This is a genomic window from Rheinheimera sp. NSM, from assembly GCF_052380015.1.
Lineage (GTDB): Bacteria > Pseudomonadota > Gammaproteobacteria > Enterobacterales > Alteromonadaceae > Alishewanella.
Genome location: NZ_JBQTCI010000001.1, coordinates 860,605 through 918,275, shown reverse-complemented (window position 1 = coordinate 918,275; position 57,671 = coordinate 860,605). Strand labels below are relative to the sequence as shown.

Here is a 57,671-nt window from a genome sequence, read left to right as displayed (position 1 = left end):
GATACCGGTAACGAATACAACGCCGTCAGTCTACCATCCGGCGCATAGCGCGCCAGGGCACTGCCGCCCCATAAGGCACACAGCAAGTGCTCAGCGGCATCAATAATGGCACCATCCGGCTCAGTACCCGCTGGTGTGGTGGCGAAGCGTTCGGCTTTGCCAATATCGCCGCTTGCCGGGTTAAAGCGGTAGCGGTTAATCTGCTGCGTCGGGGAATCGGCGTGGTACATCAGGCTGCTGTCGCGGTTCCAGCACAGTGCATTCGGGATACGCAGGCCGCTTAACATTTGTTGACAACCCTGTTGGTCGAGCCGGTACAAACTGCCGCTGGCAGCGTTATCTGCAGCGGGCTGCTCTACCATGGTGCCGGCCCAGAACCGGCCCTGTCGGTCGACCCGGCCATCGTTAAAGCGATTGCCGCTGAGCTGCTGTGGCTTTGCCAGCCACAAGGTAGCCCCGCTATCAGGATGGTACAGCGCCAACCCCGGCGCAAAGGCCACCAGTAAGGGGTACCGGCTGGCCATGGGATCAGCAGGGTTTAATAAGCTAAAGCAGCTGATCCGTTCCGGTACTGGCCATTGGCGCAGGGTTTGCTCCGGCCAATGCAATTGAAACAAAGCTTTGCCGTGAATATCAGTCCACCAGACACTACTGCTGGCCGCATGCCAGAAAATACCTTCGCCCAGGCGGTTTTTAACGCTGATACTGGCTAATAATTGCAGATTTTCGCGTTTAGCCATGGCCGGTACTCCCGGCGGCAGTTGTTAATGCCGGACGTCGGCTTAACACTTTTTGCAGCACAATAAAGCCGAACAGCAGCAGGCCAATAACAATTTTGGTCCACCAACTGCTTAAGCTGCCATCAAAAATAATATAAGTTTGGATCACCCCCATCAGCAGCACCCCCAGCACGCTGCCAATCACAAAGCCACTGCCGCCGGTTAGCAAGGTGCCACCTATCACTACGGCAGCAATGGCATCCAGCTCCATACCCACCCCGGCCAGCGCATAGCCCGAGAAAGTGTAAAAGGTAAAAACAATACCGGCCAGCGCCGCCAGCATGCTGCTGAGGGCATAGATGCTGATAGTGGTTCGCGCTACCGGCACCCCCATCAGCTCAGCTGACTGGCTATTACCGCCCAGCGCATAGACATAAGTACCAAAACGGCTGTAATGCATCAGCAGCACCACCAGCAATAACAAGACAACAAAGATCATGGTGGACGCCCCAACCCAGCCACCACCTGGCAGGGCAAAGCCAAATTCTGCTATTGCATCATAAAAGCTATGCTCAATCGCCACCGATTCTTCACTAAGGGTGGTGGCCAGGCCTCGCGCCAGAAACATCCCTGCCAACGTAACAATAAAGGGCTGCAGTTTATAAACGTGGATTAATACGCCCATGCCGGCACCAAATAACGCCGCGCATGGCAGGATCAGCGCAAAGGCCAGCAGCGGGTGCCACTGGTACTGGCTGATCAGTAAACTGGCCGCCACGCCACTGAGGGCAATCACTGCACCGACCGATAAATCAATGCCACCGGAGATGATCACCAGCGTCATGCCCAGTGCGACGATCAGTAAAAAGGCGTTATCGCTGAACAAATTAGTCACCACGGCCAGCGAGGCAAAGCCGTCAAACTGCCAGCCGCCAATACCGAACAACAGACACAATAGTGCCGCTGTTACCCATAGGGGCAAATAGCGTAGTGCCATCATAGTTCAGCTCCTTTTGGCCGCAGCCAGCCGCTTAGCTGGCGGCGGAATGTGGCTGATTGCAACAGCAACACCAGTAGCACCACCAGGGCTTTAATCAGTAAGTTAAATTTAGGCGGTAAACCGCTGACAATAATGGTGGTACTCAGGCTTTGAATAATCAGCACACCAATAACCGACAACAGCAACGAGAAACGACCACCGCTCAGGGCCGCCCCGCCAATTACCACCGCCAGAATGGCATCCAGCTCCAGCCATAAACCAGCGTTATTGGCATCCGAGCCCTGAATATCAGCGGTGCTGATCATTCCGGCCAGCGCAGCGCAAAAGCCGGCAAAAGCGTAGACGAACAACTTAATGGCCTTATCGTTAATACCCAGATAGCGACTGGCGGTCGCATTGCAGCCTACCGCCTCAATAAATAAACCCAGTGCAGTGCGGCGCAGCAGTAGCTGGCTTACAGCAAACATGCCGATCACCAGCCAGATTGGCAGCGGTAACCCTAACCAGCTGCCGGTGCCAAGCCAGGCAAAATCGGGCCGCTGAAAAGTTACAATCTGGCCCTGATTAATCAGCTGGGCAACACCGCGCCCGGCCACCATCAGCAGTAAGGTAGCTACAATCGGCTGAATTTTCAGATAACTGACCAAAGAGCCATTTACCAATCCGGCGACAATACCGGTGGCCAGCCCGGCCAGAATCACCAGTGCCAGCGGCAAATCGGCTTGCAGCAATAAATTCGCGCATATGCTACCTGCGATAGCCATCACAGCTCCGACTGACAAATCAATGCCGCCGGTAGCGATCACCAGGCTCATGCCAATGGCCAGCAACGCTACCGGCGCACTGCGGTTTAAAATATCAATTAACGAGCCGTATAAGCGGCCATCCTGAACACTGAGTTGGAAAAAGCTGGCATCCAGCAGCAGGTTCACCGCCAATAACAGGATTAACGCTGCCAGGGGCCATAAATAACGCGCCGACGCTTTAATGCTGCCGGGGCTGTAACGAGCCAGCCGCGCCTGTTGCAAGTTGTCGGCACAAGTTTGAGTCTGTTTCATTTATCCCTCTGCAATGGCCTGCATAATATGTTGTGCGGTCATGCTATCGCCGCTGAGTTCTGCCACTTTTTGCCGGTCGCGTAGCACCACCACTTTACCGGCAAAAGCGACCAGTTCTTCCAGCTCAGACGAGGTGACCAGTAACGACATCCCCTGCTGACACAGGCTTTTGATCAGTAACAGAATTTCGGCATGGGCACCGATATCAATACCGCGGGTAGGCTCGTCCAGAATAAGCAGTTGCGGGTCAATGGCCAGCCAGCGCGCCAGGATCACTTTTTGCTGATTGCCACCACTGAGTTGTTCAATCGGTTTCTCGGCATCCGGCGTTGCTATCTGCAATTTGTCGATATACAGCGCCGCCAGTTGCTGCTGCTTTTTAGGCGCTAAGTAGCGCCACCAGCCACGGCGTGCCTGCAGCGCCAGCATAATGTTTTCGCGAATGGATAAGGGGCCGATAATGCCCTCGGTTTTACGCTCTTCCGGACACAGCGCAATGCCGGCTTTGATCGCATCGGCGGGCTGGCGCAAGCGCAGGGGTTTACCGGCAAATTGGATCTCGCCCTGGCTGAGTACATCAACGCCATACACTGCGCGGCACACTTCGGTGCGGCCAGAGCCAAGTAAACCGGCCAGGCCAACCGCCTGACCTGGTGCTACCGTTAACGAAATGCCATTGATGGAGCCGGTTACCGCAATGTTATTAAGGGCCAATAGTGACTTAACATCGGCTGCTGCGCTGGTTGTCGCCGGCTGCTGCGTCAGTTGCTGCAACTCTTTGCCCAGCATGGCTTCAATCAGCTGGCTGCGCGGTAAGTCGGCCGCCAGGTATTCGCCTACTTTACTGCCGTTGCGCAGCACGGTGATCCGATCACTTATCTGATACACCTGATCGAGAAAGTGGGTAATAAACACTATCGCCACACCCTGCTGACGCAGCTGACGCATTACCTCGAATAACATCTGCACTTCGCCGCTATCCAGGCTGGCGGTCGGCTCGTCCAGCACCAGTACTTTGGCCGACATCGCCACACCACGGGCAATGGCAATCAGCTGCTGCACGGCGACAGAGTACTGCGCCAATGCCGCGCTGACATCGATATTAAGCGAAAAGCGCTGCAATAATTGCTGCGCCTGTTGCTGCATTTTTTTATGCTGAATTAAGCCGAAGCGGCTCGGCTCATGACCGAGGAACAAGTTTTGCGCCACGCTCAGGTTAGGCAGTAAATTCACCTCCTGATACACGGTACTGATGCCGGCTTGTTGCGCTGCAGCCGGATTGCTAAAGCTGCAGTTTTGACCGTTAAAGTAAATTTCACCGCTGCTTTTGACCAACGCGCCGGTCATTACCTTAACCAGGGTAGATTTACCGGCACCGTTTTCACCCAGCAAAGCATGCACTTCGCCGGCAAACAGGCGAAAATCAACATCTTGCAGCGCTTTAACGCCGGGGAAATGTTTACAAACCTGTCTCAGCTCTAATACCAGAGATGGCGTGGTCATAAATGGCTCCTGTCCTTAGCGGCAGCGGGGGCAACAGCCACCCTGGCTGCCAGTCAGTTATTTATTAGTACGCTTCCGGTATTCGGCCGCAGCCGTCTCCTGGCTGAATAACTCGCCGGTATTATTGATGTATTTGGGAATAGCTTTATCGCCACTTAAGTAAGCGGCAATCACATCAAAGGCCGGGCCGCCCAGGTGTGGGTCCAGCTCTACCGTGGCGTTCGCTTCGCCGTCCGCCATCGCTTTAAAATAATCCGGCACGCCATCCACCGCCACCACCAGGATATCCTGGCCCGGTTTTAAGCCGGCTTCTTTAATGGCCTGAATTGCCCCCAGTGCCATTTCATCGTTGTGTGCCCATAAAGCACAGATACTGCGGCCGCCCTGCTCCGCTTTCAGGAAGCTCTCCATCACTTCTTTACCTTTGGTACGGGTGAATTCAGCGGTCTGGCTACGGATAATTTTCGACGCGGGGTATTGTGCCAACACTTCGTTAAAACCTTTGGCGCGGTCAATGGCAGCCGTGGCGCCAACAGTGCCTTGCAGTTCGACAATGGTGCAGTTGCCGTCGGTTTTTTGCATCAGCCAACGGGCGATTTTGCGGCCCTCCTCGGTAAAATCGGAAGCGATGCGGGTTAAAAATAACGAGTCGTCATTCAGCTGTACATTGCGATCGACAATCACTACCGGAATACGGGCCCGTTTGGCCTCGCGCAACACCGGCGCCCAGCCGGTTTCCACCACCGGCGCAATAATAATGGCATCGACCCGCTGGGCAATAAAACTACGTACAGCGCGGATCTGGTTTTCCTGTTTTTGCTGCGCATCAGCAAATTTTAAATCGATATTGCGCGCGGCGGCTTCTTGCTTAACTGACTCACTGAAGCTGCTGCGCCAGCCACTTTCTGACCCCACCTGCGAAAAGCCGATGGTGGTGGCCATCACTGAAGATGATAGTGCCAGCGAAGAAGCTAGCGTCAATGAAGAAGATAGTGCCAACATAGCGCTGGCGCCTAACAGACGTTTAATTTTCATACCTTGCCCCTGTTTACCGGGTATCCCGGCTACATTATTTATTGTGCGATGCCCGGGTTTGCCGTGCATCGTGTTGCGAAGCGGGGTCTGTGCCCCGTTGCTTTCGCGCTTGGCGGTTTAGCTTATCCTCTGTGTATAAAAACGATGTATAGTGCGCTGCCGGTAAGGCTGCGCCGGTGTAATTAAAATCGATGGAAACTGTGGCAGATTAACGGCATTCGGGTAAGCGTGGGTTTCAAGACAAAGCCCGGCAAATTTGGTAAGCGGCAACCCATCGGCACCGTTCAGGCTGCCATCAAGAAAATTACCGCTGTAAAACTGAATACCGGCCTCGGTGGTCAGAATGTCCATCGCCCGGCCTGAGCCCGGATCGGTCAGCACAGCCGCCAGTTGTGGCTGCTGTTTATTGATGTTATTCAACACAAAAAAATGATCATAGCCATTAGTAAGTTGCGCTATATCGCGGCCAATAGTTTTGGCCTGCTGAAAATCAAAAGCCGTGTTTGCTACCGCTAGTAAGTTGCCATCGGGTACCAATTGCTCATTAACCTGCAAGGTATGGCCGGCGTTAAGCCATAACGTATGCCCCAGCACATCGGCCCCCGGCGTAGCCGCCAGGTTCCAGTAACAATGATTAGTTAACGATAACGGCGTAAGCTTATCGGTAGTGGCGTAATAGTCGATACTCAGCTCGTTGTTGCGGTTAAGCCGGTAGCAGACTTCCAGCGCCACATTGCCGGGAAAGCCCTGATCGCCAGCAGCGCTGTGGCAGCTGAATATCACCGCCACGCTGTCGGCCTGTTGCTCAGTACGGTATTGCCAAAAACGACTGCCAAGCCCTTCCGGCCCGCCATGCAGCTGGTTGGTGCCCTCGTTGGCACGCAATCTGACCAGTTTACCATCCAACACAAAAGCAGCGTCAGCAATGCGGTTGGCCACCCGGCCAATGCTCACGCCAAAATAATACCGGTTAGTGGCCCACTGCGCCGGATCCTGATAGTTCAGCACCAGTTCGGCCGCTGTACCGCTTTCATCAAGCCGGGTAACCGACCAGATGCCGGCCCCCAGCGTCGACAGCGTAGCGGTTAAGCCATTGCCATTATCCAGCGTGATCAGCTGCACGGTTTGCGCCAACGCAGGATGCGCCAGCTCACGGCTGCTGACTGACATTACCGCTGCCATTAGCTGGCGCTCGCTACCGCAGCAGTAGTACGCTCACCATTGACCAGCCGCGAGATTTGCAGCGGATTGCCATCTTGCAGCTCTTGCGGTAACAGTGCCTGTGGGTAGTTTTGGAAACAGATTGGCCGGATAAAACGGGCAATTGACGCCGTCCCTACCGAGGTAAAACGGGCATCGGTCGCTGCCGGGAAAGGTCCGCCATGCATCATCGCATCGCATACTTCCACTCCCGTCGGGAAGTTATTAATCACCAACCGGCCCACTTTGCTGCGCAGCAACTGCACCAGTTTACTTTGCCCGGCCAATTCCGGCTCAGTGCAGTGAATAGTGCCGGTTAGCTGGCCTTTAAGGCTACTCACTACCTGGAGCAACTGATTGTTATCGTCACAGACCACTACCACCGAGGTGTGGCCAAACACTTCTTCCTGTAAATGCGGGTTGGCCAGAAAGGTGGTTGCAGCCACTTTAAATAACTGTGCCTGAGTATAAAAGCCCTGCTCTGCAGTAACGGCTGCGCCGCTGCCGGCAACGCTAACGCCAGGCTGCGCCGCCAGTTCAGCCACGCCTTTGTTATAGGCATCGGCAATATTGTCGTTCAGCATCACCCCAGCCGGCGTTTTCGCCAGCGCCTCGGCCGCGCTTTGCAAAAAGCTGTCCAGCTCTGGCCCGGCTAGCGCTACAGCGACGCCGGGGTTAACACAAAACTGACCACAGCCCAGGGTTAATGAGGCGACATAGCCCTGAGCCAGTGCTGCGCCTGATTGCTGTAGCGCCTGCGGCAGAAATACCACCGGGTTAACACTGCCCATTTCGGCGAATACCGGTATCGGTTCCGGCCGGTTATTGGCCAGTTTAAACAGTGCCATACCTCCGGCCAGTGAGCCGGTAAAACCGACTGCTTTCACGGCTGGTGCTACTACCAGCTCAGAGCCGATTTCCCGGCCCGAGCCCATTAATAACGAGAATACACCAGCGGGTAAACCACAGGCTTTAACGGCGTTATCCAACGCCTGCGCCACTAACTCACAGCTGCCGGGGTGGGAGTTATGGCCTTTTACCAGCACCGGGCAGCCTGCTGCCAGCGCTGCAGCGGTATCGCCACCGGCGACCGAGAATGCCAACGGAAAGTTGCTGGCGCCAAATACCACTACCGGCCCCAGTGGTTGGTTAATAAAGCGGATATCGGGCCGTGGCAATGGCTGGCGCTCAGGCATAGCCGTGTCAATGCGGATATCGAGATAATCCCCCGTGCGAATGGAGCTGGCAAATAAGCGCAACTGATGGCAAATACGACCGCGCTCGCCTTCCACCCGGCCCCGCGGATAACCGGTTTCCTGCATCACCCGTTCAATCAGCTCATCGCCCAGCGCCAGCACTTCCTCGGCGCAGCGCTGTAAAAACTCTGCCCGTTGCGCGGCGCTGGTAGTGGCAAAAATGGGGGCAGCAGCTTCTGCCGCGGCCACCGCTGCGGCAACCTGGGCCTTGCTGGCATAGCTTAATGTTGGGGCTATTTTCTGGCCGGTTGCCGGGTTAACGGCCTGATATTGCCCTGCTTCACCTGCCAGCCATTGGCCGTTAATCAGTTGTTTGCCGGTAATACGCATAATCTTGGTCCTGTTAAGTTAGCGCAGCTGGTTAAATCCAGCCGCCATCTACAATAAAATTTTGAGCGGTACAAAGTTTGCTGTCGTCAGAGGCGAGAAACAATGCCATCGCCGCCACATCTTCCGGCATCACGCTGTCTTTCAGACACTGGTTTTTTTCAATGTCCTTTGCCGTTTCCGGTGTCACCCAGTGGCTTAACTGTCGCTCGGTCATTACCCAACCCGGCGTTAACGTATTAACGCGGATGTTATCCGGGCCTAAATCCCGTGCCAGGCCCCGGGTTAAACCCAGTACGGCGGCTTTGGCGCTGGTATAGCCCGGCATGCCACCCTGGCTCTCGTACCAGCTCATCGAGCCAAGGTTAATCACTGAGCCACCGCCGAGTTTTTTCATCTGCGGATACACTGCCTGAATGGCGAAAAACTGATGGCGCAGGTTAATTTGCATGCGCTGATCCCAGTACTCCTCGGTTACGTCCAAAAAGTGATGCCGGGTGTCACTGGCGGCGTTATTGATCAGCACCGCAATGGCACCTAAGTCCTGCTCAGTCTGGCCGATAACCTGTTTTAGCAGGCTGATATCAGTCAGATCACATGGATAAAAGCGCAACTCGCCGTACTGGCGGCTATCATCTGGCATTGCCAGTAACCGGCTAACCAGCGCCCGGGATTCTGCTTCGAGGATATCGACAAACGCCACTTTGGCGCCCTGGCGATAAAAAGCCTCCACCAGACAAGCACCAATACCGGAACCGCCACCGGTGATAAATACCGTTTTATCCCGCAAGCTGGGATAATTGTTACTTAACTTCATAGCTAACCCTGTTTAACCGCCTGCTGTAGCAGGCGCCGTTTTTATTATGTTTAATGCGAATGTGCCGGTACCGCGGCACCGCGGCAACCCACCAGAAAGTCAAAGTCGCAGCCTTCATCGGCCTGCAGTACACGCTCGCGATACATTTCCATATAACCACCGGTACGCATAATGACCTGAGTTGATTTTAGTTTTTCCAGCCGTGCCGCCAGTTCAGCATCCGACACTTCCAGTTGCAACAGGCCATTTTCGGCATCCAGCTGAATGTAATCGCCTTCCTGCACGGCTGCCAGCGGGCCCAGTTCCATCGCTTCGGGTGTGACATGCAGCACTACTGTGCCAAAGGCGGTACCACTCATCCGCGCATCAGAAATACGCACCATATCTTTAATGCCTTTTTTCAGCACCTTAGGCGGCAGGCCCATATTGCCAACTTCGGCCATGCCGGGGTAGCCTTTCGGGCCACAGTTTTTCAGTACCATCACGCTGTTTTCGTCTATATCCAGCTCAGGGTCGTTAATGCGTGCTTTGTACTGATCAAAGTTTTCAAATACTACCGCTTTACCACGGTGCTTCATCAGATGCGGGCTGGCGGCAGAGGGCTTTAATACCGCACCACGTGGCGCCAGATTACCGCGTAAGATACAGATGCCACCGTTCGCCACCAGCGGGTTATCCAATGGCCGGATCACATCATCGTTATGGCATTGCGCGTCTTTAACGTTGTCCCAGATAGTTTTGCCGTTTACCGTCAGCGCGTCTTTTGTCAGCACACCGAGCTCACCCAGCCGGCGATGCACGGCCGGTAAGCCACCGGCGTAGTAGAATTCTTCCATCAGATATTTGCCGGATGGTTGTAAATTCACAATGGTCGGCACACCGCGGCCATGTTCCCAGTCGTCCAGGCTTAAATCTACGCCAATCCGCCCGGCGATAGCTTTTAAATGGATCACGGCATTGGTTGAGCCACCAATCGCAGCATTGGTGCGGATAGCATTTAAAAACGCCTCTTTGGTCAGAATTTTCGACAGACGTAAATCCTCATGCACCATCTCAACAATGCGCATGCCGGACAGATGCGCCAGCACATAACGGCGCGAATCCACCGCCGGAATAGCGGCATTATGTGGCAGGCTGGTACCAAGCGACTCCGCCATACAGGCCATGGTAGAGGCGGTGCCCATAGTATTACAGGTACCTGCTGAGCGTGACATGCCGGCTTCAGCACTTAAAAACTCGTTCATATCGATATTGCCGGCTTTTAAATCCTCGTGCATCCGCCACACCAGGGTACCGGAGCCAACATCCTGGCCTTTATGTTTACCATTTAACATAGGACCACCGGTCACCACTATGGTGGGCAAGTCGCAGCTGGCAGCACCCATTAATAGCGCCGGGGTGGTTTTATCACAGCCCACCAACAGCACTACGCCGTCTATCGGGTTACCGCGGATAGACTCTTCAGTATCCATCGCCGCCAGGTTACGGGTCAGCATAGCAGTAGGGCGTAAATTCGACTCGCCGTTGGAGAACACCGGAAACTCAACCGGAATACCACCTGCTTCACGAATACCATTTTTTACCCGTTCAGCAATTTCCCGAAAATGGGCATTGCACGGCGTTAACTCTGACCAGGTATTACAGACACCAATAACCGGCCTGCCCTGAAAGTGGTGATCCGGAATACCCTGATTTTTCATCCAGCTGCGGTACATAAAACCGTTTTTGTCATTAGTACCGAACCAGCTTGCTGAACGTAATACTGTGTTGTTGCCACTCTTTTTGTCGTCGTTATCTGCCATGGTTGCATCTCGCAATAGCTTAATTTAATATTATTGTATTACTAATACTAAAACCTTGGAAAGGTTACAAGTGATTTTTTTTCTCCGGCAGCAAAATCAGCAAGGTGCCAATGGGGTAAAACAGCTGTCAAAGCAGCTAATTAGTAATACTATAATTCAAATATGGCAATTACAAATACCGACAGGGGGCTTATGAAAACTCTACTACTGCTACTGGGCTTAAGCTGGGCACTGGCTGCCAGCGCTAACCCGATTTTCAAGGACATACGCACCGCCGATCCGGCGGCGATAGTGCACAATGACACCGTATACCTGTACACCGGCCATGATGAAGCACCAGACAACAAAGGCTTTTTTGTCATGCATGACTGGCTGGTGTTTTCATCGACCGATATGCTGAACTGGCAGCGCCATGGCCCTAAACTCAGCACCAAAGACTTTAAATGGGCCAAAGGCGATGCCTGGGCCTCACATGTGATTGAAAAGAATGGTAAGTTCTATTGGTTTGTTACCGTGCGCCACGCCACTATTAACGGCTTTGCTATCGGTGTTGCCGTGGCCGACAGCCCGCTGGGGCCGTTTAAAGATGCCTTAGGTAAGGCACTCATTACCAATGATATGACCACCGACACCAAGATTGACTGGGATGATATTGACCCGGCGGTATTTACCGACGATGACGGCCAGTCCTATCTGTTCTGGGGTAATACCAAGGCACGCTACGCCAAGCTGAAAGACAATATGATGGAACTGGATGGCCCTATTAACACCATCGATGTGCCCGATTTTACTGAAGCCTTATGGGTGCATAAACGTGGCGACATTTACTATCTGTCCTATGCCTCCGGCTTTCCGGAAAAAATTGCCTATGCCACCAGCAAAAGTATTCACGGCCCCTGGCAGTATCGCGGCATTTTGAACGAAGTGGCCGGCAATTCGCCGACCAACCATCAGTCGATTATTGAGTTTAAAGATAAATGGTTCTTTATCTACCACACCGGCGCATCGCAACCTGACGGCGGCGAATTTCGCCGTGCAGTGGCGATAGATCCGCTGTATTACAACGAAGATGGCAGCATTAAACGCATCATCATGACATCGGAAGGTATCACCGAACCGGTGAGATAGTTTTTATTTCCCGGTAGCGAGCCAAGCGCTGCTGCCGGCTTTTTCATACTGTGAGGAATACCATGCGTCTTATTCAGTTTTATACATCAGACAAGCAGCGCGCTGTAGCTATTGTTAATTCAGCCGACAGCGTAACAGTGTTGCATAGCGTCAGTTCGGTTTATCAGCTGGCACAGCTGGCGCTGAGCAACCAACTGTCGCTGCAACAGCAAAGTCAGGTCCTTAAAAGCGACACCACCTTAGACTACACTGACATTATTCAGCAACAGCGCTTGCTGCCGCCCTATGATCACCCGGACGATGTTGCCCATATGCTGGTAACGGGCACCGGCCTGACCCACTTAGGCAGCGCCGACACCCGAGCCACTATGCACGCACAGACCTCCGGCAAAGCCGACTCTGAGCTGACCGATACGATGAAAATGTTTAAGCTGGGAGTAGAAGGCGGCAAGCCTGCAGCCGGCCGGCAGGGTGTGCAGCCGGAATGGTTTTATAAAGGCGATGGCAGCATAGTGGTGGCGCCAGGGGCAGCGTTAACCTCCCCTGCGTTTGCGTTAGATGGCGGCGAAGAGCCGGAAATTGCCGGTTTGTACCTGATTGGCCCGGATGGCCAACCTTACCGGCTGGGCTTTGCTATCGGCAACGAGTTTTCTGATCATAAAACCGAGCGGCAGAACTACCTGTATCTGGCGCATTCCAAGCTGCGGCCATGCTCTTTTGGCCCTGAGTTATTGGTCGGCGAGTTGCCGGATGATATCCGCGGCCAGTCGCGGATTATCCGAAACGGCGAAACCGTGTGGCAAAAACCTTTTGTCAGCGGCGAGCAGAATATGTCACACAGTATTGCCAACCTTGAAACGCACCATTTTAAATACCGCCAGTTCTGCCGCCCTGGCGACGCCCATGTGCATTTTTTTGGTACCGCAACCTTAAGCTTTGGCGATGGCTTTGAAACCCGGGCCGGTGATGTGTTTGAAATTGGCGCAACGCCATTTGGCCAGCCACTGCAAAATACCCTGGCTGTCGATCATGATGTAAGTGTGCAAGTTAAAGCGCTGTAGCTGTAACGCAGAGATGGCAAGGCAGTAAGCCAAAAGGTTAATTAACAACTATTGGTTTACTGCTTATTTTCAGCGTACAGCTTAGTGTTTTAAGCGCCGCTGCCGGTAAAATTGCTCAGGGCATAATCGAGGTTTTCTTTTGACCGGCTGAGCAAACGCGACATGGCTTGTTTCGCGCCTTGCGCATCGCCTGCTGCTATTGCCTCATACACCGCTTTGTGTGCCGGCAGGGCTTCGGTATATTCATCGCCAATTGAACTGCTCAGACGGAATAAGCCCATCAACGCCGTTTGAATGGTCATGCCCAGCGAAATCATAAATTCATTATTAGTTGCATTCAGCACACAGAGATGGAAATTCAGATCGCTGGAGAATACTTCATCAGTGCCCAGCTTAGCTTTTTCCATATCTTTATAAGCTTTGGCCAGCAATTTTATCTGCTCAGCAGTACTGTTTTTCGCAGCCAGCTCTGCGGAGGCCGGCTCAAAAATTTCCCGCACTTCAAACAAGGAGACAAAAAACTTTGGCGTAGGCTTAGACTCAAAACACCAACTGAGTATTTCGGTATCAAACATATTCCAGTATTGCCGCGGCCGCACACGGGTGCCCAGCTTGGGGCGTGCCTCTATCAGGCCTTTGGCAGTGAGAATTTTGAAGGCTTCACGCAGCGCGGTGCGCGATACATCCAGTTCTGCTCCAATGGCAGCTTCGTTCGGAATATATTCACCCGGCGTATAAACCCCACTGACAATTCGGGTTCCCAGCTCTTCGGCCACCCAACCATGGATACTTTGCGGACGATTTCTGCCTGCAGCCATTCAGTTTCCCCTTGCTTACACCAGTACTATCAGCCGTAACCGCTTAACTGTGCTAATACTACTACAATAATATATATCCTATCTTATTAATGCAGAAAAACCCATAATCTAAACTAACTTAGCAACATTATGGCAGCACAAAACCCACAGCATCATTCACTTTTGCCAGTGTCGCCGCGGCGCGCGCACGGGCTTTCTCTGCCCCGGCGCGCATTACTGTGGTTAATGTCGTTTGATCGGCACGCAGCTCGGTAAAGGTTTTTTGCACCGGCTCTAATAAGGCAATCACCGCGTCGGCAACATCACCTTTTAAATGGCCGTACATCTTGCCTTCGTACTCCGCTTCCAGCACGGCGATGGTTTTGCCGGTTACGCCGCTTAGAATGCTTAGCAGATTGGCTACCCCAGGTTTGGCGTCCAGATCAAAACGCACCCGAGGCGGATCTTCAGAGTCAGTCATCGCCTTTTTAAACTTCTTGCTGATCATCTTTGGATCTTCGAGTAAACCAACGAAGTTCCACGGGTTTTCATCCGATTTAGACATCTTCTTCGTTGGGTCTTGCAGGCTCATGACCCGCGCTGCTACCGGCGGAATAAAAGGCTCCGGCACCGTAAAAATATCACCGTGCACCGCGTTAAAGCGTGTTGCCACATCACGGGCTAATTCTAAATGCTGCTTTTGATCATGCCCTACCGGAATCTGGTTCGCCTGATACAATAAAATATCCGCCGCCATCAGTACCGGGTAAGTAAACAAGCCGGCATTAACGTTGTGCGTATGGCGCTCCGATTTATCTTTAAACTGCGTCATCCGGCTTAGCTCACCAAACTGGGTGTAGCAGTTCAGCACCCAGGCCAGCTGGCTGTGCTCCGGCACATGCGACTGCAGAAACACGGCAGAACGCTTTGGATCTATGCCGCAGGCCAGATACAGCGCCAGGCTGTCGAGCGAGGCACTGCGCAGCGCGGCCGGGTCTTGCCGTACGGTAATAGCATGCAAGTCAACGATACAGTACAAGCAATCATAGTCATCCTGCATTTTGTCCCATTGGCGCAGTGCCCCCAGATAATTACCTATGGTAAGTTGTCCGGATGGCTGTGCACCACTTAGCACAATTGGCTTATTGCTCATAGTTGTATCCACTTTAAAGGCTGTATTGTTAATGACAGGCCGGTGCAGACCGGTTTGAAGAGCAGCATTATAACCATATCAGCGCGTTGCAACAGTAAAAAAGCCGCTTAACGCGCCACTTTTGCCAATTGCCGGCGCATCTTAGTAATCACCTCAGCATAATCCGCGGCATTAAAAATGGCCGAACCGGCAACAAACATATCGGCGCCGGCAGCAGCGATGTCCGCAATATTATCCGCCGTTACGCCGCCATCAATTTCCAGCCGGATCGGCAAGCCGCTGGCATCAATAATATTGCGCGCTGCTGCCAGCTTATCCAGGGTGGCAGGGATAAATTTCTGCCCGCCAAAGCCCGGGTTAACGGACATCAGCAGCACCACGTCCACTTTATCCAGTACATAATCCAGATAACTCAAAGGCGTAGCCGGGTTAAATACCAAGCCAGCCTGACAACCGTGGCTTTTAATTAACTGTAAGGTACGGTCGATATGGCGCGATGCTTCCGGATGAAAAGTAATAATACTGGCACCGGCCTGTGCAAATTGCGGCACCAGCGCATCAACCGGCTCTACCATCAAATGCACATCTATCGGCGCGGTAATGCCGTAATTTCTCAGCGCCTGACACACCATGGGCCCCATGGTCAGATTAGGCACATAATGATTGTCCATCACATCAAAGTGCACTACATCGGCGCCAGCCTTTAATACCGCCGCCACATCGTCTCCAAGCCGGGCAAAATCAGCAGACAAAATAGAAGGCGCAATTAAATAAGGTTGCATAGCAGATTTCCGTTTAAGCACAGTAGGCGAACTTTACTGAATTTGGCATAAAAATGCACGGTTATGCCGCAGTGCATTAACGCCCAGAAAACGAGCAGTAGCGCACCAACTTAGCACAAGCAGTTGCATAAGTTAAAACCTGACTTACTTATCCACATGAATTAAAACAATAAAACCATATGGCATATATCTTGGAACCCAAAAGCGAGGGAACAGAGAAAAGGGCAAATAAAATGAAAATAGCAACAAAAATGACGACGTTAGCAACAAGCATGATGTTACTGGGATTAGCGGCCGGCAGCTTTACTGCCAGCGCGGTAGCACTGAGCGGAGATATTACTTTCGCTTCAGACTATGCCTTCCGCGGTGTTTCACAAACCGAAGAAGCACCAGCCTTGCAAGGTGGCTTATCACTCACTGACGAGTCCGGCTTTTACGTTTCAGTTTGGGGTTCAAACGTTGATTTTTTGGCCGAAGGTACCTTAGAGCTGGATGTAATGTTAGGTTGGAGTGGCGCCATTAATGACGACTGGTCAACCGACGTTGGTATTATGCGCTACGGATATCCAAATACCGCCATCCCCGGTTCAAATTTCTGGGAAATTTATGGCTCTTTATCATATAAAGATCTGACTTTCGGTTTAGCCTACAGTGATGATTATTATGCTAACAGCGGCAACTATTACTATCTGTATGCCAATTACAGCTATGCCTTGATGGAAAACCTGAGTTTGGACTTACATGTGGGGCAGAATGAATATGATGATAGCAGTGCCAGCTATCTGGACTGGAGTGTTGGTATCAGTACTGAAGTAATGGGCGCCGGTTTAAGTTTAGCCTATGTTGATACTGACATTGACGGTTCCTACCTGGCGGACAGCCGGGTTATTTTCTCCATTTCGAAAAGTTTCTGATATTGAATAACCTACCGGCACTAACGGTGCCGGTAGCATTAATAAAGGTTATATTTACTAAGCGGTGAATAAATAATCAGCTTGTATCGACAACGCCAATGTTTTATTATCGAAGCGTTTTGATAAACAAACGGATTTAACATGAAATTTACCGGTTATTATAAAGCAGCGTTTATTTCAGTCGCACTTTGCGTCGCAGCCGTTTGTATTTCACTGCCTTCAATAGCAACCAACCCGCAATGTCAGTCGCTCTCAACGCCTTCTGCAATTGAAGATTGCTATAAAGCAACAGAGCAAAGCTGGTTGAGCTGGTTCCGTGGTAAAAGCCGCTCGACACAATTTCACTTTGTTGACTTGCTGGAATTGTTAAGCAGACTTAGTCCGACCCAAAAACCCTGATGCAACCTAACCATCACGAAAAAGATCAGCCTTCGCCAAGAACAAAACCGGGGATACTGCAGGTTATTAAAGCGGTACTGGGTGCTTTCGCCGGCGTGCAATCTGAGCAACAACGCCAGCAAGATTTTGCTGCCGGCAGCCCGCTACCTTACATTATTACCGGGGTTATTTTTACCCTGCTTTTTGTGGTAGCACTATTACTTGTGGTGTCATGGGTATTGTCTTAGGCCGGTATACCGCAAAAAGCTCTGCTACTTTGCCACGAGTCGCGCCCTTCTGACTGATAGAGCGCCCCACCTGCAAACTGTGTAATACCGCAGGCTGATAAATTTTCCGCGTCCAGGTTGTATCATGGTTACTGATCACCACTGCGACACCACGTTGCTGCGCCTGCTCTGCCAAAATAGCCAACTGCGCCTGATCATCCAGATCAAAGCCCTCGCGGGCATAGCCGGTAAAACTGGCGGTTTTACTCAGTGGCACATAAGGCGGATCACAATAAATGACAGAGCCGGCTTGAGCACCTTGCATCACCTGCTGATACCCACTACAACTAAATTCAGCGCGCTGGGCTTTCTCCGCAAAGAAATATAATTCTGCTGCAGGAAAGTACGGCTTTTTATAACTACCAAAGGGCACGTTAAATTTGCCGGATAAGTTATAACGACACAAGCCGTTGTAACCATGCCGGTTTAAATACAAAAATAGCTGCGCCCGCTCATAGAGATCAGTACTTTGATTAAACTGTTGCCGGAAATTCAGATAACAATCACGCTGGTTCGTTAATGGAGTAAACAAGTCACGGGCATCGGCAATAAAGCGCTCCGGCTGCGTTTTGATTAGCTGATACAGGCTGATTAAGTCTGCATTGATATCATTTAACTGATAGCGGGGAAAATCAGTGTTTAAGAAAACCGACCCCGCACCGACGAAAGGTTCAATCAGCAGCTCGCTGTGCGGCAAATGACGGCATATGGCGTCGACTAAATTGTATTTACCACCGGCCCACTTCAAAAAGGCACGGCTTTTGCGCTTGGCTACCTGCATTGCCCGCTATTCCATGCCGGCGCTTTGCTGATTACGCTGCTGCGCTTTTATTTCCGCCTGCACCGCTTGCATGGTTTTAACAAAAGGCCCGGTAGCCTGCAATGCTTCAGGCAGCTGGTCGCGTTCTGCTTTAGCCGCGGTGGCGTTACTAAAAGGTGCCAGCAGCAACACCAACTGCATCTTGCCCTGCCAGCTACGCTGATAAGTTAATGTCATCAGCTGCGGGTAAGCTGACTTAAAGCGCTGTAATGCGGCATCGCTGGATAATACCGCCAACTGCAATGCGACCTGCTGCTTATCTGCGGCCAGTAACTGCACTTCGTCAAACAAGTAGTCTACTGCCGGCGGTGGCGTTGTCTCAACTTCGGCGGGTTCAACTACAACAGTAGCCTGATTATCGTCCGTTATTGCAGACGTTGCATCATCGATTTCAGCGACAACAATCTCATCTTGTACTGTTGGCATGGGTTGCGGCGCCGCTTCGGCTATATCAGCTTCTGCCACAGGCTCTTCGCTTACTATTAGCTCAGCGGGCAGCGCCTCTTCGGGTTCGGAGGCCGGTATTACCGCTGTGGGTACAACAGGTATCCGCACGACTTTCTTCTCCGGCTCCGGCCATAGCATAAAGGCTAATACTGCAATTAACAGCAATACTGCGACACCGGAAGCTAACTGCACAGTAGATAGGCGAAAACCAGGCTGCGGGGGCTCTGTTGCCTCAGTCGCGCTGCTGCTGTCTGTGGCGCTTTGCAGCAACAGATGTAAGTTGCCGTCGGCCGATGCCAGACGTGCAGCCAGCTCTATGCTGTTAAGGTTTTCATGCTGCAGCAAGTACTCTGCATCTGCAGTAGTAAGCTGGCCTAAGGTTAGCACCAGGCCGTTGTCTGCAACTTTCTGCACAGAGAAACAAAACAGCACACAAGGCAATGCTTCGAGTTGCTGTAAAAATGAGTTAGAAAAATGCTCTGCATCATCAATAATCAACAGCAGCGGCAACGTCGACGCTTGCGCATTCACTTGTGTAACCAAAGGGCTATCCGCTTGCCAAACCGCGCCGAACCACTGCTGCATCAGCTGTTGCTGCGCCTTTGCTTCATCAAGCGGTGGATTTAGCATTGCCACATTGTATTGCCCGGAAAACAGCTCAGCCACTGCCATTGCCAGGGTAGATTTACCCGCCCCTACCGCTCCGGTAGCGTGGATTTGTCTGCTATCGTTAAACGCCAATTGAAACAACAGGCGCTCCAACCATTCATGCTGCGACGGCGTCAGGTGGCTTAAAGTTGCCAGTTTTGTCTGCAGTTCAGTTGTATCCATGGCTAAACACCTCTGTCAATTCTGCTTCCGTTACATCGTCAACTACCGCCGTTTGGCAAAACGCCGTTGGTAATACAAAGCGCATTGTACCTTGCTTTACTTTTTTATCTGTTTTCATATAGGGTATAAAGTCGCTGATATGCATACTGTCCGGCGCTGCCACCGGCAAGCCGAACGCTACCAACAAATCACGAATTTTTGCCACATCTGCCGCCGTTAGCCAGCCACGGCTTGCCGCTAGCTTGGCCGCCATTACCATGCCTGCAGCGACAGCTTCTCCGTGCAACCATTCACCGTAGCCGAGCCAGGCCTCAATGGCGTGACCAAAGGTATGACCGAGGTTTAGTAAAGCCCGCTCGCCTTGCTCGGTTTCATCACGGCTGACAATATCCGCTTTCATCCGGCAACAATGGCCAATCATTTCAGCAAGGATTACCGCATCCTGTTGTTGGATTTGCGCCTGGTGTTGCTGCAACCAACGGAAGAATCCGGCATCACTGATCAGCGCATATTTAATAACTTCCGCCATGCCGGCGGCAAATTCACGCGCAGGTAAGCTGGCTAATACCGTGGTATTTATTAATACCTGCACCGGCTGCTTAAAAGCGCCGATCATATTCTTACCCAAAGGGTGATTTACTGCGGTTTTACCGCCAACTGAGGAGTCAACCTGAGACAGTAAGGTAGTGGGAATTTGCAAAAAGTCGACACCGCGTTGATAGCATGCGGCCACGAAGCCGGTTAAGTCACCGATAACACCGCCACCCAGCGCGACCAGCAACAGTTCGCGCGACATGCGTTGCTCCAGCAAAAAGCCCAGCACTTGCTCAAAAGAGCTGAGCGTTTTAAAAGCTTCACCGTCCGGTAATAAAAAATGCTGTACAGCTGTATCAGGGAATAATGCCTGCACTTGAGGCAGATACAAAGCGGCGACAGTCGGATTTGAGATGATGACAACTTGCTTACTGGCTGCAATGCCGGCATCAAGACCGGCAAAGCTGTCAGCGATGATGATACTGTAGCTGCGTTCGCCAAGTTGTACCTCAACTTTTTGCATCAGCAGCTCTCCGATAGATATAGACTAGAAACCCAATTGGTCGATAATTTGACTGGCCACAGCACGTGCGCTTTGTTCGTCGGTGCGCACAGTAAAGTCTGCAATCTCAGCATACAGTGGATTGCGCTCTTCAGCCAATCTTTCCAGTACCTCTTTCGGTGCCTCTTCTGTTTGCAATAACGGCCGACGCTTATCGCGCTGGGTGCGGGCTACCTGTTTTTCAATAGGCGTTTCCAGATACACCACAATACCGCGTGCCGATAAACGGTTACGGGTTTCTTTGCTCAGTACTGAACCACCACCGGTAGCCAGCACAATACCCTGCAACTCTGTCAGATCCTGAATGACATTCTCTTCACGCACTCTGAAGCCTTCTTCACCTTCCAGATCAAATACCCAAGCGATATCGGCGCCAGTACGGCGTTCGATTTCCTGATCTGAATCGTAGAATTCCAGATGAAGCATGTCTGCTAAGTGACGTCCAATTGTGCTTTTTCCAGCACCCATAGGGCCAACGAGGAAGATATTACGTTTTTCTGCCATAAGTCGTATTACTAATCAGCTAACTCAGTGAAAAGTTGAATTCAAGGACCAAAAGGCTCCCACGAAAATTTGAAGCGCTGAATTATGTCAGGAATAGCCTTTTGTTGGCAAGCTAATTCTCAAACGCGGCACCGCTACATAGAGTCTGTAACGGTACCGAAAACAGCTTACAGGCCGTCAGTGATAATTTTCGGTGTAACGAAAATTAACAGCTCGTTCTTTTCGTTAATATCACGGTGCGTTCTGAACAATACACCCAGATAAGGAATATCACCAAACAGTGGCACCTTGCTTACGGTAGACAAGATTTGCTGTTGATAAATACCGCCCAATACGATGGTTTCGCCGTTATCAACCAACACCTGAGTTTGTATTTGCTGGGTATCAATAGCTGTGGCTGGCCCGGTTGGCGTTTGCACAGTCTCACCACGGGTGTTTTGCGTAATAACAAGGTCAAGAATGATTTTGTTATCCGGCGTAATTTGCGGCGTAACAGTCAGGCTCAATACCGCCTTCTTAAATTCTACTGTAGTCGCACCACTGGACGCGGCCTGTACATAAGGTATCTCCACACCTTGCTCTATACGGGCTTCTTTTTGATTCGCCGTAGTGATACGCGGGCTGGCAATAATCTCGCCTTTATTTTCCTGCTCCAGCGCCGATAACTCCAGATCCAATAAAGTGCCATCAGCTAAACGGGCAATATGAAAGGCAATGCTACCGGCCGGATTGCTGGCCGGTAAATTAACATTCCAACGGTCATCTAATGACGGGATATTGCCGTTAGCTATAGTATTTGCGCCACCGGCAGAGCCAGATGTACCTTTGTTTGAACCACTGCTGCTTTGTTGGTCGCTAAAGCCCCAGCGAATGCCCAGCTCGTCAGTAACACTGTCACGTACAGTAACCATGCGTGATTCGATAAGCACCTGCCGCACCGGCACATCTAAGCGCTCAATCAGTTTACGTACGCTTTCAATATTAACCGCTGTATCTTTAATCAAGATAGTATTGGTACGATCATCAACATTTACAGAACCACGTGATGACAGCAAAGTGGCGTCTTTATTACTTAGCAAGCCGGCAATATCTGCTGCTTTAGCATAGTTGATTGACAGAAAATCAGAATATAGCGGCTCCAAATCAGCCACCGTTTGCCTGGCTTCCAATTCGCGAGCTTCGCGCGCCGCTAATTCATCGGTAGGCGCAACCATTAAAATATTGCCTTCCATACGCTTATCCAGGCCTTTAACCCTTAGCACTATGTCCAGTGCCTGGTCCCAAGGTGTGCCGTCCAAACGTAAAGTAATATTACCGGTAACAGAGTCACTGGTTACCAGGTTAAAACCGTTATAATCAGCAATAATCTGTAACACTGTGCGCACGGCAATATCCTGGAAATTAAGCGATATAGCACGGCCCTTGTATTCTTTACCGCCACCCAAAATGCTGCGGTTGGTGGTATCACGTTCCACATTCAGGGTGAAAATATTATCAATTTGCTGATAAGTGAAGGTAAATTCTGCCGTTGTATCTATTACTAAGCGCGTTGAAGAACCATCTTTAAAAGTTTCAATGCCTTTAACAATAGTGCCGAAATCAACCACATCCAGTTGGTACAGCAATTCTTCCAAAATGTCAGTGTTGTGAAATTCAACTTCGAGTTTGCCCAGCCGCTCAGCCACATCGACTGCCGCAGTATTATCGCGCAGGAAAATCAACACCCTACCTTCGCCTTTATCACCACGGCGGAAGTCTATCGCATTTACACGGTTAATATAGGTTGGCTTAACATCGGCGGCCTGACCAATCTGATCCGCGGTCGGGTTGTCGGAGATGTGAATGTAAAACACATTGCCACGCACCCGGGTACGGTATATTTTCAGATAATCAAGGTAGATTACTGTTCTGAAACCATCATCGACGAATTCAGACGTAACGCGTTTAACACCGGCTTTATCTATCAATACCTCTTTGAGCTTTTCTTCGTAATCAGATTCGTCGAAAAATAATTCGATCCGTGCCGGCTCATTAAACACCTGGATGCTCGGATCAGCGTACAACTCTTCATCGAAAATAAACTCTATTTCCGTCTCACCGGTTAATAAAGGGTTATACCGAACATCATATAACAACGGCACAGCGGCCGCCGGTAATGAAAGTAGCATAAAGGCTGCAATGCACAGTAACGTGCGCTGGATTGTGCCAGACATTATTTTGATTATTTTATCCATGATTTACTCGCATACCTGTCAATTACTTGCTGCTGATGACGCATCAGCCATCTGCAACATGGTCGTCCGTTCTTTCCAGCAACCGGCACCATCGGGAATAAGCTCCAGCAACTCTATATGAGTCGGCTCAACATTTATTACACGGCCATGAAACAACCCAACATGGTTGCTCAACGTGACTTTGTGCAAGGTTTTATCAGACGCTTCAATTAAGGCCCAAATATTACCTATATCGCCCAAAGTACCGCGCATCTTTAAATTATCCAGCGCATATTTTTCCAATGGCTCTTTTCTGCGGCGCGGATCCGGATGCAAACAATCCTGCACTTGCAAAAATTTATCCTGAATTGCTTCCGGTCTGGGCGCAGAAAAAGGACTACGGGCGTCTTGTGAGCGATAGGCTATATGGACAAACTCCTGCACTTCCGGCAGTGGTTCTACCCTGGCACGGGTATTGGCTTTAACCTCAGCAATATGGTTTTGTACATCGCTTAAATCATCAAAACAACCGCTCAGCAACAAGGCCAAAGCCATTACTGATAAACGCTTTATCATGGCTGAACCTCCTTATAACGGTAAGTTTTCGCCACTACATTGAAGCGTAGACGGTCGCCTTGTTCTGTTTGAATGGAAAAATCGTGTAAGCTGACAATACGCGGCAACTTAGCAACTTCACTGACAAAATTACCAAACTGGTGATAGTCACCAACCACTTCAATTTTGATTGGCAGCTCAGTGTAAAATTCCTTTTCAATTTCCGGCTCCCAGTTAATCCGGATGAAAGTCAAACCACTGGTGGTACCAACATAGGTAATATCATCCAGTAAACCCGGCGTTTCATGGGTAGTGGGTAACTGTTTTAGCAAGAATGAAAAGGTTTGTTCCATTTCAAGCATTTGCTGTTTGTACAAGTCAAGATTAACCGCAGCAGCATACTTAGTCCGGTACACCTGACGTAACTGGACTTCATTGTTCTGCGCTGCAGCCAACTCATCAATCTTACTGTCCACCAATAAGAAATAACTTAGCACTGACACCAGCACAGCCAGAATAACTGCAAAAATGATCTTGGCCGCAACAGGCCAGGAGCCCATGTTTTCAAAATCAAGATCATTAATATCTATTTCGGACAGGTTAATGTTCAGGCTCATTTAGCACCTCCATTACCTTGCTTCCCGCCAGGCGGAGTATCGTTGCTTTGCACATCCTCGTAGCCTTTAACTGTCAAATGCATTTTGAAGTTGCTCAGCAAACTGACAGAATCTTTACCGGCTTCGATAAACTCAAGGTAAGGTGATGACAATAGAGCGGAGTCTTCCGCCTCACGCAACATATTAGATAAGCGATTATTCGACTCGCTTTTTCCGATTAGCAGCAGTGACGTACCTTTCTTTTCTAACTGGGTCAGATAAACACCGGCCGGCACAGCGCTGGCAATTTCGTCCATAATTTGCGTTCCCAAATTACGGCTGCCTTGCAGTTGCGAAATCAGTGACATACGCTGTTGCAAGCTCTTTTTGGTGTCATTAAGGTTACGGATTTCAGCTATGCGCTGATCTAACACTTTGATTTCATTTTCTAAAAATCGATTTCGCTGCGTCTGACCATCAATTCGGGCGCTATACACCATATTCACCAGAAACACGATGAGAAAACTAAACATCGCAGTGGCGGTTAATACAGTAAGATATTGTTTCTGCCGTTCCTTTCGCGCTGCATCGCGCCACGGCAACAGGTTTATATATGCCATGACGAAAAGCTCCTTAACGCCAAACCGCTGGCAACCATTAATTGCGAAGCATGCCGGTTCAGCTGTTCGCGATCGACAGATGTCGCAACTTCCATCGATTTAAACGGATTAGCGACTACGGCGTGAATACCCAACTCATCGATCAGCAATTTATCAATGCCGTCAATCAGTGCGGTACCGCCGGAGATGATCAGATAATCAACAGCGTCTTTGCCGCTACTGGTCAGATACATCTGTATGCCGCGACGAACTTGCTGCAACAACATTGTCTGAAACGGTGCCAGCACTTCAAAAGTATAGTTGGGAGGTAAATCACCCGCCACTTTAGCCAGTTCAGCCTCTTCATAACTCTTATTGTAATAAGACAAAATGCTGCGGGTATATTGGTCACCACCGAACACCTGATCTCTGGTGTACAGTGTTTTGCCGTTTTCGATAATACTGAGCAGCGTCATCGTGGCGCCGATATCAACCATAGCCACTACTTTTTTTGCAGCGTCATCCGGCAATTGCTTTAAACACAGCTCAGCAGCCCGACTTAGCGAATAACTCTCTATGTCGACTACCTTGGCAGTAAAGCCACCATTATCTAATGCAGCAACGCGGGCTTCTATACTCTCGGTTCGGGCTGCACTAAGCAGCACATTAACCTTAGAAGGGTCTGATTCGTTGACATCAAGCTTTTCGAAATCAAGACTGACTTCGTTAAGCGGGTAAGGAATAAGGGTATCGGCCTCAACTTCTATCTGACTTTCGAGTTCAGCGTCAGTTAAGGACACATCCATAAAAATCACTTTACTGATCACGGTGGATCCGGATACAGCTGTAGCGGCGAATTTAACTGAGCGCGGGATCTTTTTACGGATCTTACTCAGCACATTTCCCACGGCTTCTATATCCTGGATCTCTCGATCAGCCATAGCGCCTTTTATCATGGGCTCAACGGCAAATGCTTCTACTTTACACACGCCGTTGTGTTGACTTAACAACACAGCTTTGACGGAATGGGCACCGACATCAATCCCCACCATCATCGGTGTTTGCTTACTGAACAGGCGATTTATCATAGCTTCCTGCGGCCAATTTATAGTTATGATTATTGTCTCATTGTTAGCTCAGTCGCTAATTTTTGGCAAGAAAAAGCGTTTAATCTAAAGCTAATAAATATATACTAGCAGCGTTGTAACGGAATTGGGAGTAAAAATTGGGGCTATTCAGTGTCTTGGGTTAAAAAACTTTTAATTCTCAGTCTGGGCATGATCCTGCTTGGTGTCATCACGATCGCAGGGATCTACTTCTATCTCAAAGATGATCTTCCGGACGTCACCACCTTATCCGACGTCAGGTTGCAGACACCTATGCAGGTGTTTACTGCCGATGGCGAGCTGATCTCGCAATTTGGAGAAAAACGCCGTATTCCGCTTAAACTGGAAGAAATGCCTCCTTTATTAGTACAAGCATTTTTGGCCGTTGAAGATACAAGGTTTTACGAGCATCCCGGCATAGATATTATCGGTATTTTCCGTGCAGTGACAGTCGTCGCCTCTTCAGGTGATTTCAGCCAGGGTGCCAGTACTATTACTCAACAATTAGCGCGTAACTTCTTCTTAAGCCGTGAGAAGAAAATTGTTCGTAAAATCAAAGAAATATTTCTCGCTATCCATATCGAGCAATTGTTAACTAAAGATCAGATCCTTGAGCTTTATCTGAATAAAATAGAGCTGGGGCAACGTTCTTTCGGCGTTGGTGCTGCTGCTCAGGTGTATTTTGGTAAAACCGTGCATGATCTGACCGTCGACGAGATAGCCATTATTGCCGGCTTGCCCAAAGCGCCGTCAACATTAAACCCTGTGCGTTCCGCCACAAACGCCAGAGCCAGGCGTAATATAGTGTTAGGCCGGATGTTGGATACCGGTGTTATCGACAAAGCCACTTACCAACAAGCCATAGCGGCGCCAATCACCAGCCGCTTGCATGGTGCTCAGATCACGGCCTCTGCACCCTATATTGCTGAAATGGTACGCCAGGAAATGGTCGCCCGTTTTGGCGAAGAAACGGCCTACTCGGCCGGACTACAGGTTTTTACCACTGTACAAAGCACGCAGCAGGCAGCCGCTAAAATTGCTCTGCAACAAAATCTGTACAGCTATGACGAGCGCCATGGTTACCGCGGTCCTGTTGCACAGTTATGGCCGGCAGAGCTGACAGAAGCAGCAGATGCTGAACCATTCTATACAGAAACAGACGCGCTTAGCGAAACAGATATTCAAGCCTATCTGGATCAACAGTCCGGCATAGAAGATCTGCACCCTGCCGTCGTTACTGCAGTGAACACGCAAAGTGCTGATGTTATGTTGGCTGGCGGCCAGAAAATAACGCTTGAATGGGATGGCTTAAAATGGGCCAGAAGTTTTATTACAGATGAGCGTCAGGGCGTTGCGCCTAAAACAGCTTATGCTATTTTGGCGCCGGGCATGCATATACTGATACGAAAATCCGAACAACAGTGGCGTTTAAGTCAGGTACCGTTACCCAGCAGTGCTATCGTAGCCATCGACCCGCATAATGGTGCTGTACGCTCCTTAGTTGGCGGCTACAGTTTTAGTCAAAGCCAATTTAATCGCGCCACTCAGGCAAAGCGTCAGGTAGGCTCCAATATTAAGCCGTTTATATACTCGGCCGCATTGGAACATGGCTACACTCTGGCGTCTGTCATGAACGACGCGCCAATTCATCAGTGGGATGATAATGCCGGTATTGCCTGGCGGCCGAAAAACTCACCCGCAGTGTACGATGGCCCTATCCGGATCAGGGAAGCGCTGGCCAAATCGAAGAACGTGGTGTCGGTGCGCTTACTACGCGGTGTTGGTATAGATAATACTATCCGGCATTTGCAGCAATTTGGTTTTGCCGCGTCGGACTTACCACGCAATGAAACCTTATCACTGGGCTCAGCGTCCCTGACACCACTGGAGTTGGTAACCGGCTATGCCGCATTTGCCAATGGTGGTTATTTGGTTACGCCTTATGTGATAGAAAAAATCCTTGATGAAGATGGCGCAGAGATTTATCAACATCAGCCGGCCATTGCCTGCAACGATTGCATCGATGAACCGAAAGCAGAAACTGCAACGGATAACGAAGCCTTACTGAATGATTTGTTCAATAACCTGGAAACCGATGCCGTCGCCAGCCAAACGGCGGATATTGCTGCAGAGCAGACGACAGTGGAAATAGCAGAGCGGGTTATTTCAGAGCAAAATAGCTTCCTGATTGCTGACGCGCTGAAAAGCAGTGTCTGGGGCGGGGGTAATTGGCAACGGGGTACCGGCTGGAATGGCACCGCGTGGCGCGTGCAAAGTCTGAAGCGACGTGATATTTCGGCTAAAACCGGTACTACTAATGATTCAAAGGATACCTGGTTTTCCGGTTTTACCCCACAACTGGCGGTGACTGTCTGGGTCGGTTTTGACGACTCTAACCGCAGCCTTGGCAGAGCACAGTGGCACGCTAATATGGGGCAGCAGCAAAGCGCCGGTGCAGAGTCAGGGGCCCGCACCGCCCTACCGGCCTGGTTAAGCTATATGCAAACTGCGCTGGAAGGGGTAGCAGAGCAGCAAATACCCCCACCGGTTGGCTTAGCCTCCGTACGTATCGATCTGAAAAGCGGTTTGTTAAGTCGCAGCAATGACCACAGCAGCGCTTTTGAGTACTTCGTACCGGGTACAGAACCAACACAATATGCCGGCGCCGATATTCAGCAAATCAGCTTTGACAAAAGCAGCGATAAAAAACGCAGCGAAGAAGAAGAAATAGAACTGTTTTGATAGACAAGCCCGCTAAGCGGGCTTTGTTATTACTGCACCGGTTTTATCATCTTCAAGTGCGGAATATCGTCTTCCAAATACGGCTCGCTGGCCGGTTTAAAACCCAAATCCTGATAAAACTGCTGCAAATAACACTGGGCAGAAATATGAATATCGGTATCCGGCCACAGCTCTGCGGCCACGCTGAGGGTTTTTTCCACCAATACCTGGCCTAACCCCAAACGCCGTGCTGTTTGCGATACACACACCCGGCCAACGCCGGGGAAACCTTCAAAGCTGACGCCTGGTGCCAGTACGCGTGAGTAGGCAATAACTTTATCGCCCTTTTTCAGAATAATGTGGCGGGTTTGGCCATGCAGGTCTTTATCATCCAGCTCCGGATACGGGCAATTCTGTTCTACCACAAACACATCTACCCGCAGCTGCAATAAGCCGTACAGCGTATAAGTGTCTAATTCATTAAAGGTTAATACCTGCCACTGCATTTGTTTCCGCTCCCTCGCTACACAAAGCACCACTATACCAGAGGTAAAAGCCCGGTGCCCACAGAGAAATAGTGCGCCGCAGTACTGAACAGACTGCAGCATCATAAAAGTGCTATTTTTTTGTAACCAAATTGACATTAAGCGCGGGTTAAATGTAGCGGCCTAATAATCCGTTTTATCCCGGAGCAATAATAATGTCAGACAGTAAAACCAACGTCAGTATCGATAATTCGGGTGTTGACCCGCAAAACAACTTTTCGCTTAACCCTACTTTTGCCGCTATTGTTGAAGGCCGGATGGCGCGGCGTCGCTTTCTTAAAGGCAGTGTCGGCGCTGCCGTAGCAGCCATTATCGGCGGACCACTTGTTGCTTGCAGCAGTAGCGACGGCGAACCGACACCGGTTGTGCCGCCGGTGAATGACGCGCCGTTATTAGGTTTTACCGCTGTGCCCGCCGGCAGAGCTGATACCGTTCAGGTGCCGGCCGGTTATACTGCAACTGCATTTTTACCCTGGGGTACGCCGCTGGCCGGAAACTACCCGCCATTTTTGGCCGATGCTACCAATAGCGGCGCTGAGCAGGAGCAGCAGGTAGGCATGCACCACGACGGCATGCATTTTTTCCCGATAGATACCCGCAGTGCCGGCGACAATTCCACGGAAGGCTTACTGGTATTTAATCATGAATATATCGATCACAACCTGATCCATCCTAATGGTATAGATACGGTGCCGCGTATAGCCGATCAGGTGCGTAAAGAAGTCGCCGCCCACGGCGTTACCGTAGCTCATATTCAACAGCAAGCCGATGGCAGCTGGGCATTGGTTAACAACAGTCCGTTTAACCGGCGCATTACCGGCGCGACGCCGATGGAATTGAGCGGCCCGGTACGCGGCAGCAGCAAAGTGATCACCAAGTACAGCCCGGATGGCAGCCGTACCCGCGGCACGTTGAATAACTGCGGCAATGGTTTTACACCCTGGGGCACTTATTTAACCTGTGAAGAAAACTGGGCCGGTTACTTTGTTAACGCTGATGCAGAGCAACCACGTGAGCACAGCCGGTATGGCGTATCGTCGTCCAATGGTCGCTATTTTTGGGAAACTGCCACCCCGGCAGCCGATGTGTATCAGCGCTTTAACGCTGCCAGCACCGGTGCCTCTGCGGCAGAAGATTACCGCAACGAGCCCAACACCTTTGGCTGGATAGTGGAAATAGACCCGTTTAACCCCGATAGCGTGCCGCAGAAACGCACCGCCCTGGGTCGTTTTGGCCACGAAGGCATTATTTTTGGCAAGCTTGAAGAAGGTAAGCCGGTGGTGCTGTACTCCGGCGACGACTCCACCTTTGAGTATATTTATAAGTTTGTTTCTGCGGCGCCTTATTACAAAAACACCGCTGGTGGCCATTTACTGAATGACGGCACCTTATATGTGGCACGTTTTAACGAAGATGGCAGCGGAGATTGGTTAGCACTGGATATTAACAATACTGATTTTGTCGCCAAAGCCGCCAGCGCCGGCGTCACTTTCACCGATCAGGCCGATGTGCTGTTAAATACCCGCTTAGCTGCCGACGTCGCCGGCGCCACCAAAATGGATCGGCCAGAATGGGGTGCTGTGCATCCTGACACAGGCGAAGTGTATTTTACCCTGACCAACAACAGCCGCCGTACTGAGCAGCAAACTGATGCCGCTAATCCGCGGGCTGCAAATACAACCGGGCATATTATCCGCTGGCATGAGCGTGAAACACAATCTGCTACGACTTTTGACTGGGACATATTCCTGCTGGCCGGCGATGTGGGTACCGAAACTCCGGACACCGAATTGGTGCTGACAGCGGACAACCATCTGGCCAGCCCGGATGGTTTATGGTTTGATAAAAACGGTTTGCTGTGGATCCAAACCGATATGAGCGGCTCGCAGCAAGGTGAAGGCCCTTTTGGCAATAACCAGATGTTGGTAGCCGACCCGGTAACCCGGCAGATGAAACGCTTCCTGGTTGGGCCAACTGACTGCGAAGTAACCGGTATCAGTGCCACACCGGATATGAAAACCTTGTTTGTTAATATCCAACACCCGGGAGATCGCTCCACACCGGCTGAGTTCACCAGCCATTGGCCGGACGGCGGCACCAGCCGGCCGCGCTCAGCAACGGTTGTGATTACCAAAGACGATGGCGGTGTGATCGGTAGCTAATCTGCGCTACGGTTAAACCGCAGTGGCCGGCGTCACGGCAATAATGACGCCGGCCACTGTTGTTCCGACACCTGGTTAGCAACAAATTCACTTAGCTGTGCTTCCGGCAGTGGTCTCGATAAATAATAGCCCTGGGCAAAATCACAGCTGTGCTGTTGCAACAGCTGCAAATGTGCCAATGACTCCACCCCTTCGGCCACGACTTTCAGCCCCAGTTTATGCACCATAGCTATGGTCGATACTACTATCTGATAATCTGCCGGGTTATCCAGCATACCCATGACAAAACTACGGTCTATTTTGATGGTACTCACCGGCATCCGTTTCAGATAATTCAATGACGAGTACCCGGTACCAAAATCATCAATCGCAAAGGTAAAACCCTGCGCTTTTAAGCGATGCATTACATCCAGGGTGTCGCTGATATTACTCACCAGGGTGCTTTCGGTAAGTTCCAGCTCAAAATGCGCTGCACTTAGCGCATACTTTTGCAAAATGGCGGCAAAGTTCTCCGGCAAACTGCGGTCAAGAAACTGATCTGCGGATAAGTTAACCGCGATCACTATCTGCGACAGCCCCTGCTGTATCAAGGTGACACAGTGCTGACAACTGCGTTCAAATACCCAATAGCCTACTTCCGGCATCAACTGTGCCTGCTCCAGCACAGTAATAAATTCATCCGGTGGCACCATGCCACGTTGTGGATGCTGCCAGCGTAACAAAGCTTCGAAGCCACAGAGCCGGCCGGTATTTAAGTTAACCTGAGGTTGTAAACTCAAGCTGAACTGCTGTTGCACTATAGCATCGCGCAATTCCGCTTCCAGTTGCATACGAGCAGCCAAATCAGATGACATCTGTTCGGCAAACACAAAGCAACAATTGCGGCCATTATGTTTTGCCTGATACATCGCCAAATCTGCGCGGCGGATTAATTCTTCAGCAGCAAAGCCGGCATCAGCGCTACAAGCCACACCAATACTGACACTTAGCGATACCACACCTTGTTCCGGCGTAAAGGCGGTATCGAACAGCGCCAGCACTTTGGCAGCTAATTGCTCTGCTTGCTCCGCGGTGCTCAAATGCGTAAGTACTATGGCGAACTCATCGCCGCCAAAACGACACACTACATCCGTAGGCCGGGCCAGACTTTTCAAACGCTGCGCCGTTTCAATAAGTAGCAAGTCTCCCACCGCATGGCTACGGCTGTTGTTGATATTTTTGAAATTATCCAGGTCCATAAACAGCAGGCCGACATAGCCGGGCTGATGCTGCAACCCCGCCAACGCCAAACTAAGCTGATATTGCAGCATATTACGATTAGCCAGCCCGGTTAGCTGGTCAAACATCGCCATTTGCTGCAAGCTGCTGGTGTTTTCCTGCAGTTGCTGGTCGAGAGTTTCCAATTCGTGACTCAATGTCAGCACCGAATCAGCAAAGGTCGTCAATTCATCCTGCAATAACCCTTGCTGCAAGGTGCTTTGTTGTCTGAAAGCGGCATAACGACGCTGAGCCAACAGTGGTAATGCATTAGCCAGTTGTAAAATACGCCGGCTGACCCGCCGTGTTACCAAAGTGATAAGCAACAACAGCGCCAGAAAACAACCTGCAGCCACTGCGATAATCCGACGTTGGTAGCGCTGATTCTCTGTTACTGCTGCGCTGACATCTTCCAACATCAACAGTAAATGTGAGTCGTCACCGCCAGGGGCCAGCGCAATAAAATGCAGATAATAACTGTGCTGTTGCAGCGTTAACACCAGGCCGTCGCGACGCGCCTGTGCCATATCAAACTGTGCCGGCAACACCTGGTAAAGCTGTTGCAACAGCTGATGGTCCGACGCCTGCAGCAAGGTAAAACGCTGCCGGCCATTGTTGTCGGTGCTGTCACGTAAAATGGCAACTTCAACCCCCAGTGCTTTGTGCAGATTAAACAACACCTCGGTCATATCGGTTGTGGCCAGCAGGATCGCCACCTCGCCGTTACGGTTCAGCAAAGGCAGTGTCAGCAGCTTATCGCATTGAGTATCGCAGCTTACCAATGTTTGCGGGCTTTGCTCTGCCAGGGTACGCGCCACTATGTCGTCACTGTTGCCGGGAATGGCTGCATTGCTGCGGTACAACAGTTGCTGTTGCGCACCAAATAAGCTGAGCTGACGGACAGCAAAATTCTGTTGCAAAGGCTCCAGTTGCGTGGCTAAACCAGCAGCAAACTGCTTAAAATCATCCGCCAGATGTAATTGCTGTAATTCGGCCTGCGTTTGCAGCCAAGTCAGCAGTTGCTGCGTGGACGACTGACTGTAAAATTCAAAGTATTGCTGGCCCTGAGCTTTGCGCTGCGCTTGTTGCCGGCTGAATTGTTCATTCATATGCAATAACGACAAGCCGGTAAACCATAACAACATCAGCAACAACATGCTGAGCATCAGCAATAAAATTTTCCACGATAAGCTCAGATAACGCGGCATAATCAGAACCGGTACATCAGTTGAATAGCAAATACCTGCCAGTATTCGCTTTTATTTGTCAGTGTATCCGGCTGCAACACCGGCGCTAAGCGGCCGGCGCCTTTATTCCAATGTGTTTCAGCCTGTAACCGCCATTGCCGGTTAATATCAATACTGCCCCCGGCAGCCACAGCGTGCTGATAGCCAAACCAGCCCGGTATAGTACCGCCGCTTTGCTGCTCCAGCATGCGACCCCGGCGGTCGTTTTTATCCAGCACCATATAATCCAGCATAGCGTACAGCCGTAGCTGCGTAGAATAATGGTACTGTGCCAGCATATAGCCGCCCTGGCCCAGTTGCTGGCGCTCAAACTGCGGGAAGAAAAAGCCATTAGTTTTTACCCGCTCCTGCAACAGTTCTGCAGCAAACTCCCAGTTCTCGGCCTGGTAACGCAAATTAAGCATCACCCGCTGCACAGTAAAATCTGCAGCGCTGATCAGTTCCGCTTCTCCCGGCTGGTAGTCAAAAGCTGAATCGAGCAATATTGCGCCATAACTGAAGCGGCTGAACGCCGGTTGCCAATACACGCTGAGTTTATGATCGCGGCTCAACGAGGTGTTACCCTGAGTGTCGTAGCCCAACAGTTGGCGGCTTTGTTGTTGCGAGATTGGAATGGTGCCGAAGCTCCAGTTCAGCGTAACATCACCGTAGTTGCCCGAATTACGTGCTTGCAACGCCAAGCCGTCGGTGCCAACGGCAATATCACGGAAACCGTCGAAATACACTGACTGCGGCAAGATTATCGATGGCCTCGTAAAAGGTACATCACGGGTGCCGGAATACAGCCAATGCTGGTTTTTAAAGCGGCCAAAGTACACATTGGCCTGCCACGTCTCAGTATTGTAAAACGCCCAGTCCAAAAACAAATAATCCAGCCGCATACCCTGCGGATAACGGTTGCCACCATCGAGATACACGACCTGGCCGGCCAAATGCCAGTCTGCGGCCACGCTGTAGCGGCCATTCAAACCAAGCTCTGTTAATGCAGCCGATGTTTTGCCACTGTTATTAATATAATTACTGTCATCCGCACGGATCAGCCCCTGGGCAACAAAGCCTTGCCAGACAAAATCTTCAGCCAGAGTAACGCTGCTTTGCAGCATAAGGACGGTTAACACCAGGGTGCGGACCAAGAGCTTATTCAATGCGCACCTCCTTTACTGCAGAGCCAACATAGGGCGACTCAATATAACCTATAGCACCGGCTTCTGTGCGCACCAGCTCCAGCATCGCTGCCATACTGTCTACCTGCTGTGGCCGGCGGCCGGTACCGGAAAAGCTGCGCTTATCCCAAATGCCGGTTAACTGATATGGAAAGAGTCTGAGTTGTTCACGACAAAAGCGCTGATGTAACGGGGAGTTATCGGCCAATACTATCACTTTAACCGGTGTGCCATCGGGCCACTGCGTCTGGCGCAGGGTAAAAATATTCCGCAGTTGGCTTTGGCTAATCACATCCAGCGGCACTGAGCTGTGCACCACTACTGTCGCCGCATTAAGCGGGAACAGCACCAGACAAAACAGCAACGGCCATTTCATCGCAGGCAAACACCGGATATCACTGCTAAGACTGGTTGCGTGCTGTTCACGGTTTTGGCTATCTCCGGCTTAACGCCTGCAAAACAGCAGGCATCATTTAGAAATATCATTCTAGCAGAGCAACTTAGATCCTGCCTTATTGCTTAAACCGCATTATGCTCAGCGCGCGGGTTTAGCGGCAAAACGCTGCTGTGGCGGGCGTTGACCATCACGATGCTCCGGCCGCGCAGATTTTGGTTTCTTCGGTTTATACGGCTTAGTATTCAACTTAGACTCCGGCAACACATTTACCGGCTCAAAGCCTGCCAATACCTGACGCGTAAGCGTTTGCTTAATCAAACGCTCAATGCCGGCCAGCTCTTTGCTTTCATCGGCGCATACCAGCGATACAGCATGGCCGGCGGCACCGGCACGGCCGGTACGGCCAATACGGTGCACATAATCTTCAGCAACATTGGGCAGCTCATAATTCACGACCTGTGGCAGCTGGTCAATGTCCAGGCCACGGGCCGCGATGTCGGTCGCCACCAGAGCACGGATCTCACCCTTTTTAAAATCGGCCAGGGCTTTGGTGCGGGCATTCTGGCTTTTATTGCCATGAATAGGCGCCGCCTTAATACCGGCGTTTTCCAAATGCAGGCTTAGCTTGTTCGCCATATGCTTAGTCTTGGTAAAAATAAGCACCTGCTGCCAGTTATTGTCGTTAATCAGTTTGGTTACCAGCGCGGCTTTGCGGTTTTTATCTACCGGATAAATAACCTGCTCTACCCGCTCGGCGGTGGTATTGGCCGGGCTGACCGATACTTCCAGCGGATCATTTACCAGGCCTTTGGCCAGTCTGCGAATATCATCAGAGAAGGTGGCAGAAAACAGCAGGTTCTGGCGTTTCTTCGGCAACAGCGCCAGCACTTTTTTAATGTCGTTAATAAAACCCATGTCCAGCATGCGGTCGGCTTCATCCAGTACCAACACTTCCAACTGGGTAAAGCGTACTGCGTTTTGTTGGTATAAATCCAGCAGGCGGCCAGGGGTAGCCACCAGAATATCCACACCACGGCGCAGTGCCATCATCTGCGGGTTAATTTTTACGCCGCCAAATACCACAGCACTTTTCAGCGGCAGGTATTTACCGTACACCGCCACACTTTCAGCCACCTGAGCTGCCAGCTCACGCGTTGGCGTTAAAATAAGCGCCCGTACCTGATTAGGTTGTACTTTAGGCCCGTCTGTCAGTAATTGCAGTAATGGCAGGGTAAAACCGGCGGTTTTACCGGTACCGGTTTGTGCTGCAGCCATTAAGTCGCGGCCGCCAAGTACCGCAGGAATAGCTTGCAGCTGAATAGGAGAAGGAGTGGTATAGCCCTTGTCGGCAATGGCTTTAAGCAGCGCAGCCGACAGGTTTAAATCAGTAAATTGCATGCGATATCCCGCAGGTAATGCTGCGAAACAAAACTGCCGCAGCTGCAGTGGCCTCCCAAACGGAGGGGCGCGCAGCTTACAGCAAAAACGTGCGGAGCACCAACAAAGATGAAAAAAGCCGCAGCAAGCTGCGGCTAAACACCAGGAAGCCCCGGCAAGAGCCGGGGGTAGAACAGGGTTACAATTTACTAATGGTCATCACCGGTGCTTCCGGATCGCTGGCATTTACGCTAAAGCGGTAAGTGGCCACTTCGGTGACATTCAGCGACAAATTGCCCTCGTTATGCACCAGTGTTTTACCCAAGCCAAGTGTAAAGGCTCCGTCTTGCGCGCCGTAGTTGACGGTGCCCCAGTTGGCATCAGCAAATTTAAACTGGTAAATTTTCACCGTATTAAGTGCGATATCAAGGCTGTACACATTGCCGCCAATATAGGTCATAGGGTCGTCATTTGACCAGGGATTGGCGTTCATATCGCCTTTCAGATACACCGTAGTGCCCACGCCATAAGGCGGCAGCTCCTGCACTGTTAACACCGGCGCATCTTTATTAGTCGCATCCAGCGTAAACACATAAGTTGCGTTATTCGGGATCACGACATTAAGATCGCCGCCCGGATTAGTCAGTGTTTTCGCCGCGCCCAAGGTGACACTGTTACCATCGCCACCACTGCCAAATACCAGCGGATTCCAGTCGGCGTCGGCTACTTTAAAGTTATAGCTGCCGGCAGTCAGATCCAGCGCCAGTGAATACACACCGTCACCGTCATAGGTCATCGCATCTACCGCACCCCAGCCATTCATTTCACCTTTAACATAGATAGTACTGTTTTCATATGGCGGGATATCCGGCGCACCACTGGTGGCATCTGCAGCCAGGCCCGCTCCCTGCGTGGCTCCCTGGGCTTGAACAAATACCGCCATGCTGTACGCCGGCACGGTGAAACTGCCTTCATCTGCACCGGCAGTAAAGCCGGCAGTACTGACATTAGTATCCACCGATGCCTGTTGCAGTGGGTGTAAATCAAAGCCGGCGGCGGTAGGAATAGTATGGCTTTGCTCTTGCGCTGTGCCGTTAATTACGACCACTAAGGCATCATGCAGCGGATCAAGATCGGTTAAGCCAATACCGTCATCAATGCTCATTACAATTAAGCCGTGAGTCTGGTTTTGGCCGGTGTTATGAAAACCAACGCGGTCGATAACGTCCTGCGCTGTGGCTAAACGGAACAACGGGCTGCCCGCGCGGATGCTTAAAAACTCTTTAAACACTGCGCTGGCAAAACTAATTTGCTCCGGTTCAGGCTTGGCATTGGGATCCAGCAAAATGCCCGCTATGGCTTTCCAGTTATCTTTGTTCTTCTCTGCCAATGGCAAACCAACACCGAAATTATTGTTTTGCATCGTAAAATCGACAAAGTTAAACCAGTCGCCTGAGTCGTAACTGTCGCGATCCATCGATTTGGAGCGCAGGAAGTCACCGCCCATTTGCAAAAACGGTATGCCCTGGCTCATTAACGGAATCGCAATGGCGATATTTTGTGCCCGCACCCGCTCTGCAGTAGTCATGCTGCTGTCTAAACCATATTGCAGCTTGTCCCACAGTGTTTCGTTATCGTGCTTGGATACATAGTTAATAATATCGGCAGGGTCTTCAGCGTAGCCAGCACCACCGAAGCTGGAGGCCGGGCCGGCAATACCCTGATAACTTTCCAGCACATAATCTTTTAAAGTACCGGCTAAACCGATACGGATTAAGTCCTGTTTGCGCAAGTTATCATCCGACGCATCAATGCTGAATAACACCGCCTCGCGTATCGGGTCGCGCGGCCGGTCGTTAAAGGTGCCCACTTCAGTACCGGCCATATCAATTTGCTTGGCCTGTACAAATAAGCGGTTATTGGTGACCTCACCAAAGTTCCAGCCTTCACCGTAGAAGTACACTTCAGGGTCGTAGCTGCGCACCACTTCACGCGCTGCCAGAATGCTGGCTTTGGGTGAGTGGCCCATAATGTCGAAGCGGAAATCATTGAAACCGAAATCCCGTGCCAGGATCAGCAGCGAGTCCTGCATAAACTTGTCGAACATGCGATGTTCTGTGGCAGTGTTTTCACAGCAGGTGGAACGCTCAATGGCACCGGTGGTTTCGTTATAACGATGATAATAGCCCGGCACAATTTTATCGAACACTGAGGTGGTATTCAGCCCGGATGCACTGGTGTGGTTGTACACCACGTCCAGCACAGTACGCAGGCCAATATCGTTCAGTGCTTTGTTCATTGCCCGCACTTCTTTAATGCGTGCCACGCCGTCCGGGTTAGAGGCATAGCTGCCTTCCGGGGCAATAAAGTGCTGCGGGTCATAACCCCAGTTAAAGCCATCTATGCTGCGAATGGCCTGCACCAGCTCTTGTGCTTTTTCGCCAAAAGCTGAATAACCCTCCAGCACCGATAACAAAGTGGCGTTAGCGTTGGTATTACCACACACCGGTGCATCCGCTTTTAGCGCACACAACTTGCCGACGGTGTCGCTAAGCTCAATCCGGCTGGCGGCATTTTCATTAATATTGGCCTGATCATTAAGCGGCAATAAGTGAAAATGCGTTAAACCATGCTGTGCCAGTGACGCAAGGTGCTTAACCGGTAATGAGTCCGTCTCGGTAAAGGCCAGATATTTGCCACGGTTAGCCGCACTGACGCTTTGATCGCGGATACTGAAATCCCGTACATGGCCTTCATAGATCACGATATCTTCCGGTTTAGCTACGGTAGGAATAATGCGCTCGCTCCAATCTTCCGGCGCCAGATCAGCATCTGCCAGATTAACAAACTGACTGTAGCGGCCGTTAATCGCCACGCTAACCGAATAGGGATCTGTCGCTTCGATAGTTTCAACTTTGCGCGTTAGCGGGTGATATACGGTCACTTCATAACGATAAAACTGGCGGTCCAGCGCATCGCTGCCGCTGTAATGCCAAATCCCGCTGGCAGTATCAAGGCTCATCGCATGGGTAGCAGTGAGGTTACGGCCGCTGTCATACACTTTCAGCTGCACATTACGGGCTGTTGGCGCCCACACTGCGGCGCTTACAGCACCGTCTTCGTAACTTACACCCAAGATGGCTTCATCGGCGTCAGCATCGCCTTTAGTGTACAAATCATCTAACACTTTGGCTGCCTGCACCCAGGTTGCACTGAGTAACGCATTGTCGGTGCCAAACGCTGCCAGCGCCAGTTGGTTTTTCACCATGGCTTTAGCTTCATCGGCAGTAAAGTTGGCACTAAATGCCGGTTTGTCGGCCAGATGCGGCACCAGGGCTTTCTGCTGCTCTGTCAACTCAACCGGCAGCAGCTCTATGCTGTCTCCGCTCAGGTTACCATCGCGGCCAATTGCTAATCCGGCATCTGCATCAAAGTACAGTTTTACGGGGCTGGCAGCAGCAATGCCACTGTTCCAGATAAAGGTATTCTGGTCCAGCCAATGCGCGGCAGCTCCCTGAATACTTACTCCCAGTGACTCGATAGGAAACTCGAACACGCCGGTAACACCGGAGAAAATCCAGTTCATCCGCGCAAAATCCGGGTGATCCTGGGATAGCGGCATTTGCATATCAGTGCCGGGATCTTTACCGGCATCATCGGTACCAATATGCACAATAAAGTTGCCGCAGGCGCCGGGCGTTCCGGCATAGCCGGGTTTTAACTGTAAAATCCAGTAAGCACCGTAGTTAGGGTCAATACCGTTATGCACCAAACCGTTTTCCCAGCCCGTTGCAACTGATGACGGGGCATACGCATCACAGGTTTCATTATTCCAGGTATGTAAGCGGTAACCGTCATACACCCCATCCTGCGGCCGTTTATAAAACAGCACCGCTTCGTTAGCACCAGCCATCACCACCGGCGCGGGGGCATTCGGATTTTCACCTATTTCACAGCTTTCATTATTGGCAGTAGGCACTTGCGGCGCCGGGCAGAATATCGGCGGTGGGTTAACACAGCTGGTGCCGCTGGCATCGGGGATCAGCGGTACATCGCAGCTTAACAGTACTTCGCCGGGCGCAGTATTATCGGCACCACCACAGGCTGCCAGCATATTGGCTGCCAGCAACAATGAACTGAGCTGCAGCATTTTTTTAATAGTAGACATTGCTTTGTTGCTCCAAAATCCGGTTAAAAGGTGTACACCGCGCCAAGGTAGAACTGGCGGCCAAAAAATTGGATCGTGCCGGTCTGCGCCTTGTCACCGAAATAGCTCTTAGTGGGTTCATCTGTCAGGTTGTTTACCTGAAACAGCAGTTTGAAATGCTCGTTAACGTCATACGAGGTTTGCATGTCGATTACGGTTTCACTGTCAAAATTAGTGATTTGCTCGTCAATACCTACCTGCGACGAGACAAACGGCGAGCGGTAGCGCGCACTGACGCGGGCATCAAAGCCGCGGTAATTCCAGAATACGGTGCCGGTCAACACATCTTGCGACAGGCCTTCAAAGCTGGTCTCAGTGGCTGCGCCGCCTAAGTCATTAATCAGGCTGACTTCACTTTCGGTATAGGAGTAACTGCCCTGCACACCCAGGCCGGACCACATTTCCGGCAAGCTATCAAACACCTTGGTAAAAGCCAGTTCGGCACCGCGGATATAACCGCCCTCACCGTTATTTACCGCGGTAGAAAAAGCACCGTTAAAGGTGGCACGCGGAATACCGTCTTCGTCTATTACTTCAAGCGGTACATCATAACCGGCGCCGGCAAAGTCAAATTGCTGAATGGTAAAGTCATTTACAAAAGACTTAATGTCTTTATAAAACAACGCAAAAGCAATAGCGCCGGACGGCAGATAGTACTCGTAGGACAGATCGTATTGCGTCGCTTCAAACGGCCGTAAAAACGGGCTGTTGGAACTGTTACCGCTGATTTCACCATCGTCACTGATGGTAATAGAGGTGTTAGACGCCAGCCGGTTAATCGGTGGCCGCGACATCACTTTTGCTGCGGCAAAGCGGATTTGCGCGTTGTCGGTAATGCCGAAGTTCAGGTTAAGCTGAGGCAGCACATCAGTGTATTTTTCACCCAGCACGCCGGGCGCATAACGGGTATTAACCAGGCCGGAATCATCAGTAATATTTTGCGCACCGCGCAGCGGGTCGCCGTTAACATCGGCAAGGTTGCTAGCACTTTGGTCGGTTTGCACCACACGCACGCCGATATTACCGCTTAGCGGAATACCAAAAACTTCCGTATCCAGGTTCGCCATCACATAGCCGGCCAGCACATCTTCATACACTTCGCCGCTTTCCAGCACGGACCAACTGGTATTCGGTCCGGTATCTGCCAGTTGCTCTTCCACCAGATCCGGGTTACCGGCGCCCCAGGTTTGTACCGGCTGCGGTATGCCTTGTGGGAACCAGGCTGCTAACGCTTTATTCAGATCAACTGACAAATAGGCCGGATAAGCGGCAAAATCCCCCTGAAAATTCACTACTTCTGTCATATCTGCCGTCAGGCGCAGTGGCGGCTGTGAATTAAGAAATCCACCGTCGCTGCCGTACTCAAAGATAGAGCGGTCATTTTTGTAGCGGCGTTCTGAGTAGCGTACACCAGCCTCCAGTGAAGCTACCACGGGCAAATCCAGCAGCCAGGTCGCATCTAAGCGCACAGCATTTACTTCATCTTCGTTAACATAAGGATAAATACCGTATTTGCTGACCATCACCTTATCAATATCAGAAAATGCCGCAGCCTGGTTAAAGCCTACGCCCGGCAGATTCAGGTTATTCAGCTGATAAGAGATGGACACATTGGTATCCAGCACCGGCGTTGCTGCTGTGGCATCTTCCGCTACCAGCGCCCACAACAGGCCGTTACGGAAGTTGCTTTTGGCGCCGGAATGCGAAACGTCAAAACTCAGGTTCACACTGTCGCTGACATCCCAATCGGCATTAATACCAAAGCTGCGCACTTCGTCATAGTCGCGGTTGTCATCATTAACAATTTCTACCCGGGTAAAACTGGTGGTAGTGCGGTTAAAGGTGCCGCCAATTACCGAACTGCCATTCAGTACAGGGTTACCCAGCGCAGCGGTAGGGCCGCCGAACTTAACGCGAAAGCCACGGGCGAAGGCTTCTTTGTCAAACTTAGATAAGAACGCATCGGCTTTTAAGGTAAAAGCATCATGGGGCGTCCACTCCAGCGCAGCCATATAGCCGTCACGGGTTTCCTCGCCACCTTTGTGCTGCAGCTCAAAACCTTCGCTGATATATTCGTTCACACCATCATCATTGGTGTCTTTCTCGCCGTTATAGGCCAAACCAACAAACTGTGTCGCCACACTGGGCTGATACAAGCGGGCATAGCCGGCGGCAAAGCCAAGGGTGTCGTTTAAAAACTTGCCCTGATACGACAGGCTGAAGCGGTGGCCAAAATCAACGCCATCCGGCACTTCGTCAGCGCGGTCGTTGTACATGCCGCGGGCATTAACAGTAAAGGTGTGCTGTTTTTCGTTGCGCAGCGGGCTGGCGGTTTGCAGCTCTACCGTACCGGCAACCCCACCTTCAATCAGCGACGCCTTCGGCGATTTATACACGGCGGCGGAGTTAATTAATTCAGACGGATATTGGTCAAACTCAATATTGCGTTTGCCACTGGTCGACACCTGTTCACGGCCGTTCAACGTTGAAAAGACAAAACCGCCCGACATACCGCGAATATTAATCTCTGCCGCCTGGCCACCGGTACGCACCGCCGAAATGCCCGGCAAGCGTGTTAAAGCATCGGCCATCGATACATCCGGCAAGGCGCCTAAATCATCTGCCGAAATGGTTTCAGATACGGTATCGCCAAAACGCTTGGCATCCAACGAGCGGAACAAACTGCCGGCAAAGCCGCGCACCCGGATCACTTCGACGCTATCTGCTGCGGCTGTGTTGTCAGTAGTTTGAGCCGTGATGCTCTGTGTTGTATTGTCTTGCGCTACGTCAGTTTGCTGTTGAGTCGGATTTTGCGCCGGCGCAGCTGTCTGTTGCTCAGCCGCCAACGCCAGACTGCTTACACCCGCCATAGCAAGTGTCAGCAGACTAAGTTTAAACTTATTCATGCTCCTGTATCCCCGTGTGTTTTTATTGTAATGGTTGCGCAATCCATGCAGCAGCATGAGAGGTGCAGCCTGCTTTTTAAGCAGTTCATTTATTAACCTAATTGGGGCAGTACGCAATATGAATACGTATTCAGCTGCGCCAAAGCAGCGCAAAGCGGGAAAATGCGCACCTTAGCGGTGCAAAGCCACAGCCGTACTTTATCCGGCTAACGCATTGCGCTATTGTAAGCCTCTACAGCGCCGCATTTCAGACCAGGCGCCGCATTTGGACTAAAGGATCAGCATTGCGTAACCAGGCCAGTATCAACACCGCCGACAGCGTATTTATACGCGAATTGAAACGCGTACTTAACAGCCTGACTACGCCTGCTTCGGCGTTGTCGTTGGTGAGTATCGCGGCAGACTTTTTCCGTGCCACGCACAGCACCGTCACACCGCCGGCAGCCATGGCCGAGCTGGCCTTTGTGGCAGAAAAAATACTGCTGTTAACGGAAGGACAAACAGAGGCCGAAACGCTGAACCGCTCCGCCAGATTGCTCGGCACCTTACAGCTCACCGTACCGGACTCGCCACGGCGCTGGCGTGAGGTGCAATTTGGTTATAAAACCCTGTACCGTGCTACGTTATCGCTGCGTTTACTGCAGCATATGCTGCAGCAACAGCTGCTGAATGATCCCTGGATACAACAACACTATGCGCAGCGCGATGCCAAAGACCCGGATTGCCCGTACCGCTTAAACGTGCAGTTGCCCATGGTTATGGCAGTGTTGTTACTGGATGTGGGTATGCTGCATCCCAAAGCACTGACAGTATTGGCCGGCAGCAATGGCAACCTTAATCCGCACCGGCCGTTGCAAGCGGATGAGCGCCAGCAATTGCTGCAGCTAAGCGCTAAAGCCCGACAGCACTTTTTCTCTCAGGCATTAGCCGTTATACGTTTTCGCAGTAACGACAAACAGCAACAACAGCAAGACATGGCGCAACAACAACAGCGGCTCGACTTTACCGAACGCTTACTGGCCGCAACTGAAGACCCTGCCAGTGCCGTGGGCAGCTTGTTAAAAGTGCCGCAGGTATACAGCTCTATTGTGCTGCCGGGCCGGCAGCGCTTTGCCTATGAAGCGCTGCCCAAAGCCACGTTAGTACTGAAAGACGCGGTAAAACGCGGTGAGTTAAATGCACAATTTGTCGGGCATTTACTGAAAATTACCGGGGTATTTCCACAAGGCTTTGGTGTGGTATTTATTCCGGCACAAAACGATTTAAGCGTAGCGGAAAAGTATGAGTTAGCAGTGGTGAATCAGTTGTATCCGGCCAAAGCTGAAGAGCCGCTATGCCGCATTGTCAGCCGTAATTTGCAGTATCGTCGCGGCGGCCATAACAGCTGCATCAGCGTAGCGCATAACCTGTATTTCCGGCCGGCACGCGACCGGCTGGCCATTATGCCGCAGCAACGGCTACAAGATATTCTGGCCAGCCTGAGCGCCGATTTTGAGCCCGGCCAGCTACGGCGCTTTATTCCGCGGTGCTGGCATCCGGAGCAATTTTTCAGCCAGAGTGAACACCAAAACCTGTGGAACAACGCGCCGCAGCGACAGAATTAGCCAACGGTTTTTATTGACCGCATACTTTACGCAAGAACTCGTCATGCGATGGTAGTTTTGCCAACGGGTCGTGTTTTATCGCCAGCATACTTTGCAACATCTGCTTTAACTGAGTTTCAGAGAAACTGTTCGCCAGCGGGTGGTAGTCTTTTGGTACTATGCCCTGCCCTAACATAACCTGCAGCCAGGAGCTTTCCAGAAACAAATCATTCTGCTCACGGAATAAGCTGCCATTTTGTGCAAACAGCTGTATTTTCCGTGCCAGCGTCGCCGGAATATCCATCTGCCGTACATCACGCCAAAACGTACTGTCAGTTCGCTCGTTCACGTGATAATGCAGAATGATAAAGTCGCGCACCTGCTCAAACTCGATCTGCGACTGGCGGTTATATTCATTTACCAGTTCTTCAGTAACCCCCTGATGCGGAAACAATTGCAGTAAACGCACCACCGCCGACTGGATCAGGTGAATACTGGTCGATTCCAGCGGTTCCAAAAAGCCACTCGACAAGCCTACTGATACCACGTTGCGGTGCCACTGCTTGCGCCGCCGGCCGGTTTTAAACTGAATAAATTTAGGGTCCGCCAGTGCTTTACTGTCCAGGTTTGCCAGTAAAATATCCGCTGCCTGCTGCTCGGTATAGTGTGCACTACTGTATACCATGCCGTTACCATTGCGGTGCTGCAGCGGTATACGCCACTGCCAGCCACTGCTATGAGCAATGGAGCGGGTATAGGGTAGCGTGTGCTCAAAACGCTCTGACGGCACGGCCACAGCTCTGTCACACGGTAACCAATGGCTCCAGTCTTCATAGCCGGTATTTAATTTCTGCTGAATAAGCAGGCCGCGAAAACCGGAACAATCGATAAACAAATCACCTGCCAGTACCCTACCATCTTCTAACACCAGATGTTGAATATCACCATTGCCATGCTGGGTTACGCTGCTAACTTTGCCCTCATGGCGAACTACGCCCGCTTTCTCGCTAAACTTGCGCAAAAAACGCGCGTACAACCCGGCATCAAAATGATAAGCGTAGGGTAACTCCAGTACCGGATCTTTGCTGCTAATACCGGCAAATTTACCGGCTTCGGCACACAGATAATTCAAGTCGTATTGCCACAGCGAAGTGGTATCACCCAGCAGCTGCGCCCGACGCCAAAGATGATGGAAATGGCAGAATGCCAGGCTTTTACCAGGCGCGCCAAAGGTATGAAAGTAGCTTTCACCCTGCACACGCCAGTTTTCAAATTTAATCGCCAGTTTAATCGTGGCTTTGGTTTCGCGTAAAAACTCAGCCTCGTTAATACCCAGCACGTTATTTAATAAACGGATTGGCGGAATGGTCGCTTCGCCAACACCCACCGTGCCGATGTCTTCAGATTCCACCAATTGGATATCGACGACGTTACCCAGCACTTTTTTCAGCAAAGCGGCAGCAATCCAACCGGAGGTACCACCACCCAAAATGACTACTTTACGCACAGCCTGCATAGTTGCACCTTCCAGAACAAAACAGCCCAACCAGGCAAAGCTTGGTTGGGCTGTTGATAACATATTTAGCGATAAACAATTTTACCGCTAAAGCTGCCAAGCTTAGAACTTATAGTTCAACCCTAGCATATAGTTACGACCAAAGCTCTGATAGGTTACAACCTGACGGGCATCATCACCACTGTTGCTGATGTCTTTCTCGTCAGTCAGGTTTTGCGCCTGCAAAGTAATGCGCAGACCATCCAGGGCATCGATGCCCGACTCGCTAAAGTCATAACCAATTTGCGCATCCCACAACTCAGTACCCTGACGGCTCACCGGCACCAAACTTAAACTGATACCACGCTCTTCAGTCTGGAACTCATCGCGCTTAGTACCGGAGATACGGAATTCAAAGCCCTTATACTCATAGTAAGCTGTCAGAGTATAAATCTCCTCAGACAAACCCGGCACCCGGCCACCGTCATCCAGTTTGCCGTCCATAAAGGTGGCACTGGCAACAATACCAAAGCCGTCTAAAGCTTCATGGATAATATCAAACGGCAAGCTGGCTTGGAATTCGTAACCACGCACAAAGCCGGTTAACCCATCCTGACGTACATCCAGCCGGCCGAGAAAAGTAGCAGGTTCCTGGTTGCCGGTTGCATCAGAAGACTGATGGAAACCCGGAATATAATTCGCTGAAAAATCATTGATTAAGGTTACATTACGATGCCAGTTTTTCAGATCTTTAAAGAAGAAGCTCGCCGCAAAGAAGCCATTATCATGGAAGTAATTTTCATAAGACAAATCAAACTGATCTGCTTCCAAAGGTTTCAATTCGGTATTACCGCCATTACCGCCCCAAGCACTGTTTAACGGGTCATCATCAAGGATATTGTTGTCGTTAAAGGCAAAGGTTACCTGCGAATTAGGTCGCATATCGTCCATCCGCGGCCGGCTCATCACTTTCGATAAACCGGTACGTACGTACTGCCGGTCTGCCACTTCAAAGCTCAGGTTCAGGCTGGGCAATACATCAGTGTAGTCGGTGCCTGCAGATACAGGCACTGCCTCAGTAAAGCCACGCGAGTTAGTGGTGGCACTAAAGCCCTGGCCTTTTTGGTCGGCACGTACAATTTGCACGCCCACATTACCACTTACGGCAATATTGCCAATTTCAGTACTGATATCCAGCATACCGTACAGCGTGGTTAGCTTCTCTTCAATATTGTAGGTATCACCGTAACGGCCGTTTTCCAGCAGCGCAGCATTGGTTTCAGTGTAAAAGCCACTTCTATACAGGCCAAGGGCGTCATAAGCCAACACGCCGTTAATGCCGATAAAGCTTAAATCTGCCACACCCAGCACATTCGGAATAGCACCGTCATTTGGCCAGGTGTTGGCCGTTAAGAAAGCGCCGTTGTTAATTTTGGTTTTAGAGCGTTCTTTATATACTACGCCCAACTCCAATTCATTAAAGATGCCCCATTCCACATAGCCATTGGTTTGCAGGCGCACTGAGTCCAGCGTTTCTTCAAAATCCGGGTTATTAACAAAGCCATCCTGCGCCGTATCCGGGCCAAACTGATTATTACCCTGGAAATCTGTAATCGGGTTTAATGAACCGCCCCAAGCTTGTGGTCCGGCTAAACGGATCAGGCTTGGGTCGGTTAAATCTACCGGTGCAATAGTTGGATGATCAGAGTAAAAAGCGCCGTTAGGTGTCATAACCCAGGACCGGGCGGTAATAGGACGGTCCGGAGTGTTGGCACGGCCAACCCCGGAATAGCTTTCAATATCAGTAATAGATTTAGTCACCTTGCCGCTGGAAATATCCAGTTGGCCCTGCCAGTTGTCACTGATTTGATATTCTAAATTCAGACCAAAGGTTTTCAGCTCAGAATCCTGCTCACGCACATCGTTGCGCACTACAGAATAAAAACCGTCGTAATAGCCGGAAGTAACCAAGCCATTCTCTACGCCGGTAATAGTATAAGCCCCGGTACCCCACTCAGCACCGCCTTCTTCCAGGCCGCGGCGGGCGTCCTGCTCATTAAAATCGATATACAGCGCATCAAAGGTAGCAGTCAACCGGTCATTCACCACATATTCCAGTACCAGAGCAACTGAATCACGTTCCAGCATCGCGGAACGGGTGAAGGAGTCATGACCGCCCAGCACTACTGTACCTGCAGGCACATCGACAGTGTCTGTCGCGCGACGCGGGTTTTGCAGTTCGCCTTCATCATCCAGGCCTAAATTTACCCCGGCATAACCCCAACCACGGAACTGCTGTTCCTGACGCGGTGTTTCCAGCGATGCCACAACCAGGGCTACGCCCAGCCGGTCATCAAGGAATTTATCAATGTAGTTAAATGACAAACGATGGCCGGTGTTATCAAAATCCGGGTTACCGGAATCCTGATCATTCTTCTCATAACTACCGTTAAAAGCGATAGTACGCTCAGCCGACAACGGTTTAACCGTTTGCAAATCGACAGTACCACCAATGCCTTGCGCCATCAGGCTGGCATCCGGAGTTTTGTAAACTAAGGCGGTAGAGACAATTTCAGACGGGTACAGATCGTATTCTACGCCGCGGTTATCCCCCATACCCAACAGCTCACGGCCGTTCAGTGAGGTACCGACATAGTTTTCATTAAAACCACGTACCGATAAGCCGCTGGTGCGGCCGTTACGACGTTCGCCGGCTAAGCCCGGTAAACGAGCTAATGACTCTGCTACGCTGGTATCCGGTAGCTTACCGATATCTTCGGCCGACAGCACTTCTACGATAGAGTTTTCACTCATTTTAATCGCCTGCGCTTTTTGCAGGCTGCCGCGATAACCTGTTACCGAAATCACTTCAATTTGTTCATCAGCCTTGGCCTGCTCTGCTGTTTGCGCATACGCCACGGAACCGGAACCGGCTGCAGCCAGCGCCAATGTCAGCATATTGAGTTTAAATTTTGTCATGTCCTTCATCCCCGGTGTGTTGTTTGTGTTGTCTGTTAGCTGTAAGCGCAGCCGTATCAGTACAACCAGACTTTTGTCTAAGGCTATTTATTAAACTTATTAGGTCAACAGCTCAACATGAATACGTATTCATAATTGCTAAATCGCACAAAAGCAGCGCATTGTTTCCATTTCACGCACTAGCGTAGTGCAAAAAGGCATTTTTGCCTGAGACGCCTTATTTTCTTAGATATACCGCTTAGTTATAGCAGAGTGGAGAGAAGAGACAGGGCCGGTTTTAGCGATATTTTCAATGCATACGTATGCAGCAGGTTTAATAATTGCACAAGGCTGATTTATGCTTGCACCAGTATATGGCAGCCGGTAGCAAACGTATGGATCTTGCTTTGCTGCCTTGCCGGAGCACACTATGACAAATATAAGCACCAGGCCAGACGCCGCTGTTAAGCGAAGCCAACTCAACAACCAGACAGGGTTGCAGGTCGCAGCCACGTTGCGCAGCTATATCTGCAGCAGGCTGCCGCAGGCGCCGCGCTTATCTGACGCGGCCCGGTTGTTGCACATGAGCAGCAGAACCTTGCAACGCTTACTGCAACACAGCGGTAGCAGTTTTCGTTGCCTGGTAACCGAATGCCGGCATCAGCTGGCACAGCAGTATTTACACGACGACAGCCTGAGCTTGCAGCAAATTGCTTATCAGTTGGGTTTTGAAGAACAAAGTAGTTTTCAAAAAGCGTTTAAGTGCTGGCACGGCTGTTCTCCCGGCGCATTTCGCCAACGCAAGTTGCCACCGGCAACCAGAACACATCATTTTCCCGCGCACAAAGCGCTGTTACAGGTGAATTATGGAATTAATTAAGCAACTCGCCGCGCTGGCGGGTCTGCAAGACAGCTACGTGCACGCCCAGGGCCATACTGAACATATCAGCCTGGACAAGCAGCAGGCCATATTGTCGGCAATGGGTTTCGACTTATCCTCTGAACACAGCATACAGCAACACATTGCTACTCTGACGGAGCAACCCTGGCTGGAAGTTCTCGCTCCTGTCACCGTGTGCCGGCAAGGCGAACCGCTGCGGCTTCGCCTGCAACAACTGCAAACTGAAGCTAAAAGTGACTGGCAGTGGCATATTGTTACCGAAGAGCAGCAGCAATTCAGCGGCAGCCTTACCATAGCGGCTAAAGATATCAGCGCGCGCCATACCACCGCTAAAGGCGAGGTACTAGCAGCAGAACTGACGTTAGAGCTGAGCCTGCCGTTGGGCTATCATCAGCTAACGCTGAGCAGTGGCACAGCGCAGTATCAGCAACAGCTGATCATTACGCCGCAGCGCTGTTTTCAGCTGCACGACAAAGCTGTTTTGCATAAAACCTTTGGTCCGGCCATTCAGCTGTATGCAGTCAAGTCAGCACGCAACTGGGGCATCGGTGACTTTATCGATCTGCAACAAATGGTTGCACCACTTGCTAAGCAAGGCGTTGATTTTATAGGTTTAAACCCTTTGCATGCGCTCTACCCTGAACTACCGCAGGATTGCAGCCCCTACAGCCCGAACAGTCGCTTATGGCTTAATACCGAATATGTCGCGCTGGAGCACACCGACGAGTATCAACAGTGCGCCGCGGCGCAGCAACAGGTTAACAGTGAAAGTTTTCAGCAGCGCTTACAGCAGCTTCGTGCCACCACAGACGTAGACTATATTGGCGTTGCTGCCGTTAAAAAAGACATTGCTACCTTGCTGTTTGCGCAGTTTAAACAGCAACAGCTGGCAAAAAATACGCCCAGGGCAGCTGAGTTTAACCGCTTTGTGCAGCAAGCCGGAGCCAGCTTGCGCCAGTTAGCGCTGCACCAGGTACTGCAGGGAAAGTTGTTTGCACAAGATTGGAGCATGGCCGCCTGGCAGAACTTCCCGGCTGAACTGCGCGACCCCAACGGCGCAGCCGTAGCCGGGTTTGCCCGCGAACATGCCGATGCAATAGAGCTGCAGTTATACCTGCAATGGCAGGCACAGCTGCAACTGGCCGATGTCAAACGCCTGTGTCAGCAACACGGCATGGCGATTGGTTTGTATTGCGATGTTGCCGTGGGAACCAGCCGCAGCAGTGCAGAAAGCTGGGGCGCGCCGGAAGATTACCTGCTGGATTTAAGCGTAGGTGCCCCGGCCGATATTATGGCGCCCAAAGGCCAAAACTGGGGCTTGTTAGCCTATAACCCGCAAACATTGCGACAAAAAGCCTACCGGCCTTTTATTGAGCTGATCCAGGCCAATATGCGCTATGCCGGCGCCCTGCGGCTGGACCATGTTATGGCACTGCTGCGGCTATGGTGTTGCCCTATCGGTGCCGATGCCACAGCCGGAGCCTACATTCGTTTTCCGGCAGCTGATTTGTTCGCTATTTTGGCGTTGGAAAGCCAGCGCAACAGCTGTGTGGTTATCGGTGAAGACTTAGGTACAGTGCCGGTAGAGATCAGCCATTTAATGGCGCAGTATCAGGTGTTGTCGTACCGCGTATTTATGCTGGAGCAAAAAGCCGGCAGTTACGATCATGCGGCGCAAACTTATCCGGAGCTGGCGCTGGCGACAGTCAGTACTCACGATATGCCTACCCTGGTGGGTTACTGGCAAGAGCACGATTTAGCCCTGCGCCATCAGTTAGATTTATTCCCCAACCCACAGGTTGCTGACAGCCTGTATCAACTGCGTGCCGATGAAAAACGCCTGATGGCAGAGCGCTTGCACCTGAGCGACGGCGACTACGCACAGTTAGTGCGCGCCAGCCACTTATTTACTGCGCAGCAGCCGGCCAAGTTACTGGCGTTTCAGTTGGAAGATTTATTGCTGATGGCTACCCCGGTGAATATTCCGGGCACCAGCACCGAGTACCCGAACTGGCGGCGCAAGCTGACACAAAACATTGATGAAATTTTAACCAGTGGCGATGTACTTGAGCTCATCGCCGCCATTAAAACCGCGCGCCAATAATACTGCCTGCAAAGTAAAAAGCCGCCCCAGGGCGGCTTTTGTCTACATATTTTACATTTCGTTAATTATTGATTCATTGAGCCTCTGTTATACCTGTTAGTGATTTTCGCAAACTCACATGAGGAGTCACTATGTTTAAGCTAATCCCTACCGTCGTTCTTGCAGGTAGTTTTTTTACCGCGGCGGGTTATGCACAAACGCAGGACAGCGGTTTTTATCTTGGCGGGCACTACGGGCAGCATAAAGTAGAGCTGGAATCTGATATTGCCGATGCGGATTTGAAATTTGGCGTAGCCGGTGTCAGCGCCGGTTACCAGTTGAGTCCATTCTTCGCGCTGGAAGCGCGCTATGCCGAAGGTGTAGAAGATGAACAGATTTTTGACGGCAACGATTCGGCGAAATTTGAAATTGACCGCCATATGGCGATAATGGCACGCGGCAGTATTCCGCTGGGTGAACGTTTTTCTATATTCGCTACCGGCGGTTATGGCGAAACCCGTTATGCCCTGACCTATGATTTTCCGGGCCTGACCGGGTCTGATACCAGCACAGAGAAAGGCCTGATTTACGGTGCCGGTGCAGCTTTTAACCTGACAGAGCGGCTGAGTTTAGTGGCAGATTACACAATTCTGCCTGAGCTGGAAGACGAAGATGATGGCCTGTTTAAATCTGACGTGTCGCTGATGACCGTTGGCCTGAACTATCGCTTTTAACACCGTGGCGTTTCTAACAGCCTGGCGTTTTTAACCGCTATCTTTTCTAACCCGGCATAAAACACAGCCTGCAGCCTATAGCTGCAGGCTGTTATGCATCAGACAGCCTCAAACCACTGCTTTGCCTTTGCCAATGCAGCCAGCACTTGCTGCGGTGCAGTACCGCCCAAGGCAGCACGTTTTTGTAAACCGGCCTCCAGTTGCAGCGCCGGATAAACATCATCGCCTATCAATGTACTGAACTGCTTCAGCTCATTTAGCGGTAAAGCTTCCAGCGCAAGCTGCTGCTTAGCCGCATGCACTACCAGCTCGCCTACCACCTCGTGTGCATCACGAAACGGCATACCTTTGCTAACCAGATAATCGGCTAAGTCTGTAGCGTTGCTGTAGCCCAGCTCTGCCGCCTGGCGGCACTGCGCCTCGTTAACACTTAAGTGCGGCAATACGGTGGCCAGTACCAGCAAAGATTGCTGCCACGTCGCCATCAGGTCAAAAAAGCCCTGCTTGTCTTCCTGCATATCTTTGTTGTAAGCCAACGGTAAGCCCTTGAGCACATGTAAAATGGCGACCAAATGGCCCAGTACACGGCCGGTTTTACCGCGCAGCAACTCAAACACATCGGGGTTTTTCTTTTGCGGCATTAATGACGAGCCGGAGCTTATCGCATCGCCCAGTTTGAAAAAGCCCGCTTCACCGGAGCAGAAGAAAATAACATCTTCGGATAAGCGTGATAAATGCGTCATACAGATGCTGGCAGCGGCAGATAGCTCCACTACGTAGTCACGGTCTGATACCGCATCCAAGCTGTTTAGCGCGGCACCGGCAAAGCCCAGCCGCTGCGCCAGTTGTTCACGGTCAACCGCGACGCCGGTGCCGGCTAAAGCACCGCAACCGAGCGGACAGACATCCATCCGCGTTAAAGCATCGTCTAAGCGGCTGACATCGCGTTTAAACATCTCCACATAAGCCAGTGCCCAGTGCGCCACCAATACCGGCTGTGCCCGCTGTAAGTGGGTAAAACCGGGCATTACCGCCGTACCGGCCCGCTCTGCAAAGGTTAGCAAGGCCGCTATACCACCCAGCAAGGACTGGCGCACATTTTGTGCATGCAGTTTGCTCCACAAGCGCAAGTCAGTTGCCACTAAATCATTGCGGCTGCGGCCGGTGTGCAGCTTTTTCGCCACGGCACCCAATTTGGCCGTTAGCTGCGCTTCAACCCAGCTGTGAATATCTTCTTCGCTGGTTTGTAGCGGCAACTTAGCGTCGGCATCTATCGCCACGGCTAAATCGGCCAGCCCGGCATCGAGCTGCGCCACCTCGTCGCTACTGATAATACCGGCCTGCGCCAGTTGCTGCGCCCAGGCGCGCGAGGCCTGAATGTCCTGTTGCGCCAACAGATAATCAAAGCTTAGCGAGTCGTTAAAATCGCGAAACTCCGCCAGGGTTGCTTCCTGAAACCGTCCGCCCCACATCGCCATAATAATTACCCTTTTTGTTGCTGGTGCAGCGCGCGGATGCGGCTGGCCAGGCTGTACAAGCGGATAAAGCCGGCCGCATCTTTCTGGTTGTACACTTCATCGCCTTCAAAGGTGGCGAAAGCTTCAGAGTACAGCGAGTTAGGCGAGCGGCGTTTGGCCACGGTAACATTACCTTTGTACAGCTTAATCACCACATCACCGGTTAGCTGTTCGGCCAGCGAAGTTGCTGCCGCCAACAGTGCATCTTTTAACGGCGTAAACCAACGGCCGTCATATACCAGTTGGGCAAACTCCTGGCCGACTTCTTCACGGTATTTCAGCGAGGTTCTGTCATATACCAGCGCTTCCAGACCTTTTAACGCCGCCATTAAAATGGTGCCGCCCGGTGTTTCATAACAGCCGCGGGATTTCATACCGACTAAACGGTTCTCGACGATATCAATGCGGCCGACACCATGCTCAGAGCCGATTTCGTTTAACAACTCAATCGCCGCTACCGGCGCAACGGCATGGCCGTTAATTTTGCTCAGCTCGCCTTTATCAAAGCTCAGCTCAACATAGGCAGCATGATCCGGTGCCTGCTCCGGTGATTTGGTCCACATCCATACCTGGTCTGACGGTTCACACCAGGGATTTTCCAGCTCGCCACCCTCATGCGAGATATGCCATAAGTTAGCATCACGGCTGTAAATTTTGGTGGCAGAGGCAGTAGTAGGTACCTTTTTCTCCGCCAGGTAATCCAGCAGTGACTGACGGGAGTTAAATTGCCACTCACGCCAGGGTGCAATAACGGTTAATTGTGGTGCCAGCGCCGCAAAGGCGCCTTCAAAGCGTACCTGGTCATTACCTTTACCGGTACAGCCATGGCACAGTGCATCGGCGCCCAGCTCCAGCGCCAGTTTTACCTGAGCGCGGGCAATCACCGGCCGTGCCATAGAAGTACCCAGCAGATACTGGCCTTCGTATACGGCGCCGGTTTTCAGCGTCGGGTAAATCACTTCTTTAACCAGCTCTTCGCGCAAATCGACGATATGGCAAGAACTGGCACCGGAGTTAATGGCTTTTTGCTCAACACCGGCCAGCTCCTCATCGCCCTGACCAACGTTGGCGACAAAGGCGATAACTTCGCAGTTATAGTTGTCTTTTAACCAGGGCACGATAGCCGAAGTGTCCAGACCGCCGGAATAGGCTAAAACGACTTTTTTAATACTCATAGTGTCCTCACGCAAATAAACTGATTAATACGGCATTCTGGGCATGCATGCGGTTTTCCGCCTGCAGTAATACAAGTGACGCCTCGCTGTCGAGTACCTCGCTGGTAACCTCGTGCTCACGATGCGCCGGTAAACAATGCATAAAATATTTTACCGCCAGCCGCTGCATTACAGCGGTGTTGATTTGATAGGGTTTAAACACCCGTTCAATAAGTTCAGGATCGGCTTTATCGCCCATCGACAACCAGGTATCAGTATAGATAGCATCGGCGCCGGCAGCGGCGGATAAGTGCGGGCTCAGCTCCAGCACAGCGCCGGTGTTGGCGGCAATTTTCTGCACATTCAGCAGCACCTGAGCATCGGGTGAAAAGCCCTGTGGTGTTACCACTGTCATCTTCATACCGCTAAGCGCAGCGCCTATCATCAGCGAGTGACAAACGTTGTTACCATCGCCAACATAGGCCAGATGTACCTTGCTCAGATCGCCAAAGCGCTCTTTTAACGCCAGTAAATCGGCCAGTGCCTGGCACGGGTGATATAAATCGCTCAGCGCATTAATCACCGGCTTGTGGCTGGCTTGCGCCAGTTGTTCCAGCGTTTGCTGTGAGAAGACCCGCGCCACTATGGCGTCGGTCCAGCAGGCCAGATTACGGCCAAAATCGGCGACGGTTTCGCGTTTACCCATAGCGCCGTTTTGCTGATCCAGATAAACACTGTGGCCACCGAGCTTATAAATACCGACATCAAAACTGACGCGGGTACGTAGCGAGGGCTTTTCAAAAATCAGCGCTATGCTTTTACCCGCCAGTGCCTGAGTGTATTTCTGCGGTTGCTGTTTTACATTCAACGCTAAATTCAGCAAATCGTTAAGCGTAGCCGGGCTTAATTCAGCCAGACTCAATAGTTGGTTCAGTTTACTCATTTTCAGCTGATCTGCCGCCAGTGCGGCATCCTTGTTTAAGGGACTAACAGACGATGCGCGTGCCTACTGCTTGCTGTCGCATCAGATTTAACAAATCTTGCGGGTGTTGCCAGCCCGCGACGGTAATACTTCGTCGCAGCGCCTGAGCAGTATCTAAAGCGGCATCCAGCTTTACTTTCATGCCGCCTTTAATCACGCCCTGTGTCACCAATGCTGCGGCCTGGCTGGCGTTAAGCTCATTAATAAGCTTACCTTCGCCATCTAAAATACCCGGTACGTCGGTCAGCAACACCAGTTGCCCCTGTACCAGTTGGCAAATCGCCGCAGCAGCTAAGTC

At 51.2% G+C, this 57,671-nt stretch carries 45 protein-coding genes (2 of these 45 only partly in view); 11 read left to right on the top strand and 34 right to left on the bottom strand.

What is annotated here, in order from left to right; all coding sequences use genetic code 11:
• The 9 genes from ACTZWV_RS04060 to ACTZWV_RS04020 form a co-directional block, all read right to left on the bottom strand.
• Nucleotides 1–740 carry the 5' portion of an SMP-30/gluconolactonase/LRE family protein gene (locus ACTZWV_RS04060; protein ID WP_444785308.1) on the bottom strand. 214 nt of this gene lie to the left of the window's left edge, so the window shows 740 of its 954 coding nt (coding positions 1–740); its start codon is at nucleotides 738–740; its stop codon lies off the left edge, out of view.
• Nucleotides 733–1,719, bottom strand: coding sequence for a galactofuranose ABC transporter, permease protein YjfF (yjfF, locus tag ACTZWV_RS04055; RefSeq protein WP_444785307.1), 987 nt, complete (start codon nucleotides 1,717–1,719; stop codon nucleotides 733–735). Before yjfF ends, ACTZWV_RS04060 begins: the two co-directional genes overlap by 8 nt.
• Nucleotides 1,716–2,777, bottom strand: a complete 1,062-nt coding sequence (locus ACTZWV_RS04050) for an ABC transporter permease (RefSeq protein WP_444785306.1) — start codon at nucleotides 2,775–2,777, stop codon at nucleotides 1,716–1,718. Before ACTZWV_RS04050 ends, yjfF begins: the two co-directional genes overlap by 4 nt.
• On the bottom strand, nucleotides 2,778–4,280 hold the full coding sequence (locus ACTZWV_RS04045; protein WP_444785305.1) for a sugar ABC transporter ATP-binding protein: 1,503 nt from the start codon (nucleotides 4,278–4,280) through the stop codon (nucleotides 2,778–2,780).
• 57 nt (nucleotides 4,281–4,337) lie between these two features.
• Nucleotides 4,338–5,315, bottom strand: coding sequence for an ABC transporter substrate-binding protein (locus ACTZWV_RS04040; RefSeq protein WP_444785304.1), 978 nt, complete (start codon nucleotides 5,313–5,315; stop codon nucleotides 4,338–4,340).
• 117 nt (nucleotides 5,316–5,432) lie between these two features.
• Nucleotides 5,433–6,485: an aldose epimerase family protein gene (locus ACTZWV_RS04035; RefSeq protein WP_444785303.1), complete on the bottom strand. Its 1,053-nt coding sequence runs from the start codon at nucleotides 6,483–6,485 to the stop codon at nucleotides 5,433–5,435.
• Between the two features lie 11 nt (nucleotides 6,486–6,496).
• A complete protein-coding gene (locus tag ACTZWV_RS04030) occupies nucleotides 6,497–8,101 on the bottom strand; it encodes an aldehyde dehydrogenase (NADP(+)) (RefSeq protein ID WP_444785302.1) in 1,605 nt (534 codons plus the stop codon).
• Between the two features lie 31 nt (nucleotides 8,102–8,132).
• Nucleotides 8,133–8,915, bottom strand: a complete 783-nt coding sequence (locus ACTZWV_RS04025) for an SDR family NAD(P)-dependent oxidoreductase (protein WP_444785301.1) — start codon at nucleotides 8,913–8,915, stop codon at nucleotides 8,133–8,135.
• Nucleotides 8,916–8,965: 50 nt separating this feature from the next.
• Complete coding sequence (locus tag ACTZWV_RS04020; RefSeq protein WP_444785300.1) at nucleotides 8,966–10,717, bottom strand: IlvD/Edd family dehydratase; 1,752 nt, start codon at nucleotides 10,715–10,717, stop codon at nucleotides 8,966–8,968.
• A gap of 192 nt (nucleotides 10,718–10,909) precedes the next feature.
• Here ACTZWV_RS04020 and ACTZWV_RS04015 point away from each other — a divergent pair, with 192 nt between their 5' ends.
• Both ACTZWV_RS04015 and araD1 read left to right on the top strand, forming a co-directional pair.
• Nucleotides 10,910–11,845: a glycoside hydrolase family 43 protein gene (locus ACTZWV_RS04015; RefSeq protein WP_444785299.1), complete on the top strand. Its 936-nt coding sequence runs from the start codon at nucleotides 10,910–10,912 to the stop codon at nucleotides 11,843–11,845.
• Between the two features lie 62 nt (nucleotides 11,846–11,907).
• Nucleotides 11,908–12,906, top strand: coding sequence for an AraD1 family protein (araD1, locus tag ACTZWV_RS04010; protein WP_444785298.1), 999 nt, complete (start codon nucleotides 11,908–11,910; stop codon nucleotides 12,904–12,906).
• Nucleotides 12,907–12,995: 89 nt separating this feature from the next.
• On the opposite strand, the gene ACTZWV_RS04005 is transcribed toward araD1, so the two are convergent.
• The 3 genes from ACTZWV_RS04005 to rpe form a co-directional block, all read right to left on the bottom strand.
• Entirely contained in the window at nucleotides 12,996–13,724 is a 729-nt protein-coding gene (locus ACTZWV_RS04005; RefSeq protein WP_444785297.1) for a FadR/GntR family transcriptional regulator, read from the bottom strand.
• A gap of 127 nt (nucleotides 13,725–13,851) precedes the next feature.
• Nucleotides 13,852–14,856, bottom strand: a complete 1,005-nt coding sequence (trpS, locus tag ACTZWV_RS04000; RefSeq protein WP_444785296.1) for a tryptophan--tRNA ligase — start codon at nucleotides 14,854–14,856, stop codon at nucleotides 13,852–13,854.
• A gap of 107 nt (nucleotides 14,857–14,963) precedes the next feature.
• Complete coding sequence (gene rpe, locus ACTZWV_RS03995) at nucleotides 14,964–15,638, bottom strand: ribulose-phosphate 3-epimerase (protein WP_444785295.1); 675 nt, start codon at nucleotides 15,636–15,638, stop codon at nucleotides 14,964–14,966.
• Between the two features lie 233 nt (nucleotides 15,639–15,871).
• Here rpe and ACTZWV_RS03990 point away from each other — a divergent pair, with 233 nt between their 5' ends.
• The 3 genes from ACTZWV_RS03990 (at nucleotide 15,872) to ACTZWV_RS03980 (ending at nucleotide 17,178) form a co-directional block, all read left to right on the top strand.
• Nucleotides 15,872–16,552: a TorF family putative porin gene (locus ACTZWV_RS03990; protein WP_444785294.1), complete on the top strand. Its 681-nt coding sequence runs from the start codon at nucleotides 15,872–15,874 to the stop codon at nucleotides 16,550–16,552.
• A gap of 141 nt (nucleotides 16,553–16,693) precedes the next feature.
• A complete protein-coding gene (locus ACTZWV_RS03985; RefSeq protein WP_444785293.1) occupies nucleotides 16,694–16,951 on the top strand; it encodes a hypothetical protein in 258 nt (85 codons plus the stop codon).
• Nucleotides 16,951–17,178 (top strand): DUF2970 domain-containing protein, encoded by a 228-nt coding sequence (locus tag ACTZWV_RS03980; protein WP_444785292.1) that lies wholly within the window; start codon nucleotides 16,951–16,953, stop codon nucleotides 17,176–17,178. The genes ACTZWV_RS03985 and ACTZWV_RS03980 overlap by 1 nt, the downstream gene beginning before the upstream one ends.
• Here ACTZWV_RS03980 and ACTZWV_RS03975 read toward each other — a convergent pair.
• The 9 genes from ACTZWV_RS03975 to ACTZWV_RS03935 form a co-directional block, all read right to left on the bottom strand.
• Nucleotides 17,123–17,998, bottom strand: coding sequence for a Dam family site-specific DNA-(adenine-N6)-methyltransferase (locus ACTZWV_RS03975; RefSeq protein ID WP_444785291.1), 876 nt, complete (start codon nucleotides 17,996–17,998; stop codon nucleotides 17,123–17,125). The genes ACTZWV_RS03980 and ACTZWV_RS03975 overlap by 56 nt on opposite strands.
• A 6-nt stretch (nucleotides 17,999–18,004) precedes the next feature.
• Nucleotides 18,005–19,315: a hypothetical protein gene (locus ACTZWV_RS03970; RefSeq protein WP_444785290.1), complete on the bottom strand. Its 1,311-nt coding sequence runs from the start codon at nucleotides 19,313–19,315 to the stop codon at nucleotides 18,005–18,007.
• The gene (gene aroB / locus ACTZWV_RS03965) at nucleotides 19,302–20,372 is read right to left on the bottom strand and encodes a 3-dehydroquinate synthase (protein WP_444785289.1); all 1,071 of its coding nucleotides are present in this window, start codon (nucleotides 20,370–20,372) and stop codon (nucleotides 19,302–19,304) included. The genes ACTZWV_RS03970 and aroB overlap by 14 nt, the downstream gene beginning before the upstream one ends.
• Nucleotides 20,373–20,396: 24 nt before the next feature.
• Nucleotides 20,397–20,915 (bottom strand): shikimate kinase AroK, encoded by a 519-nt coding sequence (gene aroK / locus ACTZWV_RS03960; protein ID WP_205309373.1) that lies wholly within the window; start codon nucleotides 20,913–20,915, stop codon nucleotides 20,397–20,399.
• A gap of 167 nt (nucleotides 20,916–21,082) precedes the next feature.
• Nucleotides 21,083–23,083: a type IV pilus secretin PilQ gene (locus tag ACTZWV_RS03955; protein WP_444785288.1), complete on the bottom strand. Its 2,001-nt coding sequence runs from the start codon at nucleotides 23,081–23,083 to the stop codon at nucleotides 21,083–21,085.
• 84 nt (nucleotides 23,084–23,167) lie between these two features.
• The gene (locus ACTZWV_RS03950) at nucleotides 23,168–23,704 is read right to left on the bottom strand and encodes a pilus assembly protein PilP (RefSeq protein ID WP_444785287.1); all 537 of its coding nucleotides are present in this window, start codon (nucleotides 23,702–23,704) and stop codon (nucleotides 23,168–23,170) included.
• Nucleotides 23,701–24,300, bottom strand: a complete 600-nt coding sequence (locus tag ACTZWV_RS03945) for a type 4a pilus biogenesis protein PilO (RefSeq protein ID WP_444785286.1) — start codon at nucleotides 24,298–24,300, stop codon at nucleotides 23,701–23,703. The genes ACTZWV_RS03950 and ACTZWV_RS03945 overlap by 4 nt, the downstream gene beginning before the upstream one ends.
• Entirely contained in the window at nucleotides 24,297–24,899 is a 603-nt protein-coding gene (locus ACTZWV_RS03940; protein ID WP_444785285.1) for a PilN domain-containing protein, read from the bottom strand. Before ACTZWV_RS03940 ends, ACTZWV_RS03945 begins: the two co-directional genes overlap by 4 nt.
• Nucleotides 24,887–25,966 (bottom strand): pilus assembly protein PilM, encoded by a 1,080-nt coding sequence (locus ACTZWV_RS03935; RefSeq protein ID WP_444785284.1) that lies wholly within the window; start codon nucleotides 25,964–25,966, stop codon nucleotides 24,887–24,889. Before ACTZWV_RS03935 ends, ACTZWV_RS03940 begins: the two co-directional genes overlap by 13 nt.
• A 150-nt stretch (nucleotides 25,967–26,116) precedes the next feature.
• On the opposite strand from ACTZWV_RS03935, the gene ACTZWV_RS03930 reads away from it, so the two are divergent.
• Entirely contained in the window at nucleotides 26,117–28,726 is a 2,610-nt protein-coding gene (locus ACTZWV_RS03930) for a penicillin-binding protein 1A (RefSeq protein WP_444785283.1), read from the top strand.
• Between the two features lie 29 nt (nucleotides 28,727–28,755).
• Here ACTZWV_RS03930 and ACTZWV_RS03925 read toward each other — a convergent pair whose 3' ends face one another.
• Nucleotides 28,756–29,211 (bottom strand): GNAT family N-acetyltransferase, encoded by a 456-nt coding sequence (locus ACTZWV_RS03925; protein ID WP_444785282.1) that lies wholly within the window; start codon nucleotides 29,209–29,211, stop codon nucleotides 28,756–28,758.
• Nucleotides 29,212–29,405: 194 nt separating this feature from the next.
• On the opposite strand from ACTZWV_RS03925, the gene ACTZWV_RS03920 reads away from it, so the two are divergent.
• On the top strand, nucleotides 29,406–31,412 hold the full coding sequence (locus ACTZWV_RS03920) for a PhoX family protein (RefSeq protein WP_444785281.1): 2,007 nt from the start codon (nucleotides 29,406–29,408) through the stop codon (nucleotides 31,410–31,412).
• A 32-nt stretch (nucleotides 31,413–31,444) separates the two neighbouring features.
• Here the strand turns inward: ACTZWV_RS03920 and ACTZWV_RS03915 are convergent, their stop codons facing one another.
• From ACTZWV_RS03915 to ACTZWV_RS03890, 6 genes are all read right to left on the bottom strand, one after another.
• Nucleotides 31,445–33,877, bottom strand: coding sequence for a putative bifunctional diguanylate cyclase/phosphodiesterase (locus ACTZWV_RS03915; protein WP_444785280.1), 2,433 nt, complete (start codon nucleotides 33,875–33,877; stop codon nucleotides 31,445–31,447).
• Between the two features lie 2 nt (nucleotides 33,878–33,879).
• Nucleotides 33,880–35,061 (bottom strand): hypothetical protein, encoded by a 1,182-nt coding sequence (locus ACTZWV_RS03910; protein WP_444785279.1) that lies wholly within the window; start codon nucleotides 35,059–35,061, stop codon nucleotides 33,880–33,882.
• Nucleotides 35,054–35,455 carry a substrate-binding domain-containing protein gene (locus ACTZWV_RS03905; protein WP_444785278.1) on the bottom strand — a complete coding sequence of 134 codons (402 nt, stop codon included), beginning with the start codon at nucleotides 35,453–35,455 and terminating at the stop codon, nucleotides 35,054–35,056. The genes ACTZWV_RS03910 and ACTZWV_RS03905 overlap by 8 nt, the downstream gene beginning before the upstream one ends.
• 159 nt (nucleotides 35,456–35,614) lie before the next feature.
• Nucleotides 35,615–36,874 carry a DEAD/DEAH box helicase gene (locus ACTZWV_RS03900; protein ID WP_444785277.1) on the bottom strand — a complete coding sequence of 420 codons (1,260 nt, stop codon included), beginning with the start codon at nucleotides 36,872–36,874 and terminating at the stop codon, nucleotides 35,615–35,617.
• A gap of 178 nt (nucleotides 36,875–37,052) precedes the next feature.
• The gene (locus tag ACTZWV_RS03895; RefSeq protein WP_444785276.1) at nucleotides 37,053–41,021 is read right to left on the bottom strand and encodes an alpha-1,6-glucosidase domain-containing protein; all 3,969 of its coding nucleotides are present in this window, start codon (nucleotides 41,019–41,021) and stop codon (nucleotides 37,053–37,055) included.
• A gap of 23 nt (nucleotides 41,022–41,044) precedes the next feature.
• Nucleotides 41,045–43,966: a TonB-dependent receptor gene (locus ACTZWV_RS03890; RefSeq protein WP_444785275.1), complete on the bottom strand. Its 2,922-nt coding sequence runs from the start codon at nucleotides 43,964–43,966 to the stop codon at nucleotides 41,045–41,047.
• A gap of 284 nt (nucleotides 43,967–44,250) precedes the next feature.
• Here ACTZWV_RS03890 and ACTZWV_RS03885 point away from each other — a divergent pair, with 284 nt between their 5' ends.
• Nucleotides 44,251–45,570, top strand: coding sequence for a hypothetical protein (locus ACTZWV_RS03885; protein WP_444785274.1), 1,320 nt, complete (start codon nucleotides 44,251–44,253; stop codon nucleotides 45,568–45,570).
• Between the two features lie 10 nt (nucleotides 45,571–45,580).
• On the opposite strand, the gene ACTZWV_RS03880 is transcribed toward ACTZWV_RS03885, so the two are convergent.
• A complete protein-coding gene (locus ACTZWV_RS03880; protein ID WP_444785273.1) occupies nucleotides 45,581–47,065 on the bottom strand; it encodes a tryptophan halogenase family protein in 1,485 nt (494 codons plus the stop codon).
• Nucleotides 47,066–47,167: 102 nt separating this feature from the next.
• Complete coding sequence (locus ACTZWV_RS03875) at nucleotides 47,168–50,023, bottom strand: TonB-dependent receptor (RefSeq protein ID WP_444785272.1); 2,856 nt, start codon at nucleotides 50,021–50,023, stop codon at nucleotides 47,168–47,170.
• 409 nt (nucleotides 50,024–50,432) lie between these two features.
• Here ACTZWV_RS03875 and ACTZWV_RS03870 point away from each other — a divergent pair, with 409 nt between their 5' ends.
• From ACTZWV_RS03870 to ACTZWV_RS03860, 3 genes are all read left to right on the top strand, one after another.
• A complete protein-coding gene (locus tag ACTZWV_RS03870; protein WP_444785271.1) occupies nucleotides 50,433–50,882 on the top strand; it encodes a helix-turn-helix domain-containing protein in 450 nt (149 codons plus the stop codon).
• Complete coding sequence (gene malQ, locus ACTZWV_RS03865; RefSeq protein WP_444785270.1) at nucleotides 50,869–53,007, top strand: 4-alpha-glucanotransferase; 2,139 nt, start codon at nucleotides 50,869–50,871, stop codon at nucleotides 53,005–53,007. Before ACTZWV_RS03870 ends, malQ begins: the two co-directional genes overlap by 14 nt.
• Before the next feature lie 131 nt (nucleotides 53,008–53,138).
• Nucleotides 53,139–53,720: a porin family protein gene (locus tag ACTZWV_RS03860; protein WP_444785269.1), complete on the top strand. Its 582-nt coding sequence runs from the start codon at nucleotides 53,139–53,141 to the stop codon at nucleotides 53,718–53,720.
• A 98-nt stretch (nucleotides 53,721–53,818) separates the two neighbouring features.
• Here the strand turns inward: ACTZWV_RS03860 and argH are convergent, their stop codons facing one another.
• The 4 genes in view from argH to argB are tightly spaced (at most 43 nt apart) and all read right to left on the bottom strand, a layout consistent with a single transcriptional unit that may run on beyond the window.
• The gene (argH, locus tag ACTZWV_RS03855) at nucleotides 53,819–55,198 is read right to left on the bottom strand and encodes an argininosuccinate lyase (RefSeq protein ID WP_444785268.1); all 1,380 of its coding nucleotides are present in this window, start codon (nucleotides 55,196–55,198) and stop codon (nucleotides 53,819–53,821) included.
• A 5-nt stretch (nucleotides 55,199–55,203) separates the two neighbouring features.
• Nucleotides 55,204–56,412 (bottom strand): argininosuccinate synthase, encoded by a 1,209-nt coding sequence (locus ACTZWV_RS03850; protein WP_444785267.1) that lies wholly within the window; start codon nucleotides 56,410–56,412, stop codon nucleotides 55,204–55,206.
• A gap of 7 nt (nucleotides 56,413–56,419) precedes the next feature.
• Nucleotides 56,420–57,334, bottom strand: coding sequence for an ornithine carbamoyltransferase (locus ACTZWV_RS03845; protein ID WP_444785266.1), 915 nt, complete (start codon nucleotides 57,332–57,334; stop codon nucleotides 56,420–56,422).
• Between the two features lie 43 nt (nucleotides 57,335–57,377).
• On the bottom strand, nucleotides 57,378–57,671 hold the final stretch of the coding sequence (gene argB, locus ACTZWV_RS03840) for an acetylglutamate kinase (RefSeq protein ID WP_444785265.1). Its footprint extends 477 nt past the window's final position; only the last 294 of its 771 coding nucleotides appear in the window; its start codon lies off the right edge, out of view; its stop codon occupies nucleotides 57,378–57,380.

Coding starts and splice junctions, on each gene's coding strand:
- ACTZWV_RS03935 (WP_444785284.1), bottom strand. CDS start 25,966: ATGATAAATCGCCTGTTCAGTAAGCAAACACCGATGATGGTGGGGATT.
- ACTZWV_RS03890 (WP_444785275.1), bottom strand. CDS start 43,966: ATGAATAAGTTTAAACTTAGTCTGCTGACACTTGCTATGGCGGGTGTA.
- ACTZWV_RS03870 (WP_444785271.1), top strand. CDS start 50,433: ATGACAAATATAAGCACCAGGCCAGACGCCGCTGTTAAGCGAAGCCAA.
- malQ (WP_444785270.1), top strand. CDS start 50,869: ATGGAATTAATTAAGCAACTCGCCGCGCTGGCGGGTCTGCAAGACAGC.
- ACTZWV_RS03970 (WP_444785290.1), bottom strand. CDS start 19,315: ATGGATACAACTGAACTGCAGACAAAACTGGCAACTTTAAGCCACCTG.
- yjfF (WP_444785307.1), bottom strand. CDS start 1,719: ATGATGGCACTACGCTATTTGCCCCTATGGGTAACAGCGGCACTATTG.
- ACTZWV_RS03950 (WP_444785287.1), bottom strand. CDS start 23,704: ATGATAAAGCGTTTATCAGTAATGGCTTTGGCCTTGTTGCTGAGCGGT.
- ACTZWV_RS04005 (WP_444785297.1), bottom strand. CDS start 13,724: ATGGCTGCAGGCAGAAATCGTCCGCAAAGTATCCATGGTTGGGTGGCC.
- ACTZWV_RS03895 (WP_444785276.1), bottom strand. CDS start 41,021: ATGTCTACTATTAAAAAAATGCTGCAGCTCAGTTCATTGTTGCTGGCA.
- argH (WP_444785268.1), bottom strand. CDS start 55,198: ATGGCGATGTGGGGCGGACGGTTTCAGGAAGCAACCCTGGCGGAGTTT.
- trpS (WP_444785296.1), bottom strand. CDS start 14,856: ATGAGCAATAAGCCAATTGTGCTAAGTGGTGCACAGCCATCCGGACAA.
- ACTZWV_RS03985 (WP_444785293.1), top strand. CDS start 16,694: ATGAAATTTACCGGTTATTATAAAGCAGCGTTTATTTCAGTCGCACTT.
- ACTZWV_RS04015 (WP_444785299.1), top strand. CDS start 10,910: ATGAAAACTCTACTACTGCTACTGGGCTTAAGCTGGGCACTGGCTGCC.
- rpe (WP_444785295.1), bottom strand. CDS start 15,638: ATGCAACCTTATTTAATTGCGCCTTCTATTTTGTCTGCTGATTTTGCC.
- ACTZWV_RS04050 (WP_444785306.1), bottom strand. CDS start 2,777: ATGAAACAGACTCAAACTTGTGCCGACAACTTGCAACAGGCGCGGCTG.
- ACTZWV_RS04040 (WP_444785304.1), bottom strand. CDS start 5,315: ATGAAAATTAAACGTCTGTTAGGCGCCAGCGCTATGTTGGCACTATCT.
- ACTZWV_RS04020 (WP_444785300.1), bottom strand. CDS start 10,717: ATGGCAGATAACGACGACAAAAAGAGTGGCAACAACACAGTATTACGT.
- ACTZWV_RS03900 (WP_444785277.1), bottom strand. CDS start 36,874: ATGCAATTTACTGATTTAAACCTGTCGGCTGCGCTGCTTAAAGCCATT.
- ACTZWV_RS03990 (WP_444785294.1), top strand. CDS start 15,872: ATGAAAATAGCAACAAAAATGACGACGTTAGCAACAAGCATGATGTTA.
- ACTZWV_RS04035 (WP_444785303.1), bottom strand. CDS start 6,485: ATGTCAGTCAGCAGCCGTGAGCTGGCGCATCCTGCGTTGGCGCAAACC.
- ACTZWV_RS03940 (WP_444785285.1), bottom strand. CDS start 24,899: ATGGCATATATAAACCTGTTGCCGTGGCGCGATGCAGCGCGAAAGGAA.
- ACTZWV_RS03980 (WP_444785292.1), top strand. CDS start 16,951: ATGCAACCTAACCATCACGAAAAAGATCAGCCTTCGCCAAGAACAAAA.
- ACTZWV_RS04045 (WP_444785305.1), bottom strand. CDS start 4,280: ATGACCACGCCATCTCTGGTATTAGAGCTGAGACAGGTTTGTAAACAT.
- ACTZWV_RS03920 (WP_444785281.1), top strand. CDS start 29,406: ATGTCAGACAGTAAAACCAACGTCAGTATCGATAATTCGGGTGTTGAC.
- ACTZWV_RS03925 (WP_444785282.1), bottom strand. CDS start 29,211: ATGCAGTGGCAGGTATTAACCTTTAATGAATTAGACACTTATACGCTG.
- ACTZWV_RS03915 (WP_444785280.1), bottom strand. CDS start 33,877: ATGCCGCGTTATCTGAGCTTATCGTGGAAAATTTTATTGCTGATGCTC.
- ACTZWV_RS03905 (WP_444785278.1), bottom strand. CDS start 35,455: ATGAAATGGCCGTTGCTGTTTTGTCTGGTGCTGTTCCCGCTTAATGCG.
- aroK (WP_205309373.1), bottom strand. CDS start 20,915: ATGGCAGAAAAACGTAATATCTTCCTCGTTGGCCCTATGGGTGCTGGA.
- araD1 (WP_444785298.1), top strand. CDS start 11,908: ATGCGTCTTATTCAGTTTTATACATCAGACAAGCAGCGCGCTGTAGCT.
- ACTZWV_RS03945 (WP_444785286.1), bottom strand. CDS start 24,300: ATGAGCCTGAACATTAACCTGTCCGAAATAGATATTAATGATCTTGAT.
- ACTZWV_RS03845 (WP_444785266.1), bottom strand. CDS start 57,334: ATGAGTAAACTGAACCAACTATTGAGTCTGGCTGAATTAAGCCCGGCT.
- ACTZWV_RS03875 (WP_444785272.1), bottom strand. CDS start 50,023: ATGACAAAATTTAAACTCAATATGCTGACATTGGCGCTGGCTGCAGCC.
- ACTZWV_RS04030 (WP_444785302.1), bottom strand. CDS start 8,101: ATGCGTATTACCGGCAAACAACTGATTAACGGCCAATGGCTGGCAGGT.
- ACTZWV_RS03860 (WP_444785269.1), top strand. CDS start 53,139: ATGTTTAAGCTAATCCCTACCGTCGTTCTTGCAGGTAGTTTTTTTACC.
- aroB (WP_444785289.1), bottom strand. CDS start 20,372: ATGCAAAAAGTTGAGGTACAACTTGGCGAACGCAGCTACAGTATCATC.
- ACTZWV_RS04025 (WP_444785301.1), bottom strand. CDS start 8,915: ATGAAGTTAAGTAACAATTATCCCAGCTTGCGGGATAAAACGGTATTT.
- ACTZWV_RS03850 (WP_444785267.1), bottom strand. CDS start 56,412: ATGAGTATTAAAAAAGTCGTTTTAGCCTATTCCGGCGGTCTGGACACT.
- ACTZWV_RS03955 (WP_444785288.1), bottom strand. CDS start 23,083: ATGCTACTTTCATTACCGGCGGCCGCTGTGCCGTTGTTATATGATGTT.
- ACTZWV_RS03975 (WP_444785291.1), bottom strand. CDS start 17,998: ATGCAGGTAGCCAAGCGCAAAAGCCGTGCCTTTTTGAAGTGGGCCGGT.
- ACTZWV_RS03880 (WP_444785273.1), bottom strand. CDS start 47,065: ATGCAGGCTGTGCGTAAAGTAGTCATTTTGGGTGGTGGTACCTCCGGT.